This window comes from Phreatobacter sp. (assembly GCF_030691135.1).
GTDB lineage: Bacteria > Pseudomonadota > Alphaproteobacteria > Rhizobiales > Phreatobacteraceae > Phreatobacter.
In genome coordinates this window covers 1-55,052 of the sequence record NZ_JAUYFA010000052.1, presented here as the reverse complement: position 1 = coordinate 55,052, position 55,052 = coordinate 1, and the positions used below count along the sequence as shown (strand labels likewise).

The following is a 55,052-nucleotide window of genomic DNA, read 5'->3' as shown; positions in this document are numbered from 1 at the left end:
AAGACCGCCGTCCATTCCCGCGACGGCAACATCCAGGTGCTGCTCGGGCGGACGCTGATCATTCTCGAGGGGTCCGGGACCGAAGCCGAGAAGCGCGCCCTGCTTGACCTGCTCGACATTGCCGCCATCGAATCCTTCAACGGCTGATCGGTCTCCTGCCATGTCCCTCGGTTTCCAGGTCCTGCCCAAGCCCCATGCCAACGATCCCGCGCTGACGGCGCTGCTCGCCGGCATCCCGACGGCGCTGCTCAGCGACAATATGGGCCGGCTCTTCGCCGCTGGCCCGTCGCTGCGGCCGATGCATGACGGCACGCCGCTGCTCGGCTTCGCGCTGACGGTCAGGACCCGGCCCGGCGACAACCTCCTCGTCCACAAGGCCATCGACATGGCCGGCCCCGGTGACGTCGTGGTGGTGGAGGCCGGCGGCGCGCTGACCAATGCCATCATCGGCGAGATCATGGCGACGATCGCGATGAAAAACGGCGTGGCAGGCATCGTCATCGACGGCGCGATCCGCGATTCCGACGCCATCGCGGCGATGAGCCTGCCCGTCTTCGCCGCCGGCGTGACCCATCGCGGCCCCTACAAGGACGGCCCCGGCGAGATCAACACGGGTGCGGTGATCGGCGGCCAGCATGTCGCGCCCGGCGATCTCATCGTCGGCGATGCCGACGGGGTGCTCGCCGTGCCGCGGGCGGAGGTGGCGGCCGTCGCCGCCCTCGCCCGCAAGCAGCTCGCCGCCGAGGATGCGACGATGAAGGCCATCGCCGCCGGCACGCTCGACCGCAGCTGGGTCGATGCGACGCTCGCCGCCAAGGGCGCCGCGCTCGGCAAGGCCTCGGTCTACTGAACCCGTGAAATCAGCTGCGCCGCGCCGGCGTCCACCAGGACCTCGGCGGGCGCGGGATGGCTGAGAAAGCCGACCGGACTGGCGGTCGGCCCATAGGCGCCCGACTGCAGCACGGCGACGAGATCGCCCTCGGCCATGGCCGGCATCTCGACCTTGCGGGCCAGGGTGTCGAGCGGCGTGCAGAGCGGCCCGACGACGCTGGCCGGACCGACCACCGGCTCACCCATGCGCGAGGCGGCGGCGACCGGGTAGTCGCGCTTGATGACCTGTCCGAGATTGCCGGAGGCGGCGAGATGGTGGTGCATGCCGCCGTCGACCACGAGGAAGCGCTGGCCGCGCGAGACCTTGGCGGCGAGAACGGCTGACAGATAGACGCCGCACGCGCCGACGAGATAGCGGCCGGGCTCGACCAGCACATGGGCGTCACGGATGAGCGGATCGGCGTCGCGCAGGGCGATCAGTTCCGGCAGGCCGGCCCGGACCGCGGCGAGGTCGAGGGTGCCGTCGCCGGCGAAATAGGGGATGCCGAGCCCGCCGCCGAGATCGATGGTGCGCAGCGGGCGGCCGAGACGCGCGGCGGCGCGGCCGGCGACGGCGAGGCCGTGGCGCCACTGGCCGATCAGAACGGCGGCATCGAGGATCTGCGTTCCCGCGAAGAGATGGATGCCGGTGAGGTCGAGATGGGGATGGGCCGCCACGGCATCGACGACCGCGTCGAGATCCTCCTCGTCGAAGCCGAAGGGCGCGGCCTTGCCGCCCATGCGCATGGCGCCACCCTGGGCCTCGGCGATGGGATTGACGCGGATGGCGACGCAGACCCGGCGGCCGAGGGACGCGCCGATGGCCGCGACATGGACCATCTCCTCGTGGCTTTCGAGGTGAATCTCGCCGATGCCGGCTGATATCACCGCCGCGAGTTCGGAGCGGCGCTTGCCCGGGCCGGCGAAGAGGATCTGCGCGGGATCGACGCCCGCTTCCATCGCGGCGTGGAACTCGCCGAGCGAGGCGATCTCGATCCCCGCACCCTCCGCATGGAGCACCCGCACGACGGCCGGGTTGGGGTTGGCCTTGATCGAGTAATGGATGGTGGCGAAGCCTGCGAGGGCTGCCGCGAGGGCGCGGTAGGAGCGGCGGATGAGGCCGGCGTCATAGGCGAAGAGCGGCGTGCCGAAACGCTCGGCGAGGGCGCGGGCCGGGATGCCGCCGATCAGGAGATCGGCGCCGTCGACGCCGAACTGGTCGGCAACGAGCCTGTCGGCGAGGGTCGCGTCAGGCGCCATGGCTACGCTCGCGCACGAGACCGACATAATCGACCTTGCCGTTGGGGGTGACGGGCAGGCGCTCGACCAGCTCGAGCTCGCGCGGCACCATATAGGGCGGCAGTTCGGCGGCGGCGGCCTGCAGAACCGAAGCGCCATCGACCGGGCCGAGGGCCACCGCCACGGCATGGACCTTCTGCCCGGCGAAGGGGTCGGGCAGGCCGATCACCGCGACCTGCTGGAAATGGCCCATGGCCATCAGGCATTCCTCGACCTCGGTCGGGCTGATGCGATGGCCGGAGGATTTGATCATCGCGTCGTTGCGGGCGACGAAATAGAGGAAGCCCTCCGCGTCCTCCGTCACCAGGTCACCAGACCAGCAGACGGTCTCGCCCCCCTCGACGGCCGGCCGGAACGGATGGGGCCGTAGGACCTCGGCCGTCGCATCGGGCCGGTTCCAGTAGCCGAGCGACACGGTCGGACCACGGTGGACGAGGATTCCCGGCTCCCCGGGCGCGGCCCGGCGGCCGTCGGCGGTCACCACCAGCATCTCGCATTCGGGGATGGCCTTGCCGATGGAGGTCGGGCGGCGCTCCACCTCTTCGGGCGGCAGAAAGGTGGAGCGGAAAGCCTCGGTGAGGCCATACATGAGGAAGATCCGCGTGCCGGGCAGCTTCTCGCGCAGCCGCGCCACGGTTTCGGAGGGCACGGCGCCGCCGGAATTGGTGATGTAGCGCAGGGTCGGCAGCGGGGTTTTCGCCAGCATCGGCGTCGCCCGGGTGAGGATGGCCCAGATGGTGGGAACGCCGGCGAGCCCGGTGATGCCGTGCTCGACGATGGCTTTCACGATGTCGGCACCGAACTGGAAGGTCAGCAGCACGATCCGGGCGCGCTGTTCGACTGCGGTCAGCAACTGGTTGAGGCCATAGTCGAAGCTGAAGGGAAGCACCGAGAGGATGCGCTCGTCCTCGGTGATGCCGAGATAGGTGCGCACGATGCGCGTGCCGGCGAGGAGATTGCGGTGGCTCAGCATCACGCCCTTGGGCCGCCCGGTGGAGCCCGACGTGTAGAGGATGGCGGCGAGATCCTCGCCGATGCCGGCAGAGGGAAGCGCCGCAGCGACGCCGCCGTCATCGACCAGGGCATCGACCGCGATGATCCGGATGTCATCGAGGCCGGCGCAGGCCTCGGCGAGGGCGGCGACCTGGTCGCTGCGGGTCAACACGATCCTGGCGCCGCAATCGGCGACGATGTGACGGACCTGGGCGGGCTTCAGGAGGGCGTTGACGGGGACGAAGACGCCGCCGGCCATGGCGATGCCGAAGATCGCCCAGCATTCCTCGAGGCTCTTCGGCAGAAAGATCGCGACGCGGTCGCCGTGCGCCAGGCCGTGGCCGCGGCAGAGACGGGCGCAACGGCGGGCGGCGGCGAGGAGGTCGGCATAGGTGGCCTGCCGGTCGCCATCGACCACGGCGATGCGCTCCGCCCCGGACGCGGCAGCCTGTTCGAGGAGATGATGGAGGAGATAGGGCGGAGGCGTCACGCGCGCTGGCGCTCCGCGAAGGCGACAAGCTGGCCTAGCGTCTCGAAATTGGCCGGATCGAAATCGTCGTCCATCAGCTGGATGCCGAAGCGCTCGTCGAGGAAGGTGACGAGTTCGAGGATGCCGAGGGAATCGATGGCCCCGCTGGCGAGGAGCTGCGTCTCGGCCGACAGCGGCTGGTTGGCGAGCGCCGGGAACCGCCCCCTGAGGAAGGCACTGATCTCCTCGGCAACATCGATCGTCTCGGTGGTCACGGTTCTCTCCCCCACAGGTCCGGCGGCATTGTCAGATGCGAAGGAAAACAAATTCCGAATAGGCGTGATCGATCGCCACCGCAGGGCTGGCGCCGCGGACGAATGTCGGACGGGACCGGGTCGAGAACCACGAACCGGGAGGGGTATCAGCCCGATCGGTGGGCATTTCGAGGCAAATCATGCCGCGCGACAGCAGGAAACGCGCGATCGGCCCCATGTTGCGGCGAACTGACGCAACGTCGTCGGCATAGACGAGCCGTGCGGCGGGCAGGCCCTTGCGTCGGCCGGTACTGAAGACGAGTGGGCGGCTGCCATCCGGCTCGACCAGGGCGCAGGCGAGGCAACCGAGGCGCCGGTGATCCTCGACGATGCGGCCGACAGCAGCGTCGAGCGCGACGGTATCGACCGGCACGATCTGTCCCGGACCCATCTGGAGAGCCTGGACGGGAAGGGCAAAGACGGCGCCGCCGTCATGGCAACGGACGAAGCCGAAGCGACCGATCATGTCGGTGACGGGAGGGCTCGGGGTCAGGTCTGTGAAGGTGTCGACCGTCTCGGCGAGCACCTTCTGCAACATGCGCGGCGCCATCAGGCGAAAGCGCTCGTCAACATACCAGCTCGACAGATTGACGACGGCCTGCGGTGGAGATCCATCGGCCGGCTCGCGGCGGCTGCGCATCGTCAGTATCACGCCGACGGCTTCACCTTTGACCCGCATGATCTGGCCGACGGGGCCGAGGCCCTGGGCGTCGTGAAAGGCGGACAGCCGATCGAGCCCGGCCACCCAAAAGGGCGCCGCGCGCACAGGAAAACCGCGCGCCAAGAGCGCCAGCGCCTCCCCCATTGTGTCGCGTCCGATCGCCTCCAGCATTGCTACGACACTAGCAGCGAACGGGCTGGCCGGCCGGACAATATGGACGCGTCCTTAATCGTCATGGTGAACCGCTATAGCCATTCGCACGCCGCCAACATCGCCGATAAACCGAATTTCCGGGCTATTCGCACAGCGGTTTCGTCCCATCCTTAGGGAAAATCCGCTACGGAAGGGTTATCTTCGAGGCCCCCGGCACTGCGGCAGATTGCCCCGAGCCATCGGGGAGGACCAACCACCGCATCATGCCAGCGAGGGCAGAAGTCTCCAGTCTCATGCGCGGCGGACTTGTTGTGCGCTGCACAATAATCACATGATGCGATGCGATATAAATCCATTTAAATTCGCGCCGCAACATGGGCTTTTGCAATTGTCCGGCCCCGGATGGTTCTGACATACTCTTGGCCTGACCCAGGACAACATGGGCGCACTGCAAGAGTGCATGAAAACCCCGGAGGAAACGCAATGAGCATTCGCAAGGACATCGACACGCGCATCGGCGTGGAACGCAGGCAGGTCATCCTCGGTCTCGGCGCCGTCTCCGCCGCCGCCCTCGTGGCCAGCCCGACCGTGCTGCGCGCCCAGGCTCCGATCACGCTGAACGGCGCCGTCCAGTTCAACGACGACCACGCCTTCACCAAGGCGCTGGTGCGGTTCGAGGAGCGGGTCAAGGCGCTCTATGGCAAGCCGGTCAATTTCAACCTGCACAAGAACTCCTCGCTCGGTCTCGAGAAGCAGTATTTCGAATATATGGCCCAGGGCCGCGCGGTGGACTATGCCATCGTCTCGCCCGCCCACATGTCGACCTTCGCACGCGCGGCGCCCTTCATCGATGCGCCCTTCGTCTTCCGCGACGTGGCTCATATGGGCAACGTGATCAAGGCGAAAGTGCTGAAGCCCATCGAGGACGAAGTGGAACGGCGGGCGGGCGTGCGTCTCATCGGCCATGCCGGTGGCGGTACCCGCAACATCTTCGCCAACAAGCCGTTCAAGAACCTCGCCGAGATGCGCGGCCTGAAGATCCGCGTCCAGGGTGCGCCGATCTGGTCCCGTACCTTCGCCGCGGCCGGCATGTCGCCGACCGTCATCGCCTATAACGAGGTCTACAACGCCATCCAGAACGGCGTGATCCAGGCCGGCGAAAACGAGGCGGCCGGCGTCGAAGCGATGAAGTTCTTCGAGGTGGCGCCGAACCTCGTGCTGACCCAGCACGCGGTGTCGATCCGCCCGATCTGCTTCTCCATGAAGATGCTGACCTCGCTGCCGAAGGACCTGCAGGACGCGATCGTCACCGCCGGTGCCGAGGCCGGCGAATTCGGCCGCCAGGTGGAATCCAGCGAGGACAGCGCCAAGCTGGAAACGCTGGAGAAGGCCGGCCGCCTGAAGCGCATCGTGTTCGAGGAACGCGACGCGATGAAGAAGCTGACCGACCCGGTCATGGCCGCCTATGCCAGGGAAATCGGCGCCGAAGCCATCTTCGGCCAAGTCAGCGGCGTTTGATAAAATCGTCGGGCCGGCCCGCTGCCATGGCGCGGCGAGCCGGCCCGTTCGGGCGCCCAAGCGCCGTTCCATCGTCCTTCGAAAGCGAAACATGACCCCGTCCGACAGTCCTGCCGTCGGGGAGGCACCGAGCCTCTGGCGGCGGTTCACGGCGGCCTATGCGAGCCTCCTGTCCCATCTCGTCGTGGCCTCCGTCGCCATCCTGATCATCCCGGTGAGCCTGCAGATCTTCTCGCGCCATACCGCGCTGATCCCGAGCTATATCTGGACCGAGGAGATGGCACGCTTCCTGTTCATCTGGACCATCTCGATCGGCGCCATGATCGGCGTCCGGGAATCGACCCATTTCGAGGTCGACGTCATGCCGGAACTGCCGCCCCGCGGCGAGGCGGTGGCGCGGCTGGTCGGGCGCATCGGCACGCTCGTGCTCGCCTGCGTCTTCGTCTTCGCCGGCACCAAGTTCGTCCAGTTCGCCTGGTTCCGGACCTCGGAACTTGCCGACCTCCCGCTCTGGCTCATCCACCTGCCCTGGCCGCTGATGGGCGTCACATGGATCGTCTTCCTCGGTGAGCAGATGTGGGACGACGTGCTGATCGCACTCGGCCGCAAGGCGCCGCCGGTGAAGCCGGCCATCAGCGACATCGAAGCAGGGACGCTCAACCTATGACCGGCGCAGTGCTCACATCCGGCCAGGCGGCCTTCGTCCTGTTCGGAGCCTTTTTCGCCCTCCTGGCGCTGCGCGTGCCGGTGGCCTTCGCCCTCGGCCTCGCCTGCCTGCCGATCCTGATGATCGAACCGCGGCTCGACACCGTGACGCTCATGTCGGAGAGCTTCAACGCCTTCAATTCCTTCATCCTGCTGGCGGTGCCGTTCTTCCTGCTCACTGCCAACCTGATGAATATCGGCGGCATCACCGACCGCCTGCTGAAGCTGTCGCGCACCATGGTCGGCCACTGGCCGGGCGGGCTCGCCCAGATCAATGTGGTGCTGTCATTGTTCTTCGCCGGGATTTCCGGTTCGTCCACGGCAGACGCCGCCAGCCAATCGAAGATCTTCATCGAAGCCCAGCGCCGCGAGGGCTACGATGACTCCTTCTCGGTCGCCATCACCGCGGTCTCGGCGGTGCTCGCCGTCATCATCCCGCCCTCCATCCTGATGATCGTCTGGGGCGGCATCCTCACGACCTCGATCGGCGCCCTGTTCCTCGCGGGTATCATCCCTGGCATCCTCATCGCCGGCGCACAGATGGCGACCGTCCACGTCTATGCCGTCAAGCGCGGCTATCCGACCTATCCGCGCGAGACCTGGCGGGCCCTGCTCTGCGCCTGCGCCCATTCCTTCCTGGCGCTGCTCACCCCGGGCATCATCATCGGCGGCAAGATCTTCGGCTGGTTCACCGCCACTGAATCGGCCGCCATCGCGGTGCTCTATGCCGGCGTCCTGTCCTTCGTCGTCTACCGCGAGATGGACCTCAAGGGGCTCTATGGCGCGCTTCTCGATACCGGCCGGCTTACCGGCGTGATCCTGTTCTGCGTCGGCACGGCGAGCTGCTTCGGCTGGCTGCTGGCCTATTACAAGATCCCCGAGGCCATCCTGACCGGCGTCTCGGCCTGGCAGATGGGCTTCATCGCCACCGGCTTCTTCATCGCCGCGGTGTTTCTCATCGTCGGCTGTTTCCTCGACGCCATCCCCGCCATCATCATCTGCGGGCCGATCCTGCAGCCGCTGGCGAAGGCGGTGGAGATGGACCCGGTCCATTTCGCCATGATCGGCATCGTCTCGCTGGCCTTCGGCCTCGTCACACCGCCTTACGGGCTCTGTCTGATGATCGCCTGCGCCGTCGCGGGGATGCGCATGCGCGATGCGATCAAGGATACGGCGATCATGCTGATCCCGCTGTTCATGGTGCTGGCGCTGATCATCGTCTGGCCCAAGGTGACGCTGTTCCTGCCGAGCCTCGTCTCGCCAGAATTCCTGAACTGACGCGGCCAGCGCGGCCGTTCATCGCCATTCGAGGGAGTGCATGATGGATTTCACGGGCAAGGTCGCGCTGGTCACCGGCGGCGCATCGGGCATCGGCGCGGCCGCGACGCGCGGCTTCGCCAGAGCCGGCGCCAAGGTCGCCTTCACCTATATTTCCAGCGGCGACGAGGCCAAGGCGCTGGAGAAGGAGATCGCCGAGGCCGGCGGCCAGGCGCTGGCGATCAAGGCCGACCTGACGCAGCAGAATGAAACGGATGCCGCCTTCGCCGCGGTGCTGCGCGCCTTCGGCACGCTCGACATCGTCTTCACCAATGCCGGCGGCATCCTGCAGCGGGTCGGCACGGCCGCGTCCTCGCTCGACCTGTGGCAGCGCACCTTCGACCTCAACGTCATGTCGACCTATCTCACCTGCCAGGCGGCGGTGAAGATCATGACGGAGAAGAAATCCGGCGCCATCGTCACCATGTCGTCGCTGGCGGCGATGGACGGCGGCGGGCCGGGTGCCCTGCACTATGCCTCGTCGAAAGGGGCCATCGTCACCTATACCCGCGCGCTGGCGAAGGAACTCGGGCCGCTCGGCATCCGGGTCAACGGCGTGGCGCCAGGGCTCATCGACACGCGCTTCCACGTGCAGTTCAACACGCCTGAGGGGCGGAAGTCTGCCGTGGAGGGCACGCCGCTCAGGCGCGAGGGAACGGCGGAGGACGTCGCCAATCTCGTGCTGTTCCTTGCCTCCGACATGGCGGCCTTCATCACCGGCGAGACGGTGCAGATCAACGGCGGCCGCGGGCTGTATTGAGGCAGTCGGAAGTGGGCAGTCGGCAATCGGACGACTGCCTCCTGCCGATTGCCTACTCCCGCTCAGATCGTCACGCCACCGTCCACCACCAGGCACTGTCCCGTCATATAGGTCGAGGCCTTCGAGCCGAGATAGACTGCGGCGCCGGCGATCTCGTCGGGGTCGCCGATGCGGCGCAGCGGCGTCTCGCGCTCGCGGGCCTCGCGCGCCTCCTTGTCCTCCCACAGCGCCTTGGCGAAGTCGGTCTTGATCAGGCCAGGGGCGATGCAGTTGACGCGGATATTGTGGCGGCCATGCTCGTGGGCGAGGTTGCGGGCGAGCTGCATGTCGGCGGCCTTGGAGATGCAGTAGGCGCCGATGACCTCCGAGCCGCGCAACCCGCCGATGGAGGAAACGATGATGATGGAGCCTTCGCGCCGGTCGATCATCTCGGGCACGACCATGGAGATCAGCCAGTTGTTGGCGACGATGTTGTTGGTGAGGATCTTGCCGAAGGCGTCGTCGGTGATGCCGGCCATCGGCCCGTAATAGGGGTTGGAGGCGGCGTTGCAGACGAGCACGTCGATGCGGCCGAGCTGGGCGCGCGTCTCGTCGACGAGACGCTGCAGGTCCTCCTTGGAGGAGATGTTGGCGGGCACGACGATGGCGGTGCCGGCGCCGTGCTTCGCGTTAATGGCGCTCGCTACCTCCTCGCAGGGGCCGGCCTTGCGGGATGAGATGACGACCCTGGCGCCGTGTTCGGCCATGCGCTCGGCGATGGCCCGGCCGATGCCGCGCGAGGAGCCGGTGATGACGGCGACCTTGCCGCTCATGTCGAAGAGATTCATGGCGTGTCCTTCCCTTTTTTGTCTGCGGGTGAATGGCCCCACCCTTTCCCTCCCCTGTTCGCTCCGCTCCAGGGAGAGGGGGACTACGGCGTCGCGATGCACCCGCGACCGTCGGGCCAGGCCCGACCCATCGGAGCGGCCGCAGCGTGGAAGTCCCCTCTCCTCGCGCCAGCGAGGGGAGGGTGCGGGTGGGGCATCAAGACGAGCGGCGGCGGTCGGACAGGCCGACTGCCCTCAATGGCTGGCGTATTTGCCCATCTCCATCCGCGCGATGGAGCGGTTATGCACCTCGTCCGGGCCGTCGGCGAGACGCAGCGTGCGGATCTGGGCATAGGCCTTGGCTAGGCCGAAGTCGGTCGTCACGCCGCCGCCGCCATGGGCCTGGATGGCGTTGTCGATGATCTTCAGGGCCATGCGCGGCGCCGCCACCTTGATCATGGCAATCTCGAGCTTGGCGACCTTGTTGCCGACCTTGTCCATCATGTCCGCCGCCTTGAGGCAGAGGAGCCGCGTCATCTCGATGTCGATGCGGGCCTCGGCGATGCGCTGCTCCCACACGGATTGCTCGGAGACGCGCTTGCCGAAGGCGACGCGCGACTGGATGCGCTTGATCAGCTTCTCCAGAGCCATCTCCGCAACGCCGATCGTGCGCATGCAGTGATGGATGCGGCCCGGTCCGAGGCGACCCTGGGCGATCTCGAAGCCGCGGCCCTCGCCGAGCAGGAGATTGCTGGCGGGAACGCGGACATTCTCCAGCAGCACCTCGGAATGGCCGTGCGGCGCATCGTCGAAGCCGAAAACCGGCAGGTGGCGCAGGATCTTCACGCCGGGCGTGTCGAGCGGCACCAGGATCTGCGACTGCTGGACGTGCTTGGCGGCGCTGGTGTCGGTCTTGCCCATGACGATGGCGATCTTGCAGCGCGGGTCGCCGACGCCCGAGGACCACCACTTGCGGCCGTTGACGACGTAATGGTCGCCGTCACGGCGGATCGAGGTCTCGATATTGGTGGCGTCGGAGGAGGCCACCGCCGGCTCGGTCATGAGGAAGGCCGAGCGAATCTGGCCGGCCATGAGCGGGCGCAGCCATTGCTGCTTCTGCTCCCTGGTGCCGTAACGGTGCAGCACCTCCATGTTGCCGGTATCGGGGGCCGAGCAGTTGAAGACCTCGGAGCCGAAGCCGACGCGGCCCATTTGTTCCGAGCACATGGCATATTCGAGATTGGTCAGGCCGGCGCCATGGAACTCGTCGTCGTCATGCGCCTCGGAGGGCGGCAGGAAGAGGTTCCAAAGTCCCTCGGCCTTCGCCTTGGCCTTGAGCTCCTCCAGGACGGGGACGACCTGCCAGCGGTTGGCGCCGAAGCCTTCCATCTGGGCGTCATAGGTCGCCATCGCCGGATAGACGTTGGCGTTCATGAAGGCGATCACGCGGTCGCGCCAATAGCGCTGGCGTTCGGACATCGAGAAATCCATGGACTTCCTCCTTTGTGGATCGTTTGCGGTCAGGTTGGGGGATGGGCGAGACTGCGCGCGACGAGCGTGATGAACTCTTCGCGGATCTGCACGAGATCGACGCCGGCGGGGTCGAGCACCCATTGGGCCATGATGCCGCGCAGGGCGGCGGAGAGGATGAGCGCCTGGGTGCGCGCGTCGATGTCGGGGCGGATCTCTCCCGCCTCGATGGCGCTGGCAATCAGTCGACCGAATTCGGTGGCCGAGTCCCGGTTGAAGGTGGCGACGGCTTCGGCGAGGGCAGGCTTGTGGGCGGCGCCCATGAGCACGGCGATATAGGCCCGCATCTTCACCATGCCGACCGCCGGGCGCTCGAAGGAGGCGTCGAGCGTCGCCATCAGGCGGGCGAGCCCGGATGTGCCGCGCAGACGCTCCCGGCGCTGCTGCCTGAACTCGTCGTGGATCGCCTCGGCCATGGCGGCGAGCAATTCGTCTTTCGAGCGAAAGTAATGGCCGGCAAGGCCGCGGCTGTAGCCGGCGCGCTCGCCGGCCTCGGCGAGGGTGACGCCGTCGATGCCCTTCTCGGCGACCAGCTCGGCGGTCGCGGCGAGGACGCGGGATTCAGCTTCGGCCCGCCTCTCGGCCTGGGTGCGGCGCCGACGGATGGCGACATCGGCGCCAGCCTCCGTCACCGTTCGCTTCTGCACACCCGCCGCGCCCATCGCCTCATCCCGTCGTCATATTATTTGCTTGCTGACAAACAAATAACATCGACGAGCACCGGTCAAGGGCGAAGAGCGTTTCGGGCCGGATGGGGGATGGTCAGCCGAAGCGGCGCGGCCTCAGGCCGGCGTGGAACCAGGTGATCATCGAATAGATGTCGTAGACCGGCCGTCCGACGGCCTCGGCCAGTGCGGCGGCATAGGGCGGCATGTTGGTGCATTCCAGCACGATGGCACCGACCTCCGGATGGCGGGCGACGAGATCGCGACCGGCGGCGACGATGTCAGCCTCGGCCAGGGCGATGTCCATGTCGGTCTTCTCGGCCTTGATCAGCACGCGGAAGAATTCGCGGCCGGTCTCGGTGCCCGCCATCGGCACGTCGCGCGGCACGCCGGCGGCATCGAGATGGGCGGCGGTGAGCGAGGCCCGGCTGACCGTGATCACGCCGACGCGCTGGCCCGGCGGCAGGGTCGCCTGCACCCAGGGCACCTGCATGAGGGAGGAGGTGGCGACGGGCACGTTCACGGCCTCGGCGAGCTCCCGCTGGAACAGCGACAGGAACCCGCAATTGGTGGTGATCGCCTCGGCGCCGAGGTCGACGAGGTCGCGGGCCGCGGCGATGAAATCCGGCAGCAGGCCGCGCGCGCCCTGCAGCACGACACGCTCGGGATCGGCCCCGCGCACCACCCGGAACAGCACCGGGAACGGCCAGGTCGTGCCGTTGCCCATGTCGCCGGGAATGCGCGGAAAGCGTGCCTCCAGCATAAGTATGCCGAGAGGCGCGCCATAGATCGCCTTGCCGCCGGGCGCGATGCGCGGTGCCGTCACAGCGCGTCGAAGCGGATCGGGTGGGCACCCTTCAGGAGGACGAGGCGTCCCAGCGGGTGGACGTTCTCCAGGCCCTCGACGATGGTCAGGAAGTGGTTGCCGGCGAGCTGGCCCGCCTTGGAGGCGAAGCAGACCGGGCCGTAGGAAAGGAGGATTTCCGTCTCCGAGACGCCGCCGGGATAGAGGATGAGCTGGCCGGGCGCCGGATAGCTGGTGGCGTTCTCGTAGTCGACGCCGAAATTCAGGTCGCCGAGGGGCATCCAGACGCCCTCCCCGCTCCAGCGCACGTGAATGATCTCCGAGACGAAGGGCAGGGCCTTCTCGAAGGCGGCGCAGGTCTTCGGCGCGGCCTCGGTCTCGAGCTTGGCGACGAACGTGTAGGGGCCGGCGGTGATCTTGATCTTCTTCATGGGACGCTCCGAACGAGGCGGCGAAAGTGCATGGCAGCCGCCGCGGAGGCAAGGGGCAATGCGGAGGGTTGTGCAGGACTGCCGAAGTGCCACAGAATGAGCGGTAGCCGCACGCAAGATGCGGCACGGGAGAAGCATCGGGGGCAGGGCATGGCACGGATCCGTATCGGGATCATCGGGCTCGGCAATGCGGTTGAGCCGCATGCGAAAAGCCTGATGGATCTGGACAATCGCGTGGAGGTCGTCGTCGCGGCCTCGCGCAGCGAGGACCGGCTGCGGAACTTCGCGCAGCGTTTCAGCTTTCCGATGACCACCGATGTCGAAGGCGTCCTCGCCAGCCGCGACATCGACGCGGTGTGGATCCTGACGCCGCCCAATTCCCATTTCGAGCTGGTCAAGCAGGCGGCGCAGGGGCGCAAGCACGTCCTTCTCGAAAAGCCGCTGGACATCACGCTCGAACGTGCCGCGGCGATCGTCGCGGCCATGCGTGGCTCCGGCCTCACGCTCGGCGTGACGCTGCAGCACCGGTTCCGCCCGGCGACGCTGCGGCTGAAGGCGATCATGGCGGAGGACGGACTCGGCACGATCGGTGCAGCGTCCTGCACCGTGCCCTGGTGGCGGCCGCAGGCCTATTACGACCAGCCCGGTCGCTGCACCCTGGCGCGCGATGGCGGCGGTGTGCTGCTGACGCAGGCCATTCATACGCTCGACCTGTTCCGCTCGCTGGTCGGGGACATGACGGTGACCGCGGCGACCGCCGCGACCACCCCCGTGCACCGCATGGAGACCGAGGATTTCGCCGCCGCCCTCGTCCTGCTCGCCAATGGCGCGCCCGGCGTCATCCAGGCCACCACCGCCGCCTATCCCGGCGGCGAGGAGCGGATCGAGATCATGGGAAGCCTGGGCACGGCCTGGCTCGCCGGCGGCAATCTCAGGGTCGCCTGGCTGGACGGGCGCGAGGAGGTGCTGCGGCAGGAGGGGCCGACCGGCGGCGGCGCCAATGTCATGGACTTTCCCCACGACTGGCACCGGCTGCTGATCACCGACTTCCTCGATGCGATCAAGGAGGGCCGGGACCCCGTGGTCTCCGGCGAGGAGGCGCTGAAGAGCCAGGAGCTCATCGGCGAGATCCTGGAGAAGGCGGGCTGGTAGGGGCAGTTGCAGACGGTTGCGCGCGGCTCGCCTTTCCCTGCCGCGCGCGACGTCGAAATCCCCCTCTCCTGGCGCCAGCGATGGGAGGGTAAGGGTGGGGCCTTCATGGGCGGCTGACACAGGCATTCTGGAAGAGGGAGCCCATCCGGCACAGGGGACAAGGCCCCACCCTTACCCTCCCCGCTACGCGGAGAGGGCGACTACGGCGTCCCGCCTGCTCCTCAGCCTATGGTGCCGGGCACGCCTCTCGGCTCGACTGCGGCCGAACGAGGCGCAACCCGCCCTCACAGGTCGCGAAAGCCCTTGCCCTCGGCCGCCAGCTTCTCCAGCAGCGCCGACGGCTTGAAGTCGGCGCCGTGAAGGCCCTCGAACACCTTCATCACCTTCAGCACCTCGGGCAGCCCCACCGTGTCGCCGTAGAACATCGGACCGCCGCGATAGACCGGCCAGCCGTAGCCGTTGATCCAGACGATATCGATGTCGGAGGCGCGGATCGCCTTGCCCTCCTCAAGGATCTTCGCGCCCTCGTTGATCATCGGAAAGATGCAGCGCTGCAGGATCTCCTCGTCGGAAATCTCGCGGCGGTTGACGCCCTTCTTGGCGGCGAGGTCGAGAATGATCTTCTCGGTCACGGGCGAGGGGCGGGCGACCCGGTTCTCGTCATAGTCGTAGAAGCCGGCGCCGGTCTTCTGGCCGCGGCGGTCCATCTCGCAGAGGATCTCGCGCGGCGTCTCGCCCTTGGAGGTCTCGCGCGACCAGCCGATGTCGAGGCCGGCGAGGTCGCTCATGGCGAAGGGTCCCATGGGCAGGCCGAAATCGTAGAGCACCCGGTCGACGTCCCAGGGCATGGCGCCTTCGAGGATCAGCTTGTTCGCCTCGCGCTGGCGCTGGGCCAGCATCCGGTTGCCGACGAAGCCGTGGCAGACACCGACAAGGACGCCGACCTTGCCGATGGTCTTGGCGAGGCCCATGGCGGTGGCGATCACATCCTTGGCCGTCTTCTCGCCGCGCACCACCTCCAGCAGGCGCATGATGTTGGCCGGCGAGAAGAAGTGCATGCCGATGACGTCCTCGGGGCGCTGCGTCATCGCCGCGATCTGGTCGACGTCGAGATAGGAGGTGTTGGTGGCGAGGATGGCGCCGGGCTTGCCGATGGCGTCGAGTTTGCCGAAGACCTCCTTCTTGATGTCCATGTTCTCGAAGACCGCCTCGATGATGAGGTCGCAATCGGCGAGGGCAGCGAGATCGAGCGTCGGCGAGAAGAGCCCCATGCGGGTCTCGACATCAACCATGGTGAGGCGGCCGCGCTTGGCGGTATTCTCGTAGTTCTTGCGGATGACCGAGAGGCCGCGGTCGAGGGCCTCCTGCCTGGTCTCGACGATGGTGACGGGGATGCCGACATTGACGAAGTTCATGGCGATGCCGCCGCCCATCGTGCCGGCACCGATGATGCCGACCCTGGCGATCTTGCGGGTGGGCGTGGTCTCGGGAACGTCGGGGATCTTGGCGGCCTGGCGCTCGGCAAAGAAGACATAGCGCTGGGCGAGGGACTGGGTGCCGACCATCAGGCGCATGATGGTGTCGCGCTCGAATTTCAGGCCCTGGTCGAAGGGCATGGATACCGCCGCCTCGACGCACTGGATACAGGCCTCCGGCGCCTCGAAACCGCGGAAGCGGCGGGCATTGGCCTTGCGGAAGGCGGCGAAGACCGCGGGATCGGCGACGAGTTTCTCGGCGCGGTCACGCACTTTGGCGAGCGGCGCCGCCTCGGCGACGAGCTTCTCGGCGAAGGCGAGCGCATCCGCCCGCAGGGTCGCTTCGCCGGCGACGGCATCGACAAGGCCGTGGCTCGCCGCCTCCGCCGCCTTCATCGGCTCGCCGAAGGCGATGACCTCGAGCGCGCGCTCGACGCCAATCAGGCGCGGCAGGCGCTGCGTGCCGCCCGCCCCGGGCACGAGCCCGAGCTTCACCTCGGGAAGGCCGAGCTTCGCCGAGGGCACGGCGACGCGGTAATGGCAGGACAGCGCCAGTTCAAGGCCGCCGCCGAGCGACGTCCCGTGGATGGCCGCCACGACCGGCTTCGGACAGCCCTCGATGATCGCATTGACCTCGCTGAGCGGCACGCCCTTCGGCGGCTTGCCGAACTCGGTGATGTCGGCACCGGCGATGAAGGTGCGTCCGGCGCAATGGATGACGACGGCCTTCACGGCGGGGTCGGTGCCGGCCTTCTGCACCGCCTCGGCGATGCCGGTGCGGACATTGGCGGAGAGCGCGTTGACCGGCGGCGAGGCGACGGTGACGACGGCCACGGCCCCTTCGGTTGCGAGATCGACGACGTCGTTGATGGCGGTCACGGGCAAACTCCTTGGGTGCAATGGCTGGATGGTCGGGGCGTCAGCGCGGGCGCTGACCGGCAAAGGGCAGGGTCGAGGACAGGCCGCCATCGACGGGGAAGGCCTGGCCATTGACGTAGCTCGCCTCGTCGCTGGCTAGGAAACAGGCCATGGCGGCGATCTCCTCGGGCTGGCCGGGGCGGTTCAGGGGGTTGAGCTGGCCGAGCTTGCCCTCGCTGCCGCGCTTGCGGGCATGATCGAAGATCGGCACCGTCATGCCGGTCTCGATCAGGCCGGGGCAGACGGCGTTGACGCGGACGCCGGTGCCATAGAAGGCATTGGCGGCGGTCTGCACCAGGCTGATGACGCCGGCCTTGGAGGCCGAGTAAGGTGCCCCGCCGGCATTGGCCTTGAGGCCGGCCACGGAGGCGGTGCAGACGATGGCCCCCGCCCCCTGCGCGATCATCAGCGGGGCAACTTCGCGGATGGCGAGGAAGGGGCCGATCAGGTTGACGCGCAGGATCTCCTGCCAACTGTCCACGGTGAGATCGAAGAAGGGCGTCAGGCCACCGGAAATGCCGGCATTGGCATAGATCGCATCGATGCCGCCGAATGCGGCGACGGCGCGGGCGACATAGGCCTTCACATCCGTCTCCGAGCCCGCATCGGCAGCCATGGCAACGGCCGTGGCGCCGGTGGCGCGAATCTCCGCCGCCACTGCTTCGACCGCCTCCGCTGAGCGGTCGACGAGGAGCACCGAGGCGCCCTCCCTGGCGAAGAGGCGGGCGCTTGCCCGGCCGATGCCGCTCGCCGCACCGGTGACGATGGTGCGCTTGCCCTTGAGCCTGCCCATGCGGTCCTCCCGAGACCTTGCCGCCCGTTTACCGGGCCTTGTCCTCAGCATCCCAGGCCGACAGGACCGTCCGCATCACCGTGACGAGGGCGAGGGGCTGGTCGATCAGCACGTGATGCTGGGCCTCGGGGATTTCGACAAAGAAGGTCCCCGATGGCGCCTGCCGGCGAACGTAGGCCTTCACCTCGTCGGGAAACAGCACCGAATCCGAGCCCCAGGTAACGGCGAGCCGGCAGGTCGCCGCGGCGAGGTCCTCGGCCGGCTCGCGCCTGGTCATCCGCGACCACATGAAGGGGTCAAAGCGCCAGGTCCAGCCGCCGTTGCCGTCCTTCCTGGTCACCTCGCGCAGCGAATGACGGGCGATGTTGTCGACGATGTAGAGGTTCTCCACGGTCTGGGCCGGCATCAGGCGGAAGCGGGCGAGCGCCTGTTCGAAACTGTCGTAGACGAGCGTGTCGCGCGGCTCGCGCGACGAGGGCCGGCCGAAATCGCGCTTCGCCCGCAACTCCTTCGACAGGAAGGGCGAGTCGATGGTGATGAGGCCGCCGATGCGATGGCCGTGCGTCGCGGCGAAGGCCATGGCGGGGAAACTGCCGAAGGAATGGGAGACGACGACCGGCTTGACCGGCCCGGCATCGAGACCGGTCGCATCGATGGTGGCGAGCATCTCGCCCATCAGGTCGTCCATGGAATAGGCCGGGCGCCAGTCGCTTCCGCCCATGCCCGACCAGGACGGGGCGACGACGCGGTGGGTCCGCGCGAAGAAGGGCGCGAGATGGCTCCACCAGTCGGCATGGGCCGAGCCGCCGTGCAGCAGCAGCAGCCCGGGCTTGCCGCGCTCGCCCCAGGCGAGGCACTCGATCGTCACGCCGGCGCCCTGGTGCGTGGAACGCTCGGGCTCCGCGGCGAGGGCCCCGGTGAACCATGGCGGCGCCGGTGGCCTGGCGCCGGCGAAGGCGACCAGGGGTGCGGGGATCGGCTCACTGGCCATGCGGAATTCCCGAAGATGAACCTCTGCGGCCAGCATTCACCCCGCCCCCGACCGTCGCAATAGGCCGAACGGCAGGAGCGGGATGCGGCATGGCCGGGCGAGGCTCCGATCAGCCGGCCTTCTTCAGGTGGCCGAACATGATGGCACGGGCCTCGTCGTCCATCTGCGCCTTGAAGGTGAAGCGGTCCTTCAGGGCGACGGCGCGGGCGGCGGCGGGGCGGGCCGCCACGGCATCGTGCAGCTTCTTGACGTTCGGATAGCGCGACCAGGCGTCGTCGCCGAGGACGAAGGGCAGCATGCGGATCCAGCCCCAGAGTGCCATGTCGACGATGGAATAGGCGCCGCCCACCATCCAGTCGCGGCCGGCGAGATGGGCCTCGACCACCTTCAGGTGGCGGTCGGCCTCGTACTGGTAGCGGTCATGGGCATAGGGCACCGGCTCGGGGGCGAAATGCCGGAAATGCACCGCCTGGCCGAAATAGGGGCCGATACCGGTGGCGACGAACATCAGCCAGGACAGGAGCTCGCCACGCGCCTTGGCGTCGGAGGCCGGGGGAATGAACTGGCCGCTCTTCTCGGCGAGATAGAGCAGGATGGCGTTGGAATCGAAGACCACAGCATCGCCGTCGACGATGGCCGGCACCTTGCCGTTGGGACTGATGGCGAGATAGCCGGGCGCGAACTGGGCGCCGGTGCGGGTGTCGACCGCGACAGGCTCATAGGCGAGACCGGTCTCCTCGAGAAGGAGCGCGACCTTGGTCGGGTTGGGCGAGCCGTTGAAGTAGAAGCGGATCATCGGGGGACCTTTCGTGAACCGGCCGTCAGCCGGCGGACATGGTGAGCGGCGGCCCGATATCGTCGGGGATCGGGCAGATATAGGGCGTGGCTTTGGTGCGGCGGGCAAGGTCCGCCTTGGCGGCAGCCATGAGCGCTGGATCGCTGAGGACCGCCACCCCGGTCGCGGCCATGGCTTTCGCCACCTGGACCATGGCCTTGTGGGCGGCGGGCGTCTTGCCCTGGGCCACCACCTGCCAGGTGTGGAACGGCGTGCCGACGGCGACGGTGGGCGCATGGGCCTGCACGGTCGGCACCACCCAGCTGACGTCGCCGACATCGGTGGAGCCGATGAAGGGATTGCGCCTGGCGTCGAGCGGCACGGTGAAGTCGGCCAGCGGCTTGTCTTCCGGCTCGAGTCCGATGGCGCGATAGACGCTGGCGATATCCTGCGGCGTCAGGGTCGCCTGGATCTGCCGGGCGAAATCCTGGTCGGTCTCGTCGAAATGCGGCGGGCCGAGATCTTCCATCACGCCCTGCAGCGCCTCTTCCAGCGGCGTGTTGCCGAGAATGTTGGAGACAGCGGAGATGATCTTCACCTCCATCTTCGTCTCGGTCATCAGCGCTGCGCCCTCGGCGATCTTCTTCACCCGCCCGACCAGTTCGAGCATTCCGGGAAGATCCCGGGCGCGGATCGAGTAGCGCACGCGCGCGTGCGCCTGCACGACGTTCGGCGCGATCCCGCCGGTGTCGAGGAGCGCGTAATGCACCCGCGCGTCCGAGGGCATATGTTCGCGCATGTAATTGACGCCAACATTCATCAGTTCAACCGCATCGAGCGCCGAGCGGCCGAGATGGGGCGACGCCGCCGCATGGGCCGCCTTGCCGGTGAAGATGAAGTCGGCGCGGGTATTGGCCAGCGACAGCGGCGGCGCGACCTCCCACCAACTGCCGGGGTGCCAGGTGATGGCGACGTCGGCGTCCGCGAAGGCGCCAGCGCGCACCATGAAGGCCTTCGCCGCACCGCCCTCTTCCGCCGGGCAGCCGTAGTAGCGGACCCGTCCGGGAATGCCGTTCTCGGCGAGCCAGTTCTTCATGGCGGTGGCCGCCAGCAGCGCCGCCGAACCGAGGAGATTGTGGCCGCAGCCATGGCCGTGGCCGCCGGTCTCGACCGGACGATGCTCGGCGACGCCCGCCTCCTGGCTGAGGCCCGGCAGGGCGTCATATTCGCCGAGGAAGCAGATGACCGGTCCACCCTCGCCCGCCTCGCCGATGACGGCGGTCGGGATGCCGGCGGCATTCTCGGTGACGCGGAAACCCTCGGCCTTCAGCTGGGCGGTATGCTCGGCACAGGAGCGCGCCTCGGTGTAGCAGACCTCCGGCATCCCCCAGACGCGGTCGGAAAGCGCGATGAGACGGCCCGATGCCGCATCAACCTGACGCCACAGGTCGCTTCTGTTGTCCATGATGCCCTCGGGGTCGATCAGCCAGCGCGCATATCACTGCCGCGCCGGAGCGAAGTCCAGCGCGCCTTTGCATGGTTGCCCCCACCGCCCGCGGACCGCCGGGACGAGCGCCGGCGGTCTCCGCGCCGGCTCACGCCGCCTTGGCGCGGGCGTCGTGCTTGGCCAGCCGGTCGAAAAGGTAGTCGACCTCGGCGCGGGCCTTGGCCGACAGCGGCGCACTGGGCTTGCGCTGGGCGTCGGAAGCGATGACGCCGCGCTTCTTCATGAGGTACTTGCGCACGGCGAGGCCCGCCCCCGGCTGCTGCTCGTAGCGGATCAGCGGCAGATGGGCGTCGAAGAGATCATGGGCGGCGTCGCGCTTGCCGGCCTTCTGCAGCTTCACCACGTCCACCAGCATGTCCGGGAAGGCATAGCCGGTCATGGCACCGTCGGCGCCGCGCTCGCATTCGAAGTCGAGGAAGAGGCCGCCATTGCCGCAGAGGATGGAGACATGGCGCATGGAGCCGTCAGCCTCGTAGCCGCGCAGGGTCGAGATCTTCTCCAGGCCCGGCCAGTCCTCGTGCTTCAGCATCACGCAGGAGGGCAGTTCCTGGATGATGGAGCGGATGACCTTCGGGCTCATCACCACCGAGAAGGTGATGGGGAAATCCTGGATGCAGAAGGGCACGTCGTCGCCGATCGCATCCACCGCCTGCTTGTAATAGCCGATGATCTGGTCGTCGGTGCGCAGCGTGTTGGGCGGGGCGATCATGACGCCGGCAGCGCCGGCATCCATCACCGTGCGGGCGAGCGAGCGCATGGCGGCGAAGCCCGGCGCCGAGACGCCGACGATGACCGGCATGGAAGGGCCGGCGCGCTGGATGATCTGCTTCGAGATGGCGACCGATTCCTCGGCGGCGAGCTTGGGCGCCTCGCCCATCACACCGAGGATGGTGAGGCCGTCGGCGCCGCAGGCACGGTAGAAATCGACCATGGAATCCGTCGACTTCTCGTCGATGCGGCCGTCCTCATGGAAGGGCGTCGCCGCGATCACATAGACGCCGCTGGCGGTCGTCAGTTCCGTTCCGTTCGCCTTCATGGCTTTTATCCTCTCGAGGGGGCGCGTTTCGACGCTGCCGATGCCATGGAACGAGGGTGCCGGTCAAAGCCGGCCGTCGCAAGGCTTCCATGCCGGCTCGCTCACGGCAGCGCCACGAAGGGGTCGGCGAAGCGCACCGCGCTCGCCTGCACCTCCTTAAGGAAGGCGCGCACCACGCGCTTCGGCGGCTGCCCCCGTGCCGTCAGGGCGAAGGCGTGGATCGGCACCCGCGGGCTGAGCGGCCGGAACACGAGGTCGTAGCGACCGCCGACCACGGCGAAGGAATCGACCACGGCGACGCCCACCCCGCTCTCGGCCAGAAGGCAGGCCGTGCCGCTGTAGCGCGTCTCGATCATCACCCGCTCCTGCAGCGCCGGGGTCCAGAAACCCTGGTTGAGGGCAAAGCCGAGCGGCGTGCCAGGCTCGAACCCGATGAGGCGGTGGGCCGCGAGATCGGCTGCCGAAATCTCCGAACGGTCGGCGAGCGGATGGTCGGGCGGGCAGACGCAGACCATCTGTCCCGTGCAGATGGCGGTGGCCTCGATGCCCGGGCGCGGCTGCGGCGAGAGCGAGAAGCCGAGATCGACGAAGCCCGTCTCGACAGCCTCCACCACGCCGGGCGTCCGCCTGACGTCGAAGAAGACGTGCATGTCCGGCCGGTTCGCGAGAAAGGCCTTCAGCGCGCGCGGCACCAGGGCGTTGGCCAGAGCCGGCGTCGAGAGGACCCGCAGGCTCCCCGTCCGCGTGTCGCGCAGGTCCTTCAGCTTCTGGGAGAAGGCGCGGTAGAGCGAGAAGATCGGCTCCGAGCCGCGCATCACCTCCTGCGCCTCGGCGGTCGGAACCAGGCGATTGCCGATCCGGTCGAAGAGCGGCAGTCCGAGCTGGGCCTCGATTTGCCTGATGGCGTTGGAGACGGCCGGCTGCGAAATGGCCAGCGCCTCAGCCGCGCCGACGGTGGTCTGGCAGCGGATGACCTCCCGGAAGATTTCCAGTTGCCGCAGATTGAGCATGGTCGGGCCCTCGTGCCCATGGAGCGGGCAATATAATCAACGATTATATTCCAGGCCTCATTATTCATCGTAAATGATATTGAGGTGGCCTTTTTTGCGTGGTTACGTTGGGATCCACCGCCGTCACAACGGTTTCGCAACAGAGGGTTTCCATCATGCTCCGCCATATTCTCGCCGCCGCAGGCCTCGCGGCGCTCATGACCGGACCGGCCCTGGCCCAGGCGCCCATCAAGACCGCGGTCGACGGCACCTTCGCCCCGCATGCCTTCCCGAACCTCGCCGGCGGCGGCATCCAGGGCTTCAACGTCGACCTCGCCAACGAGATCGGCAAGCGCCTCGGCCGGCCCATCGAGATCACCTCGACTCAGTTCTCCGGCATCATCCCGGCGCTGAATGCCGGAACCTACGACTTCGTCATGGCACCGGTGACGGCGACGCCCGAGCGCGCCACGAGCATGCTGTTCACGGAAGGCTATCTCGATACCGACTTCCGGCTCATCACCCGCCGCGGCGATGCGCCTGTCACCAACCTCGCTTCGCTGCGCGACAAGGTCGTCTCCGTGAATCGCGGCTCAGCCTACGAGAGCTGGGCGAAGTCGATGGAGGCGAGCGTCGGCTGGAAGGTGGAAGCCTTCGGCACTCAGACCGACGCCGTGCAGGCGGTCATCGCCGGCCGCGCAGTCGCCAACATCACCGCCGAGACGGTCGCCGCCTTCGCCGTGCGAAACAATCCGCAGATCAAGATCGACTACCTGCACAAGACCGGTTTGGTCTGGGCGGTGCCGGCGCGCAACGGCGACACCGCCACCCGTGACATGGTCGAGAACGCCATCGAGTGCATCAAGAAGGACGGCACCATGGCGAAGATCTTCGAGAAGTGGTTCGGCATCGCGCCGCGTCCGGATTCGGCCGCTGCCACCATCTTCCCCGGCTCGGGCGTTCCCGGCCTTCCGGGCTATGACGCGACCGCCCGCGAGCCGCGCTGCTGATGTCGGCACTGCTCGACGTCCGGGGCCTGAGAAAGAGCTTCGGCACCACCGAAATCCTGCGCGGCATCGACTTTTCCGTCGCCGCGCGGGAGCTGGTCTTCATCATCGGGCCGTCGGGCTCGGGCAAGTCGACCATGCTGCGCTGCTGCAACAGGCTGGAGGAACCCACTGCCGGCCAGGTGGTCGTGGACGGCGTCGACCTGATGGCGCGAGGCAGCGACATGAACGCGATGCGCCGTCAGTTCGGCATGGTCTTCCAGGCCTTCAACCTCTACCCGCACATGACGGCGCTCGGGAACGTCACGCTGGCCCTGCGCAAGGTGCTCGGCAAGAGTCGGGATGAAGCCGAGGCGATCGGCCTCGCCGCCCTCGATCGGGTGGGCCTCAAGGAAAAGGCACCGAGTTATCCGTCCGAGCTCTCGGGCGGCCAGCAGCAGCGCGTGGCGATCGCCCGGGCGCTGGCGCTGGAACCGAAGATCATGCTCTTCGACGAGCCGACTTCGGCGCTCGATCCGGAACTCGTCGGTGCGGTGCTCGGCGTGATGCGCGACCTCAAGGCCTCGGGCATGACCATGGTCGTCGTCAGCCACGAGATGCGCTTCGCCCGCGACGCCGCCGACCGCATCGTCTTCATGGCGGACGGCCAGATCCTCGAGCAGGGCACGCCGGCGGAGATCTTCGGCAACCCGCAGCATCCCCGGACACGGGACTTCGTCGGGGAGCTGTCGCGGTGAAGGTTTCGGATCGCCTGGCGCGGACTGACGGGAATGGCCCCACCCGCACCCTCCCCTCGCTGTCGCGAGGAGAGGGGGACTTCGGCGTCCCGCCGTATCGCCGACGGCCGAGCCAGGCTCGACCGGAGCATGAAGGGCTAAGCGTCAAAGTCCCCCTCCCCGCCGAGCGGAGCGAGACGGGGAGGGTTCGGGTGGGGCATGTCCACGCGAAGGCCGGACCCGACCGGGGCTGCCGCACATGACCGGTCTGGAGCGCTTCCAGGAAGCCTTCCTGAAGCCGGAACTGATCGCCCGCTACTGGCCCGACATCCTCTCGGGCGTCGCCGTGACGCTGCAGATCGCCGTGGCGGTGGTGATCACCGGCCTTGCCCTCGGCCTCGTCCTCGCGGTGATCCGCAGCTACCGCTCGCGCCTCGCCAATGCGCCGATCATCGTCTTCGTCGACGTGTTCCGCGCCCTGCCGCCGCTGGTCGCCATCCTCATCGTCTATTTCGGCCTGCCCAGTCTCGGCATCAACATTTCCGGCTTCGCTGTGCTCTGGCTGGTGCTGTCGCTGGTGCTGGCGGCCTTCGCCGAGGAGATCTTCTGGTCGGGCATCGTCTCGGTGCGCAAGGGCCAGTGGGAGGCTGCGCGCTCCACCGGGCTCAGCCACTGGCAGACCATGACGTCGGTAATCCTGCCGCAGGCGATCCGCATCTGCGTACCGCCGCTGACCAACCGCACCATCGCGGTGACCAAGAACACCGCGCTGGGCACGGTGATCGGCGTCGGCGAGATCATGAACGAGGGCACGTCGGCCATGTCGCTGTCAGGCAATGCGACGCCGCTGATGATGGCCGCCGTGGCTTATATCCTCATCTTCGTGCCTGTCGTCGTCCTCGGCTCGTGGATCGAACGGCGCTTCGCCTGGAAGAGGGCGTGATGGAGATCTTCCTCTTCCAGTTCCTCAACTTCGACATCATGCGGCAGGCCTGGCCGATCATTTTCGGCGGCGCGCAGATGACGCTGCTGCTGTGCCTCGCCGTCATTCCGCTCGGCCTCGCCGGGGGGCTGATGGTGGCGACGGGGGCGATGTCGCGCTCGCGGGCGCTGCGCCTCGCCACGCGGGCCTATGTCGACTTCTTCCGCGCCGTGCCGCCACTCGTGCTGCTGATCATCATCTATTCCGGCCTGCCCTTCGCCGGCATCCGCATGTCGCCCTTCATGGCGGTCTGCGTCGCCTTCTTCCTCAACGCCTCGTCCTTCTACGGCGAGATCTTCCGTGCCGGCATCGAATCCGTCGGCAAGGGACAATGGGAGGCGGCGCGCTCCACCGGGCTCACCTGGGTGCAGACCTACCGGTCCGTCGTGCTGCCGCAGGCGACGCGCAACGTGCTGCCGGACCTCGTCTCCAACACGGTGGAGGTGATCAAGCTGACGTCCATCGCCTCGGTCGTGTCCTTCACCGAGCTCCTCTATGCCGCCGACATGGCCCGAAGCGTGACCTACAACACCTCGCCCATCGTCCTTGCCGCCTTCCTCTATCTCATCGTCCTCTGGCCCATCGTGCGGCTCGTCAGCCGGCTCGAACACCGGCTCGGACACTAGAGGCCCTTTCCAGGAGACCCTTCATGGCCCGTATCGTCACCGTCGCCGCAGCGCAGCTCGGCCCCATCCAGAAGGCCGAGAGCCGCGCCAGCGTGGTGGCCCGCATGATCGCGCTGATGGAGGAGGCCAAGGCCAAGGGCGCCACCTTCATCGTCTATCCCGAACTGGCGCTGACCACCTTCTTCCCGCGCTGGTACGAGGAGGACCGCGCGAAGATGGACGACTGGTTCGAGGCCTCCATGCCCAATGCGGCGACGCAGCCGCTCTTCGACAAGGCCAGGGCTTTCGGCATGGCGATGAGCTTCGGCTATGCCGAGCTGACGCCCGACGGGCACCATTTCAACACCTCGATCCTGGTCGACAAGGCCGGCACCATCATCGGCAAATACCGCAAGACCCACCTGCCCGGCCATGTGGAGTTCGATCCCGAGCGCACGCACCAGCATCTCGAGAAGCGCTATTTCGAGCCGGGTGACACCGGCTTCCCGGTCTGGCGCTTCGAGGGTGGGCTGATGGGCATGGCGATCTGCAACGACCGGCGCTGGCCCGAGACCTACCGGGTGATGGGCCTGCAGGGCGTCGAGATGGTGGTGCTCGGCTTCAACACGCCGTCGGTCAATTCGCAGCGCGCCGGCGAGGGCATGGAAGACCGGCTGTTCCACCACCGCCTGTCCTGCCAGGCCGGCGCCTACCAGAACGCCACCTGGGTCGTCGCCGTCGCCAAGGCGGGCACGGAGGACGGCAACCACCTGATGGGCGGTACGCTGATCGTCGATCCCAACGGCAAGATCGTCGGCGAACTGCCGCACGAGGACGACGGCGTGCTCGTGGTGCCCTGCGATCTCGACGACACCGTCTTCGGCAAGGAGACGATCTTCGACTTCAAGCGCCATCGCCGCATCGAGCATTACGGCCTGATCACCGAGCGCGTCGGCGTCGGCGAACCGCTGGGGCGCTGATCGCCCGCGGCCGCGCCACGGACGGCGCCTGCCTTGCACGGAGGCAGGCTGCCGCATCCGAATCCAGTGGCCGCTTCGCCTGCCGCCGCAATTGTGGCGTTATTTCAGGGATTTACGCCGGCTGTCCGGCTGGCACATGAATTGTATGCACTGTCCTTCAGGTGACCGAACCTGGAGGCCGTCATGGCGCGCAAGACCCTCACGAGCAGTGCCTTTTCCCGCCGGACCATCCTGAAGGGTGCGGCCCTGGCGGCCGGCGCGGCGACCCTGCCGGGCGCTGCCGGCGCCCAGGCGACCAGCGCACCGCTGCGCATCGGCATCTCGCTCTCCGACGTACCGCGCATGTGGGGCGGGCCGGAGGGCGGCTTCGAGGGCCTGCGCTTCGGCGCCTATATGGTCTTCGACGCGCTGGTCAACTGGGACATGACCAAGGCCGATCAGCCGTCGGGCCTGACGCCCGGTCTCGCGACCAAATGGGAGATCGACCCTGCCAACCGGCAGCGCTGGATCATCACCCTGCGCGAGGGCGTCACCTTCCACGACGGGACGGCCTTCGATGCCGATGCCGTCATCTGGAACTTCGATTCCATCTTCAAGGCGGACGCCCCGCAGTTCCACCAGCCGCGCGTCGGGCTCGTGCGCTCGCGCCTGTCGTCGATTGCCGGCTACACGAAGATCGACGCCAGGACGATCGCCGTGACCACCAACGTCGTCGACGGCATGCTGCCCTATCAGCTCGCCTATCTGTGGTTCGTCAGCCCGGCGCGGCTCGCCGAACTCGGCGGCGACTGGCAGAGGTTCACCCAGCGCCCGGCCGGCACCGGTCCCTACAAGGTCGTCTCCGTCACGCCGCGCGAGCGGGTCGAGCTGGAAGCCAACGCCGCCTATTGGGACAAGTCCCGCGTGCCGAAGACGCAGCGCACCGTGCTGCTGCCGATCCCCGACGCCAATGCCCGTATCGCATCCCTTCGCTCCGGCACGATCGACATCGCGGAAACGCTGCCGCCTGACGCCATTCCCTCCCTGAAGTCGGCGGGCTTCCAGGTGGTCCAGAACTCCTACCCCCACATCTGGGCCTGGCGGCTCAACGTCAATCCCGGCACACCCTTCGCCGACGTTCGGGTGCGACGGGCGGCGAACCTCGCCATCGATCGCGACAGCATGGTGCAACTGCTCTCCGGCACGGCGCTGCCGGCCAAGGGCAAGGTCCTGCCCGGCGATCCCTGGTTCGGCAAGCCGAGCTTCGACATCCGCCATGATGTCGCGGCGGCGAAGCGGCTGATGACGGAAGCCGGCTACGGACCCGCCAAACGGCTGGAGGTCGTCGCGGTCATCGCGTCCGGCGGCGGCGGGCAGATGGTGCCGCTGCCGATGAACGAAATGATCCAGGAGAACCTCAAGGAGATCTGGATCGACGTGAAGTTCGAGGTGGTGGACTTCACCACCATCATCAACATGCTGCGCGGCGGCACGCGCACCGACCAGCAGAAGGGCTTCCACGCGCTCAACATCGCAATCCCCTCCATCGACCCGACGACCGGCTGGGTGATCTACGATTCGACCCTCACCGCGCCACGTGGCGTCAACTGGGGCTGGTACAACAACCCGGCCATCGATGCGCAGATCAAGGTGATGCGCGAGGCCTTCGATCCGGCAGCGCAGAACGAGGCGATGGGCAAGCTGCACGCGCTGCTGGTCGACGACGCCGCGGCGCTGTTCGTCGTGCATGACCTCAACCCGCGTGGCCTCTCCGCCCGGGTGAAGGGCTTCGTCCAGGCGCGCAACTGGTTCCAGGACTACACGCCGGTGACCGTGGGGCCGGCGGCATAGGGGCCAGATCGGCGGTTTTTGAGGGCGTCGCGGACACGACGCCGACCCCAAAGCGTCATGACCGGGCTCGTCCTGGCCATGACGCCGAGGGCCGAGAGGTCTTCCCTCGTCAGGCCATCAGCTCCGCCGTCTCAGACCCTGAGCTTCTTCAACTGCGCCAGAAGCCCCGCGGTGGAGGAATCGAGCCCGGACATATCGGTGCTGCGGCCGGCGACGAGCGGCTCGAGCCGGGTCGCGAGTTCCTTGCCGAGTTCGACGCCCCACTGGTCGAAGGCGTTGATGCCAAGGACGGCGGCCATGACGAAGACCTTGTGCTCGTAGAGCGCGACAATCATGCCGAGCGTCGCCGGATCGAGCTTGCGGTAGAGGAAGGTGGTCGAGGGCCGATCGCCGGGAAAGACCCTGTGGGGGGCAAGGCGTTCGGCCTCGGCCTTGCCCATGCCGCGGTCGATCAACTGGTCGCGTGCCTCCTGGAAACTGCGGCCCCGCATCATCGCCTGGCTCTGGGCGAGGCAATTGGCGATCAGCAGGTCGTGATGCTTGCGGCCGCGCTCGTGCGGCGAGGCGGCGACGAGGAAGTCGCAGGGCACGACTTCGGTGCCCTGGTGCAGGAGCTGGAAGAAGGCGTGCTGGCCGTTGGTGCCCGGTTCGCCCCAGAGGATGGGTCCGGTCGGCCGCGTCACCGCTTTGCCGGCGAGCGTCACGCCCTTGCCGAGGCTCTCCATGTCGACTTGCTGGAGATGGGCCGGCAGGCGGGCGAGCCGCTGGTCGTAGGGAAGCACCGCATGGCTGGAATAGCCCCAGACGTTGCGGTGCCAGAGGCCGAGGAGACCCATGACGACGGGCATGTTGCGCTTCAGGGGGGCGGTGCGGAAATGCTGGTCGACGCGCTCCGCCCCGGCGAGGAAGGCCGTGAACTGGCGCGGCCCGATGGCGATCATCAGCGCGAGTCCGACCGCCGACCACACCGAATAGCGCCCGCCCACCCAGTCCCAGAAGCGGAACATGCTGGCCTCGGCGATGCCGAAGGCGTTGACGGCGGACAGATTGGTCGAGACGGCCGCGAAATGATGGCCGACAGCGCCGTCGCCGAGGGCCTGCGCCACCCAGATTCGCGCCGTCTGCGCATTGGTCATGGTCTCCACCGTCGTGAAGGTCTTGGAGACGACGACGAAAAGCGTGCGCGCGGGATCGAGGCCCTTCAGCGTGTCCGCCATATGGGCGCCGTCGACGTTGGAGACGAAACGGATGGCGAGGCCGCGCCGGACATAGGGAGCCAGCGCATGGGCCGCCATGGCCGGCCCGAGGTCGGAGCCGCCGATGCCGATGTTGACGATGGCGGTGAAGCGCTTGCCGGTGGCACCGCGCAGCGCGCCGGTGCGCACGGCCTCGGCGAAAGCGAAGCACCGCTCACGCTCGGCCGCGACCTCGGGCATGACGTCGCGCCCGTCGGTGAGCATGGGCGCACCGGAGAGGTTGCGGAGCGCAACGTGCAAGGCGGCACGATCCTCGGTGACGTTGATGCGCTCGCCGGCGAACATCGCGTCGCGCTTGCCCTCGACACCGGCAGCCGCAGCGAGGTCGACAAGAAGCCGCATCGTCGTCGCCGAGACGCGCGTCTTCGACCAGTCCATCAGCAGCGGGCCGAGCTTCAGGGAGAAACGCTCAAACCGCCTGGGATCTTCGTCGAACATTTCCGGCAGCGACATCACCATCAAAGCGCGACGGTTGGCTTCGAGCGCCTCGAAGGCGCGGGTGACGGCATCGGTCATCAAGGAAGGTCCATCGGCAGGCGGCAGGCGAAGTATGGCAGGCGAAATACGGCAGGCGGAGCGACCATCGTCGGCCATCGTGACCACATCATGATCAACCGGAAGCGGGCACGATCCGATCGTGGTTTGCAGCGGAAGGCCCGGCGAAACCGGCGAAACCGTCCACCACCGCCGCATAGACCTGCCGCTTGTAGGGCACGACCAGCGCGGGAAGGACCGCCAGCCGCTCCCAGCGCCAGGCATCGAACTCCGCCGCCTCTCCCGTCTGCGGCGAGGTGAGGTCGATCTCGCTGTCGGCGCCGGCGAAGCGGAAGGCGAACCAGACCTGGCTCTGACCGCGCCAGCGGCCGAGCCGGTGCGGCGGGCCGTGATAGGGCGGCCAGTCATAGGCGACGGGCTGGTGGAGCTGGCCAAGCAGCCGGGCCGAGGTCACACCCGTTTCCTCGTAGAGTTCACGCCGTGCTGCCGTTTCCAGGTCCTCACCGGGGTCGGTTCCCCCTTGCGGCATCTGCCACTCGAAGCCGGGATAGATGACCTCGGGACCATCGTCGCCGATGCGGCGGGCGATCAGAACCAGGCCCTGCGCATTGAACAGAGCAATCCCGACATTGGACCTGTAGGCTGCGTCAGCACCGCGCATACGTATAAACACGCATGAATTGCCCCTCCCGGACATGGTCATTGGTATCATGACACACACTCGAGGAGGGAACCTCAACGCGATGTCCAGACCCCTTGCCATCACCCGGCATGATCGCATCCGCATGATGCTTGCGGAAGCCGGCACGGTCACGGTTTCCGGACTCGCCGCCACGCTCGACGTCTCGCGAGAGACGATCCGTCGCGACCTGAAGCTGTTTGCCGATCGCGGCGAGGTCACCATCGTGCATGGCGGCGCCTCGCAGCGCGGTAGCGACAACCGGACCCAGATGCCGCGGATCGCCGAGAATCCCTCCGGCCGTTCGGCCATTGCCCGCGCCGCCGCGGCGCTGGTCGAGAACGGCAGCGTCGTGCTGCTTGATTCCGGCGCCACCGCGCTGGCAGTGGCCTCCGCCCTCGCCGGCAAGTCCCGCCTGACCGTCATCACCAACGGCATCGCCAATGCGGCCCTGCTCTCCCAGGTGCCCGGTATTCGGGTGGTGATGCTCGGCGGTGAAGTCGATGCGGCGAGCGACGGCGCCGTCGGCATCGACACCATGGCCATGCTCCGCAACTACCGCGTCGACATCGCCTTCATCGCGGTGGGAGGCATGGCCGCCGACGGTCAGCCGACGGATTTCAGCCGCGTCTGGGCCGAACAGCGCAAGCTGATGATCGCCGCAGCCAAGCGCGCCTATTTCCTCGTCGATTCCTGCTCCATCGAGCGCGAGACTCCGGTGCGTATCGAGGGCGCGGATGCCGCCACCGGGATCATCGTCGACCAGCGCCCGACAAAGGCGCTGGCAAAAGCGCTGACCGACCGGGGCCTCGAAATGCTGGTGGGCGCCTGAGCCGTCAACGGCCGGCGGCGACGGGCAGGTCGGCTGCCGTGAGCTCGGCCGTCGCGTAGAAGATCAGAAGCGCGAAGAGGATCTGCCGTCCGCAGGAGGTGCGGAAGGCCTCACCCGCCAGAACGTCGCCGCGCTGCATCAGGCGGACATGCTTGAATCGGCAGGCGAGAGCGCCGAGCACCATGGCGCCGACGAGGGCGGTCTTGGCGAGCACCGCCCAGCCATAGCCGGTCCTTACCAGGGCGGCGGGCGAGCCGGCGAGGACGAGCGCCAGGGCAACCCCGGTCGCGACAGCGAGACCCGCGAAGACCATGGCGAAGCGGGACCAGGCGAGAATGGTCTCGGACGCCGTGCGCGGGTCGCGCCGCCGGGCAACGCTGCGCAACGGAAACAGGCTGCCGAACCAGAAGGCCGCTGCGGCGCCGTGAACGAGGCTGAGGGCGATCAGTTCCTGACGACGGCCATGAGCCCCCGCATGACCTGCGAGCGCCGGCGCGAGGCAGACCAGCAGGGCGCCGGCCGTCGCCAGCCCGGCTCCCCATGCGGTCCGCACGCGGGCGAAGAGCAGCAGGGCGAGACCGGCCAGCAGGGTGAAGGCGGCATCGCCGAAGGGCGAGCGGGCGATCTCGGGGTAGAGTTGCCAGCGGCCCATGCCCGCACCGACGCCGGTCAGCGCAGCCGCGCGGAAGGGCCAGAGAGCCGCGCTCGAAACGAGGGCGACAGCGACGAAGAGAACGAGCCAGCGCCGGGCGGCGCGGGCCTCCTCGAAGGTGAGCCTCTCGCTGAGAAAGACGAGGAACAGCGCCGCGCCGGCCGCACCCAGAGCGCTCGCCGTGGCGATGGCCCGCACGAGCACCGCCACACCGCGTACCGGATCGCCCGCCCCCTGCCAGAACTCGAGAATCATCGCCGCTTCCCCGGGGTCAGATTGGGCTGCGGCGGAACCTCCATGCAAGGGCCGCCGTCGCCGAGAAGGAGAGGATGGCGATGACGAAGAGCAGCCAGAAACCCGCCACGGGACCCGATGTATCGAGCACGGCGGCATAGGCGGTCGGCGCCGCCGCGGTGACGATCAGGCCCGGCGTCGCGATGGAGGCGAGGACGCCGGCATAGCCGCTCTTGCCGAAGAGGACGAGGGGGACAGCCCCTTTCACGATGGTGGCGAGACCGACAGAAATGCCGAAGAGCACGTTGAAGGCGAAGAAATAGGGCACGCCGACCCCGCCGATCGCCAGCGGCAGGAAGGCCAGCACCATCACGCCGGTGGAGATGTTGGCGAAGAGGAAGGGATCGAGATTGCGGCCCCAGATGATCTCCGCGAGACGCCCGAGCGTCTGGAAGACACCGCGCAGCGACGAGATCCACACCGCCATGGCCGCCCCCATGCCCATCGCCACCACGGCGGGGATGAGATGGACGGACAGGGCGGTGGTGATGAAGGAATTGGCCGCCATGGCGATGGTGAGCATCAGGATCGCGAAGGAGCGCTGTGCCGCCGGAACCAGCGGCTCCGGATCGGACTCGCCGGCCCCGTTGCCCTCGCTGCCACCGATCGGGGTGCCGAAGCGCGGCAGCAGCAGGTGCAGCGGCGTGCAGATGACGAGCACGGCCAGGGCACAGACCATCCAGGCGCCGCGCCAGCCGATGGCCTCGTTGGCATAGTGGCAGATCGGCCAGAAGATGCTCGAGGCGAGGCCGCCGAACAGGGTCAGGACGGAGATCGGCCGGCGCGCCCGCATGCCGTAGATCTCGACCAGCATGGCGAAGGCGGCGTCATAGAGCGTCAGGCGCGAGGCGAAGCCGAGCACGATCCATGCAGCAATATAGACCACCGGATCATTGACCTGCGAGAGCATCAGCAGGCCGATGCCGCCGACGATGGAGCCCAGCGTCAGGGTATATCGTCCGCCGCGCCGCTCGATCAGCTGCGCCACCGGTTTCGACACGATGCCGCCGACGAGCAGCGACAGCGAGAAGCCGGCAAAGATGAAGGTGAAGCTCCAGCCGAGCTCGGCCACCATGGGCTTGGCCAGCACGGAGATGCCGTAGAAGATCGTGCCCCAGGAGATGATCTGCGTGAGGCCGAGGGCGGAGATGATGAAGGGGAACGATGCGCGCATGATGATGCCGGGATGCTGAAAGCGGAAAGCGGCCCCGGTCAATCCGGGGCCGCCGCGCCTCAGTCCTGCGTTTCCAGCACGCGCGCCGCGGCGGTTCCACCCCCACAGCAGGATTGCGCCTTGCCCGGCTCTGTCGTCGCGCCGCCGATGCGGTCGGTGGAACAGACGCCCGTCTCCGGCAGCACCAGCCGGACGTCGGCGGCCGCCCTGTCGTCACCGGCGAGATGCGCGACGATCGAACGGACCTGTTCATGCCCCGTCGCCATCAGGAAGGTCGGCGCGCGGCCGTAGCTCTTCATGCCGGCGATGAAGTACCCGGCATCCGGATGGGCGAGAGCGGCATGGCCATGCGGGCGCACCGTGCCGCAGGAGTGCTGGTTCGGATCGATCAGCGGGGCGAGCGCCACCGGACATTCCAGCGCCGGATCGAGGGCGAGGCGCAGTTCCGCGGCGAGGCCGTGATCGGGGCGGAAGCCGGTGGCGACGACGAGTTCGTCGACCTCGAGGCGATCGCCGCCATCGGTGACGATGGCCAGCGCCCCCTCCGCCGCCGCGAGGCGCGCGACGCGGATGCCGGTGCGCACCGCGATGCGCCCGGAGGCGACGAGGCCGCCCATGGTGGTGGCGAGGGCGCCGCGCTCGGCCAGTTGGTCATCGGCACCGCTGCGATAGGCGCTCTCGACGCTGTCGGCCCGCAAGAGCCAGACGATCGACGTGCCCGGGGCTTCGGCGGCGATCCGCCCGAGATCGAGGAGGGTTCCGATGGCAGAATGGCCCGACCCCAGGACGGCGACACGGCGGCCGGCATATCGCGCGCGCGCCTGCCCCAGCACGTCCGGCATCGCATAGGCGATGTGGGCGGCGACGGCCGGTTCGGTCTCGCCGAGCGCTCCGAGCCCGCCCGAGAGCGCGCGGTTGGGATGCGACCAGGTGCCGGAGGTGTCGATCACGGCACGGGCGAGCATCTCCGTCTCGCCGGCCGCTGAACGGAGGCGGACGAGAAAAGGACGCGCCTCGCGGCCGGCATCGCGCACCCGGTCGGTACCGGCCCGCGCCACGGCGACGACCTCGGCATCCGTCTGCAGGTGCGGCACGATGGCCGGATGGGCTGCCAGCGGGGCGAGATAGTCGCGGATGAGTTCGCCACCCGTGGGGTGGACATCCTCCGGCGGGCGGCGCCAGCCCGTTTCGGCGAGCAGCCGGGCCGCGGCATCGCTGACGTTGAACCGCCATGGCGAGAACAGTCGCACATGGGCCCAGGCGGACACCGCGCCGGCGGCGGCCGGTGCCTTCTCGATGATCCGGAAGGGGATGTTGCGCTCCGCCAGTTCGGCCGCCGCAGCGAGGCCGACCGGGCCGGCACCGATCACCACGACCGGGAGGCCGTCATGCATCGTCATGTTTCTCATCACCTGCTCCTTTTATCATTCCGGAATTTTCGAAATAAAATGCCGGATGTCCCCGGTCCGCATCCCGCTTCATCCGCATGTGGTTGTCTCGCACGGCGCCGTCATGGCATCCGCGCAGCATTCGGCGGCGAGGAAGGCGACGAGTTGTTCCATCACGTCGTAGTGCGCCCGGCAGCGCAGCACCGTTCCCTCGCGCGTCTGGCCGGCGAGACCGCAGGCGCAGAGCTTGGCGAGATGGTGCGAGAGGGTCGAGGCCGGGATGCCGATGGCGTCCTGCAGCTTGCCGACGGGAGTGCCGGCGTGACCGGCCCGCACCAGCGCCCGATAGATGGCAAGGCGGGTCGGGTTGCCGAGGGCTTCCAGCCGGTTCGCCTGGGTCAGAATGTCCATGGCCGCAGACTGCCGCCGCTTCCGGTCAGCGTCAACATCTATTTTGAAATTTCTCGAAATACGGGAGTGTGGGTCAGCAATTGTGGAAGCCGGCGCCGGGAATCGGTGCAGGCATGAGGACACCGAGGAGGCGCGGAGCCGGCGCCGGCTCCATGACGATGGCGGATCCCTCCGGAAAGGCCTGGCCGCCGGCCGCCTCCCCGAAGAGCATCATCGCCGGCGTGCGGTGACCGACGAGGATGCGGTTCGCGCCGGCCGGCACCGGGTCGGCCATCAGCCGGCGATGTTCGGAGAGCACCCAGCCAAGGCGCGACCCGGCGAAATCGTCGGCCGTCAGTCCGTCGATGACGGCCACCTGCCCGGCGCCGAAGGCCTCTTCCGCCGTGTCCCTGGCGCGGAAGACGGGACCCGCGAGGACCGGAAAGGCAACGGGAATGCCGAGGGCGCGCAGGGCTGCGCCGATGCGGCGGGACTGCTCGCGCCCCCGGGCCGAGATGTTGCGCTGTCCGGCGCGGTCACCGATCCGATAGGAGCTGTCGCAGGGCATTCCGGCGGTATCGGCGTGGCGGAAGTACAGCACGAGACCGCCCTGACGCAGCCGGTCCACCAGCGGCCGCGCGGCCGGCGAGGACGCGTCCAGCGGGACCAGTTCCCGCGCTGCGGCCGGTGCGCCGAGCCAGGTGGCGGCGATGGCACAGGCCGCGAGAAAACGCAGGGAAAGCATCGGCAGTGGCATGACGACCATCCGTTCTTCTAACCCGCGGCGGCCCGGCCGGACGAGTCGCCGCGACGTCGCAGGTGTTCGCCGCCATGACCGGCATCGTGCTGACTTGGAGGATCCTGCGATCCCTTGCCTTCCCCCGTAAAGCCGATAGACATAGCCGCATTCTGAACGGGCGCGACCGACGTCCGGACATGTTCAAAGGGAGATGCCCATGTTCCGCGCCATGCCGTCGATGGCCCGCCTTGCCGCCGCCGCCACCCTGGTCCTTGCGGGCCTCTCGCTGGCTCCTCAGGCCGCCGAGGCGCAGAACTATCCGACCCGTCCGATCCGCGCGATCGTGCCCTTCGCCGCCGGCAGCGCCACGGACATCGTCGCCCGCACCTTCGCCGACCAGATGTCCAAGACGCTCGGCCAGAGCATCGTCATCGAGAACCGCCCCGGCGCCAACGGCCTGATCGGCGCCGATGCCGTCGCCAAGGCGGCGAACGACGGATACACGATCCTCGTCGGCACCAATTCGACCAATGCCGCGGCACCGGCCCTGTTCAACAACGTGCCCTTCGACATGCACAAGGACTTCCAGCCGGTGTCCTTCCTGTGCTCGGTGCCGCTGATCGTGGCGGTGGCCAATTCGGTGCCGGCGACGACGCTGCGCGAACTGATCGACCTCGCCAAGACCCGTACCGACCTGACCTTTGCCTCGGCCTCGGCGTCGCAGCGCGTTTCGACCGAGATGCTGCTGACCATGACCGGCATCAAGATGACCCATGTCTTCTATCGCAGCGGTCCGAACGCGATGCAGGACCTGATCGCCGGCCGCGTGACCCTGTTCACAGCCGATCTCGGCGTGATGCTGCCGCAGGTCCGCGGCGGCACAGTCCGCGCGCTGGCGGTCACCTCGCAGCAGCGCACGCCGCAGATGCCGGACCTGCCGACGGTGGACGAGGCGGCCGGCACCAAGGGCTATGAGCTCATCGCCTGGTTCGGGCTCTTCACCCCGGCGGGCGTCCCCCGCGAAGTCGTCACCAAGCTGAACGAGGCCGTGCGCAACGCCGCCGCCAGCACCGAGGTCAGGGCCAGCCTCACCGACCGGCTCGGCATGGTGATCGCGCCCTCGTCGCCCGAAGAGCTCGCCGCCCGCGTCACCGCCGAGGCGCAGAAGTGGGAAGAGGCGGCGCGCGTCGCCGGCATCGAGAAGCAGTGATCAGGGTCGCAACCCGCGCCGATCTGGCGCGCATTTCCGAGATCCGCATGGCCGTCCGGGAGAACATCCTCTCCCGGCCGGACAAGATCGTCGACGCCGTCCAGTACCTAATCGACTGCGACGCCTTCTGGGTCTTCGAGGACGCGACCGGCATCCACGGATTCTCCTCGGCCGACCCGCGCGACGGCTCGATCTTCGCGCTGTTCATGGATCAGGCCAGCGAGGGCCGCGGCATCGCCCGCGCCCTGCTCGATGCGGCATGCCTCCACCTGGCGACGACCGGTCACGGACGCGCCTGGCTGTCGACGGATCCGGGCACCCGTGCCGAGCGCTTCTACCGGCATCAGGGCTGGCGCGAGACCGGCCGAACGGCCGATGGAGAAATCCGCTTCGAGAAGGCGCTGGGTTAGCGCGCCGGGATCCCGCCCATGGCTTTGCCGACCGACTGGCCGCAACCGCGCCCCGGCGCTAGTCTCGCACCATGACCCGTCACGGCGACGACCTCGACCAGACCATCACGCCGGAGGTGCTGCTCAAGGCCTATGCCTGCGGCATCTTCCCGATGGCGGAAAGCGCCGACGATCCCGGCCTCTACTGGGTGGAACCGGAGCGGCGCGGCATCATTCCGCTGGACGGGCTCACCGTCTCCTCGCGGCTGGCGCGCACGGTCAAGTCGGGCCGGTTCGAGATCCGCCTCGACCATGATTTCGAGGCGGTCATCGCGGCCTGCGCCGCGCCTGCCGATGGGCGCGACCAGACCTGGATCAATGCCCGCATCCGCCGCCTCTACGGCGCGCTCTACCAGATGGGCCATTGCCACACGGTGGAAGTCTGGCGCGAGGACCGGCTGGTCGGCGGCCTCTATGGCGTCAGCCTCGGCGGCGCCTTCTTCGGCGAGAGCATGTTTCACCGCGAGACCGACGCATCGAAGGTGGCGCTAGTCCATCTGGTGGCGCGCCTCACCGCCGACGGGTTCCGCCTGCTCGACACCCAGTTCGTGACGCCGCATCTGGCGACGCTCGGCGCCGTCGAGGTGCCGCGCAACCGCTATCAGCGCCTGCTGGCGGCCGCCGTGCCGCTGCAGGCGCGGTTCACCGCGACAGCGCTCGATCCCCTCACCGCCCTGGACCTCGTCAGACCCTCGAGCACATGATTCTCCGCCCCGCCACCGATGCCGACGGCCCGGCCCTCGCCGCGCTGATCGCCGCCACCTTCGCCGAGTATCCGGGCTGTCTCTTCATCGACGAGGAGTTCTCAGAACTGAAGGCCCCCGCCAGCCATTATGAGCGACAGGGCGGCCGCCTGGTCGTCGCCGAGAGCGCGGGCCGCATCGTCGGCTCGCTCGCCGCGGTGATGACGGGGCACGCCGGACGGGGCGAGTTGTTCAAGGTCTATGCGAGCGCGGACCGGCGCGGCTCGGGCCTCGCGCAGGCGCTCTATGGGGAAGGCGAGGCGCTTCTCCGGCAGCGCGGCGCCGACACGATCATTCTGTGGAGCGACACACGCTTTCTGCGCGGCCACCGCTTCTACGAGAAGCTGGGCTTCGTGCCGGAACCGGTGGAGCGCTACCTCGCAGATGCCAGCGCCAGCTGGGAATTCTGCTTCCGCAAGCGCCTGAATTGAGCGCCCCGCGTCGTGCGGATGCGGCTGTCAAGAAAGGCCCCACCCTTACCCTCCCCGCTGCGCGGAGAGGGGGACTACTGCCTCGCGCCTCTCAACCGGGCTTTGCGCCAGGCACGACCGGGACGAGACTGCGGGACGTCGTTGTGCCCCTCTCCGCGCAGCGGGGAGGGTAAGGGTGGGGCAAACCTGAACGTCGCGATCTTGCCGAAACCGGGCCCGATGGCGCAGTGGCTCCCGTTCCACCCCTGCGATGCGGGAAGCCCCGCCCTGCGCCGGACGGACTGGACCACCCGGCCGCGGAACAGGACAAAGGCCCGAGAACCCGAAGGCACAATGCACCCGCCCGATCCAGCCTCTCCCGACCGTCCCGTCCCCTGCACCCTGGCCGGCATGGTCGAAGGCGCTCGGCTGAGCATGCCGATGCTGCCGGGCGTGCTGGTCTTCGCCGCGGCGGTCGGCGCCGCCTCCGCCGAGAAGGGACTGACGCTCGGGCAGGCGGTGCTGATGAGCTTCTCGGTCTATGCGGGCGCCTCCCAGCTCCTCGCGCTGCAGCTCTGGCCGGAAATCTTCTCGCTCTCCGCCATCGTCGCGCTCGTGGTGGTGACGACGGCGGTGAATTTGCGGTTCCTGCTGATGGGGGCGGCACTGCAGCCCTGGCTGTCGAGTGGGCCGCCGGCGCCTATCCATCTCGGCCTCGCCGGCCTGACGGACGCCAATTTCGTCATCGGCTCGCGCTACCATGCGGGAGGCGGACAGGATGCCGGCGTCTTCGTCGGCGCCGGTCTCTTCATGTGGATCGTCTGGACGCTGGCGACCATTCCTGGCCACGCCCTCGGCCACCTTCTGACTGACCCGAAGCGCTTCGCCATCGACATGGTCATGCCGCTGACCTTCACGGTGATGTCGGTCGGCCTTTTCCGGATGAGGCGCGACCGGCTGGCCTGGCCGGTGGCGGGCGCCGTCGCGGTGGTCACGGCACAGCTCGTCGAGGGCTTCTGGTTCATCATCGCCGGCGCCATCGCCGGCTCGCTGGCCGCCGGAGTGTTCCGTGACCGCGGCTGACTGGACCGGCCCGGTAGCGGCGATCCTCGCCATGGCGGCGGCCACCTACATGGTGCGTTTCGCCGGATACTGGATCATGAGCCGGGTGCCGCTGACGCCGTTCCTGCGCGCCGCGCTCGAGGCACTGCCCGGCGCTATCATCGTCGCCACCGTCGTGCCGCTGGCGATGCGCGGCGGCCTCTCCGCCTGGATCGGCGTCGCGGTGGCGGCGGCGACCATGCTGGCGGTGCGCAAGGACATCGCGGCGATGGCCGCCGGCATGGGTGCAGTCATGGCCGCGCGGGCCATAGGCCTGCCCTGAGCACCGGCGAGTTGACCCCGATCAAGGCGGGGCGGCGGGTCCGGGCGCATCAAGGATAACTCACAGTCAGAGGTATCGACGCATGACGACACTCCCCCGAGGCTTTCACCGCATCCGCCTCAACATGGCGCGCTCGCCGGGCTATCCCGAGGGCTCGAAGCTGCACGGCTATGAATTCGTCGCGCCGCTGACGGCGGAGGGCTTCATCGACGCGGAAGCGTGGAAGGAGCACCGCGCGCTCTGCAAGGTGCACCGCTTCTGGCAGGGCGAGGCCGACCAGCACGGCCAGCTCATCCACAAGGCGGGCGGCGCCAAGGGCGCGACCTGGACCTTCGACTATGACCCGACGGCCGAGGACGACGACGAGGCCGGCTTCCGCTTCGGTGACCACGCCTTCCAGATCGGGGAATATGTCTCCATCCGCGACGAGGACGGCGACCTCAAGACCTTCGTCGTCACCTCGACGAATGCGGTCTGAGCCTCAGGCCAGCGCGGCGACCAGCGTCTCGTAGAGCGGGTTGTCGCGCGAGAAGACATAGTCGAGCTCGGTGACGGAGACGGTCTCCGCGCCCTTCTCCCGCAGGAAGCGGGCGAGCGCGAAGAGCGCGGCCGGCGGGCAATGCAGCGTCAGCATGCCGGAAGATGTCGGGCCGCCGAAGGGCGCCTCGGCGCCGAAGCGCGCCCGCGCCTCGTCCACCAGTGCCATGTCGGCCGCCGCGAAACGGGTGCGGACTTCCCGGACCTTGCGGGCGCGCGCCTGCGAGGCGATGCGGTCGAGCATGTCGCGCGCGGAGGCGAGCGCGCCTGCGCTCCAGGGCGCCGTCCGCGACGCCACGAGATGGGCCTCCGACTTCATGATGATGCCGTCGTCCAGCACCTTCAGCGCATTGGCGGCGAGCGTCGCGCCGGTCGTGGTGATGTCGACGACGAGTTCGGCGGCGCCGGCCGCCGGGGCGCCCTCGGTCGCCCCAGCCGATTCCACGATGCGGTAGTCGGCGATGCCGTGGCGGTCGAAGAAGGCGCGCGTCAGATTCAGGTACTTGGTGGCGACGCGCATGCGCGAGCGGTGGCGGGCGCGGTACTGGCTGGCGACATCGTCGAGATCGGCCATGGTCGCGACGTCGATCCAGGCCTGCGGCACGGCGACGACCACGTCCGCGCGCGAGAAGCCAAGGGGCGTGAGCGAGACGAGGCGGTCTTCCGGCTCGGGCGTCGCCTCGTGCATGAGGTCGAGGCCGGTGAGACCGAGATGCACGGTGCCGCCGGCCAGTTCGCGGGCGATGTCGGAGGCCGAGAGGAAAGCGACCTCGACCTGTTCGAGGCCCGGGATCGTGCCGCGATAGTCGCGGGCGCCGCGGCCCTGCACCGGCTTCAGCCCGGCACGTTCCAGGAACCCCTGCGCCGATTCGAGGATGCGGCCCTTGGAGGGAATGGCGAAGACGAGCGGCGTGTCGGTCATGCGCGGCCTCCCGCCACGGCGAGGCGCTCGACCCAGAAGGCGCAGCCGACCGCCGGCACCTTGATGTCGAGACCCATCTTGGCGGTCATCATGTCGGTGAGCCGGTCGTAGCGGCCGCCACCGACGAGCGGGCGGGCCTCGCGTCCGGAGCCGTCGTGAACCTCGAAGACCAGGCCGGTGTAGTAGTCGACGTCGCGGCCGAAGCGGGTGGAGAAGCGCGCGGTCGACAGGTCGACCCCGGCGGCAGCGAGCAGCGCGTTGCGGCGGGCCAGCCGGTCGATGGCCGGGCCCATGGCGAGGCCGGAGGCCGTCGCGAGATCGCGGATCGCGGCCTCGGCGGTGAGGGCATCGGTATCGATGGCGAGCAGCTTCTCGACGACCGCGACCTTGTCCGGGCTGAGGCCGCCCGTGCCCAGCGCCGCCTGTTCGAGAAAGCGCTCGGCGACGTCGGCGGCGGAGCGGCCGCCGACTGTGGTGATACCGGCGATGGACAGGAGGTCGGCGACGAGGGCGCGGGCCGCCTTCGGATCGGAGCCTTCGAGCGCGGCCAGGAGGCCGGTATGGGTGGAACCGTTGCGGGCCGGCTCGGCAAGGCGCTTCAGGTCGCCCTCCAGCATGCCGGAACGCCGGAAGTCCTTGGCGAGGCGCCGGCGCCAGGCGGGCGGCAGGCCGAGGGCGGCGACCAGCGCCATGAAGATGCCGACATCGCCGATGGCGAGGGTGAGCGGACCGTCCGTGTAGAGGCGGGCGCCCTTCAGGGCGAGGGCCACGACCTCGGCCTCCGCCGCCTCATGGTCGGAACGGCCGAGAAGCTCGATGCCGGCCTGGTTGAATTCGCCCGTCATGCCGGGGCGATGCCGGAAGACCGGCCCGAGATAGGAATAGGCGGCGGCTTCGCCGGCCCGCGGTCCCTCGAGATGGGCCTGGACGACGGGGATCGTGTAATCGGGCCGGAGGCAGAGCTCCTGGCCTTCCGCGTCGCTGGTGAGGAAGAGCCGGCGGGCGAGCGCCTCGCCGACGAGGTCGCGCACCAGATCGGCAGCGATCAGCAGCGGCGGTTCGGCACGCGCGAAGCCGGCCGCGGTCAGCAGGCCCGCGAGGCGGAGATCGAGATCGGACAGGGCGCGCGTCATGCGATGTTCCGGGTGAATGGCCGTCGGTCAGATCAAACGCTGCAGACCGGACAGCGCGCCCGCCTGGGCCTTACCGCCAAGCCTCTAGCCTTCCCGAGGCGCGAGGTCGAGCCCCTGGTCCCAATAGGGCACCGGGCCGTAGAGCGCCGCCAGCCAGTCGACGAAGACCCTGACCTTCTGCGGCAGGAACCGGCGCGTCGGGTAGACAGCATGGACCGCGACCCGGCGCGAGGCGCGCCACGGCGGCAGCACGACCTCCAGCCGACCATCCTTCAGCTCCGGTCCGACATCCCAGGTGGAGCGCAGGGCGATGCCGATGCCGGCCAGCACCGCCTCGCGGACGACCTCGGAGGAATTGGTGCGCAGCGGCCCGTGCAGCCGCACCACCTGCAGCCCGTCCGGACCCTCCAGCCGCCATGTATCGGTATTGTGGGCCAGCAGCGCGTGATCGGCGAGTTCGGCGAGGCTCGTCGGCCGGCCGCGCGCCGCGAGATAACCGGGTGTCGCCACCAACAGGCGGTGATTGGGGGCGAGGCGCCTGGCGACAAAGGACGAATCGTCGAGTTCGCCGATGCGGATGGCGACGTCGTAGCCCTCGGCGACGATGTCGACGAAACTGTCGGAGAGCTCGAGATGGACGACGAGATCTGGATTGGCTCCGAGGAAGGCACGAAGATGTGGTGCGATGTGCAGCCGGCCGAAGGAGGTGGGCGCCGAGACGCGGAGCGTGCCGCGGGCGAGATTCGAACGGCGGGTGACGAAGGTCTCGGCCTCGTCGATCGAGGCGAGGATGGCGACGACGCGCTCGTAATAGCCCTGCCCGGCTTCGGTGAGGGACAATTGCCGCGTGGTGCGCTGGAGCAGACGCGTGCCGAGCCGCTCCTCCAGCCGCTTGATGCGCTTGGAAATGACGGCCGGCGACAGGCCCATCTCGCGGCCGGCGGCAGACATGCTGCCGGCGGTGACGACGCGGGCGAAGACCTCCAGATCGGCGAGTGGCGTCAAAAGAGCCCCCCTATTCTCTCCTGCAGGGAAACAATCTTGACCTGTTCCGCACCATTCCGCCAGAGGGGATCCAGCGTATAGTCATGTGAAATCGATCCAGCCGGGAGGGTCTCAAGGCCCGAAACCGGAAGAGGGAGGACACCATGGCCATCGCCTTTCCCGCGCCGCGTGCCGACGTGCTGGCCAAGCGCGACCGCGTCGTCGCCGCGCTCAGGGCCATCGCGCCCGGCGAGGGCGTGATCACCGAGGAGAAGGAGCGTCGCGCCTTCGAGACCGATGCGCTGACCTCCTACCGCAAGCTCCCCATGGTCGTCGTCCTGCCGGAGACGACGGAACAGGTCGCGGCGATCATGGCCTTCTGCCACGCCGAGGGCGTGCCGGTGGTGGCGCGCGGTGCCGGCACGTCGCTGTGCGGCGGCTCGATCCCGCAGGAGGATGCGGTGGTCCTCGGCGTCGCCAAGATGAACCGGGTGCTCGACGTCAATTTCGCCGACAGGACCATGCGGGTGGAGGCGGGCATAACCAACCTCGCCATTTCCGGCGAGGTCGCCCATGCCGGCTTCTTCTATGCACCCGACCCGTCGAGCCAGCTCGCCTGCACCATCGCCGGCAATGTGGCGATGAATTCCGGCGGCGCGCACTGCCTGAAATACGGCGTCACCGCCAACAACATCCTCGGCCTGAAGCTGGTCACGGTGGAGGGCGAGATCGTCGAGATCGGCGGCGGGGCCCTCGACTCGCCCGGCTATGACCTGATCGGGCTGCTGGTCGGCTCCGAGGGCCAGCTCGGCGTCGTCACCGAGGTGACGGTGCGGATCCTCAAGCAGGCGGAGGGCGCGCGTCCCGTGCTGTTCGGCTTCCGCGAGATCGCCCAGGCCGGGCAGACCGTGTCGGACATCATCGGCGCCGGCATCATCCCCGTCGCCATCGAATACATGGACCGCGAGGCGATCCATATCTGCGAAGCCTTCGCCAAGGCCGGCTATCCCCTCGACGTCGAGGCCATGCTGATCATCGAGGTCGAGGGCTCGGAGGCCGAGATGGAGGCCATGCTGGCGCGCATCGTCGACATCGCCAGGCGACACGACGTGGCAACGGTGAAGGAATCGAAATCGGCGATGGAGACGGCGGCCATCTGGAAGGGCCGCAAGTCCGCCTTTGGCGCCACCGGCCGCGTCGCCGACTATATCTGCATGGACGGAACGATCCCGACCGGCCGCCTGCCGGACGTGCTGGAGGGCATCGACCGCATCGTCAAGGGCTATGGTCTCAGGGTCGCCAACGTCTTCCATGCCGGCGACGGTAACCTGCATCCGCTGGTGATGTTCAACGTCAACGATCCGGCCGAGCAGGTGAAGGCCGAACATGCCGGCGAGGACATTCTCAGGCTCTGCGTGCAACTCGGCGGCTGCCTGACCGGCGAGCACGGCGTTGGCATCGAGAAGCGCGACCTGATGCGGGAGCAGTTCACCGAGGTCGACCTCCTGCAGCAGACGCGGATCAAGACCGCCCTCGACCCGAAATGGATCCTCAACCCGGCCAAGGTGTTTCCGCTGGACGCGCCGCGGGACGAAGCCCCACGCGAGGCGGCATGATGGACCATTTGGAGCCCGTCGATGCATCCGGCGAAATGCCCCACCCGCACCCTCCTCGCTGCGCGGAGAGGGGGACTATGGCGTCGCGCCTCCAGCCGGGGACGGCTGCGCCGGGCACAATCCTTATGATGACGCGGGACGTCGAAGTCCCCCTCTCCTCGCGCCAGCGAGGGGAGGGTACGGGTGGGGCCTTCTGGTACGGATCAACAACGGCATGACCCTCCACACCCCCTCCTCTCCCGCGGACCTCGCGGCTGTCGTCGCCGAGGCGAGGCGCGCCGGAACGCCGCTCGCAGTCGCGGGCGGGGGAACCCGCTCGGGCCTCGGCCGGCCGGTCCAGGCGGCTGCAACGGTCTCCACGGCGAAGCTCTCCGGCATCACGCTCTACGAGCCGGCCGAACTCGTCATCGCCGCAAAGGCCGGCACGCCGCTGCGGGAAGTGACGGAGGCGCTGGCGGCCAGGGGGCAGCGCCTGCCCTTCGAGCCGATGGACCACCGCGCGCTATACGGGACGACCGGCGAGCCGACGGTCGGCGGCGTCGCTGCGGCCAATGTCTCCGGGCCTGCACGGATCAATCTCGGCGCCGCCCGCGATTCGATGATCGGACTGAAATTCGTCAACGGCCTGGCCGAGGACGTGAAGTCCGGTGGTCGGGTAATGAAGAACGTCACCGGCCTTGATCTCGTCAAGGCGCTGGCCGGCTCCTTCGGCACGCTCGCCGTCTTCCACGAGGTCTGTTTCAAGGTGCTGCCTGTCGCCGAGGGTGAGCGGACGCTGGTCGTCGCCGGTCTGTCCATTCCACGGGCCGTGGAAGCCTTGTCGGCGGCGCTCGGCTCCCCCTTCGAGCCGACCGGGGCGGCGCACCTGCCCGCTACCGCTGGAGAGGCAGCGCGAACCCTCATCCGGATCGAGGGTTTCGCCGCCTCCCTCACCTATCGCACCGAAGCCCTGTCGCGGCTGCTGGCGCCCTTCGGGACGGTCGAGACCATGGCGGCCGGCGTCTCGGCCGCCGTATGGGCCGAGATCCGCGACGCGGCTCTGTTCGCAGCGACGGACGAGGCCGTCTGGCGCCTCTCGGTGCCGCCCTCGGCCGCACCGGCCCTGGCCGAGAGGCTGGCACCCCTGTCTCCCCGCCTCGTCTTCGACTGGGGCGGTGGCCTTATCTGGGCAGGCGTCCCGGCCGCGGGCGATGCGGGCGCGAAGGCCGTCCATGCCGCCACCAAGGCCGCAGGCGGCCATGCCACGCTGGTACGGGCGCCGGACGCTGTTCGCGGCGCGGTGGACGTTTTTTCGCCGCCCGCCGGCCCTCTCATGGCGATCCAGCGCAAGCTGAAGGCGAGTTTCGATCCGGCAGGGGTGCTCAATCCCGGCCGCATGTATCCGGGGGTTTGAGGTCCATGCAGACGAACTTCACGCCCCAGCAGCTCGCCGATCCGGCCATGGCGGCCTCGGAGAAGATCCTCCGGACCTGCGTCCATTGCGGCTTCTGCACGGCGACATGCCCGACCTATCAGTTGCTCGGCGACGAACTCGATTCCCCACGCGGGCGTATCTACCTGATGAAGGAGATGTTCGAGACCGGCCAGCCGGCGACGGCGGAGGTGGTCAAACATGTCGACCGCTGCCTGTCCTGCCTCTCGTGCATGACGACCTGTCCCTCGGGCGTCCACTACATGCACCTGGTCGACCACGCCCGGGTCCATATCGAGGCGACCTACCAGCGCCCGTGGCAGGACCGGCTGATGCGGACCGTCCTCGCCAACATCCTGCCCTATCCGAACCGCTTCCGCCTGGCGCTGGCCGGCGGCTTCCTCGCCAAGAAGGCGCTGTCGGTCGTCTCCGTGCTGCGCTGGAAGGGCCGGGCCGCGGTCGCCGTGTCGCGCAAGGCGGTCGGACCGATCTCCGAGCGCGTCGGCATCCTGAAGCGGACGCGGGCGATGATCGGCCTCGCCCCGGACCGGCTCCCCGCCCGCTCGCATCTCGACCGCGGCGGCGTGCACGCGCCAGAGGGTTCGAAGCGCGGCCGCGTCGTGCTGCTGCAGGGCTGCGCCCAGCCGGTGCTGCAGCCCTCGATCAACGAGGCGACGGTGCGTCTGCTGACCCGCCTCGGTGTCGAGGTGGTCTTCGCCAGGGGCGAGGGCTGCTGCGGCGCGCTGGTCCATCACATGGGCCGGGAGGACCAGAGCCACGACCAGGCCAAACGCACCATCGACGCCTGGATTGCCGAGATGGATGGCGAGGGCCTCGACGCCATCGTCATCACCGCGTCGGGCTGCGGCACGACGATCAAGGATTACGGCTTCATGTTCCGCGACGACCCCGCCTATGCGGAGAAGGCGGCGCGTGTGTCGGCGATGGCGAAGGACGTCACCGAATATCTGACGGCCCTCGGCCTGCCCGCCGCGGCGCCGAACGGTCTCGTCGTGACCTACCATTCCGCCTGCTCGATGCAGCACGGCCAGCAGATCAAGGATGCGCCGAAAAACCTGCTCAAGGCCGCCGGCTTCACCGTGAAGGAGCCGCCGGAGGGACACCTGTGCTGCGGATCGGCCGGCGTCTACAACATCATGCAGCCGGAGATCGCCGAGCGGCTGCGCGACCGCAAGATCGCCAATCTCGACAAGACACGGCCGGACATGATCGCCGCCGGCAATATCGGCTGCATCACCCAGATCGGCAACGGCTATGCCGAGCGGGGCGGCGGCGTTCCGATCGTCCATACGGTCGAGCTTCTCGACTGGGCGACGGGCGGGCCGGTCCCTGATGTGCTTGAGGCGGCCGGTTACGCGCCGCGCCCGACCCGGGCCCTCGACGCCGCGGAATAGAAGGCGGTTGCGGCAGCGGTCACGCTGTGGCGGAGGCCTGGTCGGAGCGGTGGAGCGGGCCGAGGCCGTAGCGTGCCAAAACCTCGGCGAGATCGGCCTCGGTCACGGCGCCATCGGCCAGCGCGAGGGCGCGGTCGCCGATCAGTGCCCATTTGTCGAAGGGCACCAGTCGCATCAGCGAGGCGCGCAAGCGCGGCATGGTTGCGGCGAGCTCGGCGATGGTGATGACCTCGCGGCGGCGGTGGAAGTCGCGCTGCTTCTTCGCGAAGCGGCGGTTGGCGCCGCCGGATATCTCGTAATTGGCGAAGCCGAGGCCCGCTTTGAGAAATTTCAGGTGCCAGTAGGCGAAGCCGACGAAGACACGGCGAAAGTGGTACTTGCGGAAGTCCTCATAGCGGCGGTCATGGACGAAATAGGCGTCCGGGGTCACGGGGAAGAAGCCGTGGTCGCCATTGCCCGCCAGCGGCGTCGCGGCGAAGACGCCGACCCGCCCCTGGTCGTCCCGCGCCAGGTTGATCCCGGAAAAGCAGGCCATGCGTCCCGGCGCCAGCCCGTCCCGATGGACGTCCGCCGCCATGCGCGCGAAGGCAGCGTCCATGGCGACGTGATCGTCGTCGATCTTGAAGGCGACCTGGCGGGTGGTGCAGGCGAGGGCGAAATTCGAGTAATTGACGACGCTGTGCGGCGAATCCGCGGGCTCGGCGATATGCTCGTCGGAGCCGGGCGGAAAGACCCGCGGCAGGTAATGGACGATCTTCAGCTTCTCCGGCCCGAGCTCGTCCTGCAGTCCCGCGAGGATCGCCTCGGTTCCGTCGGTGCACTGGTTGTAGACGACGACGATCTCGTCGACATAGGCGGCATGGCTGCGAATGGCTGCGGCCACGAAATCGGCCCCGTTCCGCGTCCGGACGAAGCCGGAGATGCCCGGCCGCCGCTCACCGACCCGCAGAGCGGCGGGCGTGAAGGAATAGGTCTCTGCGCGCGTGATCTCGGCCATATCATCCGCGGTACGGAATTGCTGCCCGTCGCCATAGCGCCTGCGGTCGACAAAATCCAGACGATGCCCCGGCGGCGGGATTTTATCCGAAAATGGAATAAGTCTTCATCACCCTCGTCCATTTCGGAACAGACGGCGTTGCGCTAGAGTGATCTCACAGAATGCGGCTCCTGGAGGAAACAGGCCATGACCACGACCGGCGTCACCATCAAGGGGGCCATGGGCCCGCGCTATGACGAGATCCTCAGCCCGGAGGCCGTGGCCTTCGTGGTCGACCTCCAGCGCACGTTCAACGAGACGCGCAAGCGCCTGCTGAAACTGCGCGCCGAACGGCAGAAGCAGTTCGACGCCGGCGCCCTTCCCGACTTCCTGCCGGAGACCAAGCATATCCGTGACGGCGCCTGGAGCGTCGCGCCGATCCCCGCCGATCTGCAGGACCGCCGTGTCGAGATCACCGGCCCGGTCGACCGCAAGATGGTCATCAACGCGCTGAACTGCGGCGCCAAGTGCTTCATGGCCGATTTCGAGGACGCCAATTCGCCGACCTGGTCCAACCAGATCGAGGGCCAGATCAACCTCAGGGATCGCTGGGCCGGCACGCTCGCCTTCACCGACCCGAACAGCGGCAAGTCCTATGCGATGAAGGACAAGGTCGCCGTCATCATTCCGCGGCCGCGCGGCTGGCACCTGCCGGAAGTTCACATGCATGTCGACGGCGAGGAGATGTCGGGTTCGCTGTTCGACTTCGGTCTCTACCTCTTCCACAACGCCAAGGCGGCGCTGGCCCAGGGCTCGGGCCCCTATTTCTATCTGCCGAAGATGGAGAGCCATCTCGAGGCGCGGCTGTGGAACGATGTCTTCGTCCATGCCCAGGACAAGCTCGGCATCCCCAAGGGCACGATCAAGGCGACCGTGCTGATCGAGACGCTGCCGGCGGCCTTCGAGATGGACGAGATCCTGTTCGAACTGAAGGACCACATGGCCGGCCTCAATGCCGGGCGCTGGGACTACATCTTCTCCTTCATCAAGAAGCTCGCGCGGAACCAGAGCTACGTGCTGCCCGACCGTGGCCAGGTGGTGATGAGCAAGGCCTTCCTGAAGGCCTATGCCGAACTCCTGGTGAAGACCTGCCACAAGCGCGGCGCCTTCGCGATGGGTGGCATGGCGGCGCAGATCCCGATCAAGAACAATCCGGACGCCAATGCCGCCGCCTTCGCCAAGGTGAAGGCCGACAAGGAGCGCGAGGCGACCATCGGCCATGACGGCACCTGGGTCGCCCACCCGGACCTCGTGCCGGTGGCGATGGAAGCCTTCGACCGGCTGATGCCGACGCCGAATCAGGTGGCGCGCCAGCGCGACGACGTCGTGGTCGGCCAGAAGGACCTGCTGGCGGTTCACGAGGGCACGCGGAACGAGGCCGGGTACCGCGAGAACATCCGCGTCGGCGTCCAGTACATCGAGGCCTGGCTGCGCGGCCGCGGCGCCGTGCCGATCTACAACCTGATGGAGGATGCGGCGACCGCCGAGATCTCGCGGGCGCAGATCTGGCAGTGGACGACCTATGGCGTGGCGCTGGAAGGCGGCATCGCCTGCACGCCGGCCTTCTTCGACAAGGCGCTGAAGGAGGAGATGGAGGTGGTGAAGGCCGAGGTCGGAGCGGAGGCTTTCGAGAAGGGCCGATTCGCCGAGGCCATCGCTCTCTTCGCCAAGCTGTCGCTGGCGCCGGACTTCGAGGAGTTCCTCACTCTTCCGGCCTATCGCATGCTCGCCTGAGCGACGAATCGGCGGCGATGGTCAAATTGGTTAACAAACCCCCTGTGGCCGCCGTGCCACAGGGGGTTTTCATTGGAATCGTTTGCATTCTCTTTGGGCATTTTGCCGGCGTCTGCCCGGTTTTTTGCCTTGTCGCACCCGGCCCGCATGTGGCGTCATTGTGTCGTTCATGTGGTGATTTGGGTTGGCGGCCTGCGCCGACCGCAGTCAGGAGACGCAGATGTTCCGCAAAACGATGCTGACGGGCCTTCTTGCCGCGACCCTGGGAAGCCAGGCTTTTGCCGCCGACGTCGCCACACCGGCGCCGATCGCCGCGCCGGCCCCCTGGGCCTTCGACTTCGCCTTCGGCGGCAAGGTTCTCTCGGATTACAATTTCCGCGGCATCTCGCAGTCGGCCCGTGGCCCCGCGATCAACGTCTACGGCGAGGCCCGCTACGGCTGGCTCTATGCCGGCGCCGCCTTCTGGACGACGAAGCTGCCGAACCGGCCGGTCGGCGAAGTCGACCTCTATGCCGGCATCCGGCCGGTCGTCGGCGATGCGACCTTCGACCTCGGCGTGATGTACTATCTCTATCCGAACGAGCGGCAGTTCGTGACCGCCGGCCTGGCGGCACCGGCCCTCAACGGCGTCTGGGCGCCGGCGCGGACCAACTTCGTCGAGGTCTACGGCAAGGTCGGCTACGACATCACCCCGACGGTCAATGTCGGCGCGGCCCTCTACTTCGCCCCCAACTGGCTCGGCACCGGGGCGGCCGGCACCTACGGCGAACTCAACGCCAAGGTGAAGCTGCCGAACGACTTCGCGATCTCGGGTGCGGTCGGCCACTACTGGCTCGGCACGACGACGGTGTTCGGCCCCGGCGCCGACTTCAACATCCAGGATTACGTCTACTGGAACGCCGGCGTGTCGTGGACCTACAAGGACTTCCTGACCCTGGACCTGCGCTACCACGGCACCAACCTGACCTCGCAGCAGTGCTTCGCCACCACCGGCGACTATCGCGGCGTGTTCACCGGTTCGGGCCGGTCCAACTGGTGCGGCCACAGCGTCGTCGCCAGCCTTTCGGTTGATCTCCAGTGGTCGAAGCTGCCCTACAAATAAGCCCGTCACGCCGGGCGAGGGGACGAGGCCGGGGTTCGCCCCGGCCTTTTTCGTTGGATCGGCCGCCCCCCCTGCGACTTGCCGCCACGCCCCCTCCCAGCCTCTGGCGCACGGTGCGGCCATATACCATCTTCCCGGTACCTGAAGGCTCAGGCTCTGAATCGCGACATCAGATCGCAATGAGATGATGCCAGACAGGAACCACGCGGGGGCGACCCGCCACGAACGTTCTTCCGGAGGATCTTTCCCCATGAACCAACAGGAACGCGATATCATCGCCGGACTGTTCGACCGCCTGAGATCGGCCGAGAGCCAGCAGCGCGACCCTGCGGTCGATGCCTTCATCAAGGAGCGCCTCGTCCAGCAGCCGGGCGCGATCTACGCCCTGCTGCAGACGATGTATGTCTCCGACCAGGCGCTGAACGACCTGTCCAAGCAGAACGAGACGCTGCAGGGCCAGGTGCAGTCGCTGCAGAATCAGGTCGACCAGGTGCATCAGCACCTGCAGCACGTGCAGCGGCAGGCCGAGCAGCAGCAGAGCGGCGGCTTCCTGTCGAGCATCTTCGGCTCCAAGCCGGCGGCCCCGCCGCCGATGCCGGGACGCCCGCTGAACACCGGCATGGCACCCCCGCCGCCCGGTTTCGGCCAGCCCCAGGGCGGCCCGCCCCAGGGATACGGCGCCCCGCCGCAGGGGAATTTCGGCGCTCCGCCGCAGGGTAACTTCGGCGCGCCCCAGCAGGGCGGTCCGTGGAGCCAGCCGATGGGCGGCCCGCAGGGACGTCCGATGGGCGGCCCGATGGGCGGTCCTGCCGGCGGCCCCTGGGGGCAGCAGGCCGCTCCCGCCCAGCAGGGCGGCGGTGGCGGCTTCCTCGCGACAGCCGCCACGGCGGCGGTGGGCGTGGTCGGCGGCATTCTGGCGGCCAACGCCATCTCCAGCATGATGGGCGGCGGCGCCAGCACCGCCTCCGCTTCGCCGGCCTCGACGCCTGCCGCGTCGGATGCCCAGCAGTCGGCCGAGAAGCCGGCGGCGCAGGACAGCTTCACCGGCGATGACGGCTCCGGCGGTCACGGCGGCTATGACGACTCGGCCGGCTACGACGATGGCGGCGGCGACGACTACTGACGCGCGCGACCGTCTGAACCCGGATACCCAGCGGCCGCCCCTCGGGGCGGCCGTTCTGCTTCGCCCACGGTGACTGCTGGACATTCGGGAAGGCGGGTGGCATGAACCGGTCTGATCGACAGGCGCGCGGGCAGGCGATGAAGACCTTCTTCCTCAAGTTCTTCACCTGGTGGAACAGCCAGACCTTCGGAACCCAGCTCACCATCTGGCGGGTGGGGGTTTTCGTCGGCGAGGACGAGTTCGGCAACAGGTATTACCGGTCCAGCTTCGCCAAGGATCCGGCCCTCGGGCACGAGCGGCGCTGGGTGGTCTATCAGGGCCAGGCCGAGGCCTCCGCCATTCCACCGGGCTGGTGGGGCTGGATGCACCATCGGACCGCCGAGCCGCCGACCGCCACCGCATATCAGCCGCGTCCCTGGCAGCAGCCCCATCAGCCGAACGCCACCGGGACGGCAGACGCCTATCGCCCGCCGGGCTCCACCCTCAGTGCCGGCCGCCGACCGAAGGCGACGGGCGACTACCAGGCCTGGACCCCCGGCCCGTAAGATCGCAAGCCGACCGCCGGGGCAGCATGGTTCCGCCATTTTCGCGGCCATAGTGATCGCCGGACGCCGGACCGCCCGGCATCCAGACCCGGCCCGAGCGAAAGCGGCCCGGCAACAGGGACACCAGATCAGGCCTTGGCGAACAAGATTGCGATCCTCTCCGCGCTGGCCGGTCTGGCCGTCGTCGCTCCGGCCCTGATCCCGCCTTCCGGCGGGCCGGCGCTCGCCCAGCTGCAGCTCGGCCCGCCGCCGACGACCCAGCAGCGCCCGCCGCCGCCGGGACAGACGGCACCCCCACCCCGGCCGCAGCGGCCGCCGCGGCAGGCGGCCCCCTCCGACGCGCCGCC

At 68.2% G+C, this 55,052-nt stretch carries 56 protein-coding genes (1 of these 56 running past the window's edge); 29 read left to right on the top strand and 27 right to left on the bottom strand.

Annotated features, from left to right (window positions below; translation table 11 throughout):
- Together Q8O26_RS08730 and Q8O26_RS08725 are read left to right on the top strand one after the other, a co-directional pair.
- Positions 1-147 carry the final stretch of a hypothetical protein gene (locus Q8O26_RS08730; protein WP_305575115.1) on the top strand. The gene continues 429 nt to the left of window position 1, outside the view, so 147 of the gene's 576 nt are visible here — the last part of the coding sequence; its start codon lies beyond the left edge, outside the window; it ends in the stop codon at positions 145-147.
- Between the two features lie 13 nt (positions 148-160).
- Positions 161-850, top strand: coding sequence for an RraA family protein (locus Q8O26_RS08725; RefSeq protein WP_305575114.1), 690 nt, complete (start codon positions 161-163; stop codon positions 848-850).
- On the opposite strand, the gene Q8O26_RS08720 is transcribed toward Q8O26_RS08725, so the two are convergent.
- The 4 genes from Q8O26_RS08720 to Q8O26_RS08705 are packed head-to-tail and all read right to left on the bottom strand — an operon-like array spanning position 844 to position 4,777.
- On the bottom strand, positions 844-2,130 hold the full coding sequence (locus tag Q8O26_RS08720; RefSeq protein ID WP_305575113.1) for a type III PLP-dependent enzyme: 1,287 nt from the start codon (positions 2,128-2,130) through the stop codon (positions 844-846). The two genes, Q8O26_RS08725 and Q8O26_RS08720, sit on opposite strands and share 7 nt — an antisense overlap.
- A complete protein-coding gene (locus Q8O26_RS08715) occupies positions 2,120-3,652 on the bottom strand; it encodes an AMP-binding protein (RefSeq protein WP_305575112.1) in 1,533 nt (510 codons plus the stop codon). Before Q8O26_RS08715 ends, Q8O26_RS08720 begins: the two co-directional genes overlap by 11 nt.
- Positions 3,649-3,906: an acyl carrier protein gene (locus Q8O26_RS08710; RefSeq protein WP_305575111.1), complete on the bottom strand. Its 258-nt coding sequence runs from the start codon at positions 3,904-3,906 to the stop codon at positions 3,649-3,651. The genes Q8O26_RS08715 and Q8O26_RS08710 overlap by 4 nt, the downstream gene beginning before the upstream one ends.
- Before the next feature lie 31 nt (positions 3,907-3,937).
- Positions 3,938-4,777 (bottom strand): hypothetical protein, encoded by an 840-nt coding sequence (locus tag Q8O26_RS08705; protein WP_305575110.1) that lies wholly within the window; start codon positions 4,775-4,777, stop codon positions 3,938-3,940.
- Between the two features lie 465 nt (positions 4,778-5,242).
- Here Q8O26_RS08705 and Q8O26_RS08700 point away from each other — a divergent pair, with 465 nt between their 5' ends.
- The 4 genes from Q8O26_RS08700 (at position 5,243) to Q8O26_RS08685 (ending at position 9,059) form a co-directional block, all read left to right on the top strand.
- The gene (locus tag Q8O26_RS08700; protein WP_305575109.1) at positions 5,243-6,277 is read left to right on the top strand and encodes a TRAP transporter substrate-binding protein; all 1,035 of its coding nucleotides are present in this window, start codon (positions 5,243-5,245) and stop codon (positions 6,275-6,277) included.
- A gap of 91 nt (positions 6,278-6,368) precedes the next feature.
- A complete protein-coding gene (locus Q8O26_RS08695) occupies positions 6,369-6,944 on the top strand; it encodes a TRAP transporter small permease (RefSeq protein WP_305575108.1) in 576 nt (191 codons plus the stop codon).
- On the top strand, positions 6,941-8,260 hold the full coding sequence (locus tag Q8O26_RS08690; protein ID WP_305575107.1) for a TRAP transporter large permease: 1,320 nt from the start codon (positions 6,941-6,943) through the stop codon (positions 8,258-8,260). The genes Q8O26_RS08695 and Q8O26_RS08690 overlap by 4 nt, the downstream gene beginning before the upstream one ends.
- A gap of 40 nt (positions 8,261-8,300) precedes the next feature.
- Positions 8,301-9,059, top strand: a complete 759-nt coding sequence (locus Q8O26_RS08685) for an SDR family NAD(P)-dependent oxidoreductase (RefSeq protein WP_305575106.1) — start codon at positions 8,301-8,303, stop codon at positions 9,057-9,059.
- Positions 9,060-9,121: 62 nt separating this feature from the next.
- Here Q8O26_RS08685 and Q8O26_RS08680 read toward each other — a convergent pair whose 3' ends face one another.
- The 5 genes from Q8O26_RS08680 to Q8O26_RS08660 all read right to left on the bottom strand — a co-directional run bounded on the left by Q8O26_RS08680 (position 9,122) and on the right by Q8O26_RS08660 (position 13,296).
- Entirely contained in the window at positions 9,122-9,886 is a 765-nt protein-coding gene (locus Q8O26_RS08680; RefSeq protein ID WP_305575105.1) for an SDR family NAD(P)-dependent oxidoreductase, read from the bottom strand.
- Positions 9,887-10,120: 234 nt separating this feature from the next.
- Positions 10,121-11,356, bottom strand: a complete 1,236-nt coding sequence (locus Q8O26_RS08675) for an acyl-CoA dehydrogenase family protein (protein ID WP_305575104.1) — start codon at positions 11,354-11,356, stop codon at positions 10,121-10,123.
- 29 nt (positions 11,357-11,385) lie between these two features.
- Positions 11,386-12,057 carry a TetR/AcrR family transcriptional regulator gene (locus Q8O26_RS08670; protein ID WP_305575103.1) on the bottom strand — a complete coding sequence of 224 codons (672 nt, stop codon included), beginning with the start codon at positions 12,055-12,057 and terminating at the stop codon, positions 11,386-11,388.
- 100 nt (positions 12,058-12,157) lie between these two features.
- Complete coding sequence (locus Q8O26_RS08665) at positions 12,158-12,886, bottom strand: aspartate/glutamate racemase family protein (protein ID WP_305575102.1); 729 nt, start codon at positions 12,884-12,886, stop codon at positions 12,158-12,160.
- On the bottom strand, positions 12,883-13,296 hold the full coding sequence (locus tag Q8O26_RS08660; RefSeq protein ID WP_305575101.1) for a DUF3830 family protein: 414 nt from the start codon (positions 13,294-13,296) through the stop codon (positions 12,883-12,885). The genes Q8O26_RS08665 and Q8O26_RS08660 overlap by 4 nt, the downstream gene beginning before the upstream one ends.
- A gap of 150 nt (positions 13,297-13,446) precedes the next feature.
- On the opposite strand from Q8O26_RS08660, the gene Q8O26_RS08655 reads away from it, so the two are divergent.
- Positions 13,447-14,448: a Gfo/Idh/MocA family protein gene (locus Q8O26_RS08655; RefSeq protein WP_305575100.1), complete on the top strand. Its 1,002-nt coding sequence runs from the start codon at positions 13,447-13,449 to the stop codon at positions 14,446-14,448.
- 284 nt (positions 14,449-14,732) lie between these two features.
- Here the strand turns inward: Q8O26_RS08655 and Q8O26_RS08650 are convergent, their stop codons facing one another.
- The 7 genes from Q8O26_RS08650 to Q8O26_RS08620 form a co-directional block, all read right to left on the bottom strand.
- Positions 14,733-16,793: a 3-hydroxyacyl-CoA dehydrogenase NAD-binding domain-containing protein gene (locus Q8O26_RS08650; protein WP_305575186.1), complete on the bottom strand. Its 2,061-nt coding sequence runs from the start codon at positions 16,791-16,793 to the stop codon at positions 14,733-14,735.
- Positions 16,794-16,842: 49 nt separating this feature from the next.
- The gene (locus tag Q8O26_RS08645) at positions 16,843-17,634 is read right to left on the bottom strand and encodes an SDR family NAD(P)-dependent oxidoreductase (protein ID WP_305575099.1); all 792 of its coding nucleotides are present in this window, start codon (positions 17,632-17,634) and stop codon (positions 16,843-16,845) included.
- 28 nt (positions 17,635-17,662) lie between these two features.
- A complete protein-coding gene (locus tag Q8O26_RS08640) occupies positions 17,663-18,625 on the bottom strand; it encodes an alpha/beta fold hydrolase (protein WP_305575098.1) in 963 nt (320 codons plus the stop codon).
- A 109-nt stretch (positions 18,626-18,734) separates the two neighbouring features.
- Complete coding sequence (locus Q8O26_RS08635) at positions 18,735-19,421, bottom strand: glutathione S-transferase family protein (protein ID WP_305575097.1); 687 nt, start codon at positions 19,419-19,421, stop codon at positions 18,735-18,737.
- A gap of 25 nt (positions 19,422-19,446) precedes the next feature.
- Positions 19,447-20,865 (bottom strand): M20 family metallopeptidase, encoded by a 1,419-nt coding sequence (locus Q8O26_RS08630; protein WP_305575096.1) that lies wholly within the window; start codon positions 20,863-20,865, stop codon positions 19,447-19,449.
- A 130-nt stretch (positions 20,866-20,995) separates the two neighbouring features.
- Entirely contained in the window at positions 20,996-21,943 is a 948-nt protein-coding gene (locus tag Q8O26_RS08625) for a dihydrodipicolinate synthase family protein (protein ID WP_305575095.1), read from the bottom strand.
- A gap of 101 nt (positions 21,944-22,044) precedes the next feature.
- Positions 22,045-22,953 (bottom strand): LysR family transcriptional regulator, encoded by a 909-nt coding sequence (locus Q8O26_RS08620; RefSeq protein ID WP_305575094.1) that lies wholly within the window; start codon positions 22,951-22,953, stop codon positions 22,045-22,047.
- Between the two features lie 155 nt (positions 22,954-23,108).
- On the opposite strand from Q8O26_RS08620, the gene Q8O26_RS08615 reads away from it, so the two are divergent.
- The 6 genes from Q8O26_RS08615 to Q8O26_RS08590 all read left to right on the top strand — a co-directional run bounded on the left by Q8O26_RS08615 (position 23,109) and on the right by Q8O26_RS08590 (position 29,052).
- Positions 23,109-23,942, top strand: coding sequence for a transporter substrate-binding domain-containing protein (locus Q8O26_RS08615; RefSeq protein ID WP_305575093.1), 834 nt, complete (start codon positions 23,109-23,111; stop codon positions 23,940-23,942).
- The gene (locus tag Q8O26_RS08610; RefSeq protein ID WP_305575092.1) at positions 23,942-24,676 is read left to right on the top strand and encodes an amino acid ABC transporter ATP-binding protein; all 735 of its coding nucleotides are present in this window, start codon (positions 23,942-23,944) and stop codon (positions 24,674-24,676) included. Before Q8O26_RS08615 ends, Q8O26_RS08610 begins: the two co-directional genes overlap by 1 nt.
- A 238-nt stretch (positions 24,677-24,914) precedes the next feature.
- Positions 24,915-25,598 (top strand): amino acid ABC transporter permease, encoded by a 684-nt coding sequence (locus tag Q8O26_RS08605; RefSeq protein ID WP_305575091.1) that lies wholly within the window; start codon positions 24,915-24,917, stop codon positions 25,596-25,598.
- On the top strand, positions 25,598-26,263 hold the full coding sequence (locus Q8O26_RS08600; protein WP_305575090.1) for an amino acid ABC transporter permease: 666 nt from the start codon (positions 25,598-25,600) through the stop codon (positions 26,261-26,263). Before Q8O26_RS08605 ends, Q8O26_RS08600 begins: the two co-directional genes overlap by 1 nt.
- 23 nt (positions 26,264-26,286) lie before the next feature.
- On the top strand, positions 26,287-27,222 hold the full coding sequence (locus tag Q8O26_RS08595; protein ID WP_305575089.1) for an N-carbamoyl-D-amino-acid hydrolase: 936 nt from the start codon (positions 26,287-26,289) through the stop codon (positions 27,220-27,222).
- Between the two features lie 183 nt (positions 27,223-27,405).
- On the top strand, positions 27,406-29,052 hold the full coding sequence (locus tag Q8O26_RS08590) for an ABC transporter substrate-binding protein (protein ID WP_305575088.1): 1,647 nt from the start codon (positions 27,406-27,408) through the stop codon (positions 29,050-29,052).
- Positions 29,053-29,183: 131 nt separating this feature from the next.
- Here Q8O26_RS08590 and pgi read toward each other — a convergent pair whose 3' ends face one another.
- Complete coding sequence (gene pgi / locus Q8O26_RS08585) at positions 29,184-30,824, bottom strand: glucose-6-phosphate isomerase (protein ID WP_305575087.1); 1,641 nt, start codon at positions 30,822-30,824, stop codon at positions 29,184-29,186.
- A 94-nt stretch (positions 30,825-30,918) separates the two neighbouring features.
- Positions 30,919-31,464, bottom strand: a complete 546-nt coding sequence (locus Q8O26_RS08580) for an RNA pyrophosphohydrolase (RefSeq protein WP_305575086.1) — start codon at positions 31,462-31,464, stop codon at positions 30,919-30,921.
- A gap of 82 nt (positions 31,465-31,546) precedes the next feature.
- Here Q8O26_RS08580 and Q8O26_RS08575 point away from each other — a divergent pair, with 82 nt between their 5' ends.
- Entirely contained in the window at positions 31,547-32,314 is a 768-nt protein-coding gene (locus tag Q8O26_RS08575) for a DeoR/GlpR family DNA-binding transcription regulator (RefSeq protein WP_305575085.1), read from the top strand.
- Positions 32,315-32,318: 4 nt separating this feature from the next.
- On the opposite strand, the gene Q8O26_RS08570 is transcribed toward Q8O26_RS08575, so the two are convergent.
- The 5 genes from Q8O26_RS08570 to Q8O26_RS08550 form a co-directional block, all read right to left on the bottom strand.
- A complete protein-coding gene (locus Q8O26_RS08570; protein WP_305575084.1) occupies positions 32,319-33,221 on the bottom strand; it encodes a copper resistance D family protein in 903 nt (300 codons plus the stop codon).
- Positions 33,222-33,237: 16 nt separating this feature from the next.
- A complete protein-coding gene (locus Q8O26_RS08565; RefSeq protein ID WP_305575083.1) occupies positions 33,238-34,434 on the bottom strand; it encodes an MFS transporter in 1,197 nt (398 codons plus the stop codon).
- A 59-nt stretch (positions 34,435-34,493) separates the two neighbouring features.
- On the bottom strand, positions 34,494-35,843 hold the full coding sequence (locus tag Q8O26_RS08560; RefSeq protein ID WP_305575082.1) for an NAD(P)-binding domain-containing protein: 1,350 nt from the start codon (positions 35,841-35,843) through the stop codon (positions 34,494-34,496).
- 69 nt (positions 35,844-35,912) lie between these two features.
- Positions 35,913-36,233 carry a helix-turn-helix transcriptional regulator gene (locus Q8O26_RS08555; protein WP_305575081.1) on the bottom strand — a complete coding sequence of 107 codons (321 nt, stop codon included), beginning with the start codon at positions 36,231-36,233 and terminating at the stop codon, positions 35,913-35,915.
- Between the two features lie 73 nt (positions 36,234-36,306).
- On the bottom strand, positions 36,307-36,969 hold the full coding sequence (locus Q8O26_RS08550) for a hypothetical protein (RefSeq protein ID WP_305575080.1): 663 nt from the start codon (positions 36,967-36,969) through the stop codon (positions 36,307-36,309).
- 199 nt (positions 36,970-37,168) lie between these two features.
- On the opposite strand from Q8O26_RS08550, the gene Q8O26_RS08545 reads away from it, so the two are divergent.
- From Q8O26_RS08545 to Q8O26_RS08515, 7 genes are all read left to right on the top strand, one after another.
- Entirely contained in the window at positions 37,169-38,161 is a 993-nt protein-coding gene (locus Q8O26_RS08545) for a tripartite tricarboxylate transporter substrate binding protein (protein WP_305575079.1), read from the top strand.
- On the top strand, positions 38,158-38,571 hold the full coding sequence (locus Q8O26_RS08540; RefSeq protein ID WP_305575078.1) for an N-acetyltransferase: 414 nt from the start codon (positions 38,158-38,160) through the stop codon (positions 38,569-38,571). Before Q8O26_RS08545 ends, Q8O26_RS08540 begins: the two co-directional genes overlap by 4 nt.
- 71 nt (positions 38,572-38,642) lie before the next feature.
- Positions 38,643-39,314, top strand: coding sequence for a leucyl/phenylalanyl-tRNA--protein transferase (gene aat / locus Q8O26_RS08535; RefSeq protein WP_305575077.1), 672 nt, complete (start codon positions 38,643-38,645; stop codon positions 39,312-39,314).
- Positions 39,311-39,784, top strand: a complete 474-nt coding sequence (locus tag Q8O26_RS08530) for a GNAT family N-acetyltransferase (protein WP_305575076.1) — start codon at positions 39,311-39,313, stop codon at positions 39,782-39,784. Before aat ends, Q8O26_RS08530 begins: the two co-directional genes overlap by 4 nt.
- Positions 39,785-40,198: 414 nt before the next feature.
- Complete coding sequence (locus tag Q8O26_RS08525) at positions 40,199-40,846, top strand: AzlC family ABC transporter permease (protein WP_305575075.1); 648 nt, start codon at positions 40,199-40,201, stop codon at positions 40,844-40,846.
- Positions 40,833-41,147 (top strand): AzlD family protein, encoded by a 315-nt coding sequence (locus Q8O26_RS08520; RefSeq protein WP_305575074.1) that lies wholly within the window; start codon positions 40,833-40,835, stop codon positions 41,145-41,147. Before Q8O26_RS08525 ends, Q8O26_RS08520 begins: the two co-directional genes overlap by 14 nt.
- Before the next feature lie 82 nt (positions 41,148-41,229).
- A complete protein-coding gene (locus tag Q8O26_RS08515; protein WP_305575073.1) occupies positions 41,230-41,625 on the top strand; it encodes a hypothetical protein in 396 nt (131 codons plus the stop codon).
- 3 nt (positions 41,626-41,628) lie between these two features.
- On the opposite strand, the gene hisG is transcribed toward Q8O26_RS08515, so the two are convergent.
- The 3 genes from hisG to Q8O26_RS08500 all read right to left on the bottom strand — a co-directional run bounded on the left by hisG (position 41,629) and on the right by Q8O26_RS08500 (position 44,690).
- The gene (gene hisG / locus Q8O26_RS08510) at positions 41,629-42,606 is read right to left on the bottom strand and encodes an ATP phosphoribosyltransferase (RefSeq protein WP_305575072.1); all 978 of its coding nucleotides are present in this window, start codon (positions 42,604-42,606) and stop codon (positions 41,629-41,631) included.
- Positions 42,603-43,739 (bottom strand): ATP phosphoribosyltransferase regulatory subunit, encoded by a 1,137-nt coding sequence (locus tag Q8O26_RS08505; RefSeq protein WP_305575071.1) that lies wholly within the window; start codon positions 43,737-43,739, stop codon positions 42,603-42,605. The genes hisG and Q8O26_RS08505 overlap by 4 nt, the downstream gene beginning before the upstream one ends.
- A gap of 84 nt (positions 43,740-43,823) precedes the next feature.
- Entirely contained in the window at positions 43,824-44,690 is an 867-nt protein-coding gene (locus tag Q8O26_RS08500) for a LysR family transcriptional regulator (protein WP_371134505.1), read from the bottom strand.
- 197 nt (positions 44,691-44,887) lie between these two features.
- Here Q8O26_RS08500 and Q8O26_RS08495 point away from each other — a divergent pair, with 197 nt between their 5' ends.
- From Q8O26_RS08495 to Q8O26_RS08485, 3 genes are all read left to right on the top strand, one after another.
- Positions 44,888-46,339 (top strand): FAD-linked oxidase C-terminal domain-containing protein, encoded by a 1,452-nt coding sequence (locus Q8O26_RS08495; protein ID WP_305575069.1) that lies wholly within the window; start codon positions 44,888-44,890, stop codon positions 46,337-46,339.
- Positions 46,340-46,553: 214 nt separating this feature from the next.
- Entirely contained in the window at positions 46,554-47,732 is a 1,179-nt protein-coding gene (locus Q8O26_RS08490; protein WP_305575068.1) for an FAD-binding protein, read from the top strand.
- 5 nt (positions 47,733-47,737) lie between these two features.
- Positions 47,738-49,165: a heterodisulfide reductase-related iron-sulfur binding cluster gene (locus tag Q8O26_RS08485; RefSeq protein ID WP_305575067.1), complete on the top strand. Its 1,428-nt coding sequence runs from the start codon at positions 47,738-47,740 to the stop codon at positions 49,163-49,165.
- Between the two features lie 19 nt (positions 49,166-49,184).
- Here the strand turns inward: Q8O26_RS08485 and Q8O26_RS08480 are convergent, their stop codons facing one another.
- Entirely contained in the window at positions 49,185-50,162 is a 978-nt protein-coding gene (locus Q8O26_RS08480) for a hypothetical protein (protein WP_305575066.1), read from the bottom strand.
- Between the two features lie 186 nt (positions 50,163-50,348).
- On the opposite strand from Q8O26_RS08480, the gene aceB reads away from it, so the two are divergent.
- The 5 genes from aceB to Q8O26_RS08455 form a co-directional block, all read left to right on the top strand.
- Entirely contained in the window at positions 50,349-51,935 is a 1,587-nt protein-coding gene (gene aceB / locus Q8O26_RS08475) for a malate synthase A (protein WP_305575065.1), read from the top strand.
- Between the two features lie 220 nt (positions 51,936-52,155).
- Positions 52,156-53,037, top strand: a complete 882-nt coding sequence (locus Q8O26_RS08470) for a TorF family putative porin (RefSeq protein WP_305575064.1) — start codon at positions 52,156-52,158, stop codon at positions 53,035-53,037.
- 250 nt (positions 53,038-53,287) lie between these two features.
- Positions 53,288-54,160, top strand: a complete 873-nt coding sequence (locus Q8O26_RS08465; RefSeq protein ID WP_305575063.1) for a DUF2076 domain-containing protein — start codon at positions 53,288-53,290, stop codon at positions 54,158-54,160.
- A 137-nt stretch (positions 54,161-54,297) separates the two neighbouring features.
- Positions 54,298-54,705: an NADH:ubiquinone oxidoreductase subunit NDUFA12 gene (locus Q8O26_RS08460; protein ID WP_305575185.1), complete on the top strand. Its 408-nt coding sequence runs from the start codon at positions 54,298-54,300 to the stop codon at positions 54,703-54,705.
- Between the two features lie 135 nt (positions 54,706-54,840).
- Positions 54,841-55,052 (top strand): hypothetical protein (locus tag Q8O26_RS08455; RefSeq protein WP_371134499.1); only part of this gene is annotated, 212 nt, incomplete at its 3' end.

Coding starts and splice junctions, on each gene's coding strand:
- Q8O26_RS08590 (WP_305575088.1), top strand. CDS start 27,406: ATGGCGCGCAAGACCCTCACGAGCAGTGCCTTTTCCCGCCGGACCATC.
- Q8O26_RS08600 (WP_305575090.1), top strand. CDS start 25,598: ATGGAGATCTTCCTCTTCCAGTTCCTCAACTTCGACATCATGCGGCAG.
- Q8O26_RS08655 (WP_305575100.1), top strand. CDS start 13,447: ATGGCACGGATCCGTATCGGGATCATCGGGCTCGGCAATGCGGTTGAG.
- Q8O26_RS08610 (WP_305575092.1), top strand. CDS start 23,942: ATGTCGGCACTGCTCGACGTCCGGGGCCTGAGAAAGAGCTTCGGCACC.
- Q8O26_RS08645 (WP_305575099.1), bottom strand. CDS start 17,634: ATGGGCAGGCTCAAGGGCAAGCGCACCATCGTCACCGGTGCGGCGAGC.
- Q8O26_RS08530 (WP_305575076.1), top strand. CDS start 39,311: ATGATTCTCCGCCCCGCCACCGATGCCGACGGCCCGGCCCTCGCCGCG.
- Q8O26_RS08705 (WP_305575110.1), bottom strand. CDS start 4,777: ATGCTGGAGGCGATCGGACGCGACACAATGGGGGAGGCGCTGGCGCTC.
- Q8O26_RS08545 (WP_305575079.1), top strand. CDS start 37,169: ATGTTCCGCGCCATGCCGTCGATGGCCCGCCTTGCCGCCGCCGCCACC.
- Q8O26_RS08555 (WP_305575081.1), bottom strand. CDS start 36,233: ATGGACATTCTGACCCAGGCGAACCGGCTGGAAGCCCTCGGCAACCCG.
- Q8O26_RS08640 (WP_305575098.1), bottom strand. CDS start 18,625: ATGGCCAGTGAGCCGATCCCCGCACCCCTGGTCGCCTTCGCCGGCGCC.
- Q8O26_RS08505 (WP_305575071.1), bottom strand. CDS start 43,739: ATGACGCGCGCCCTGTCCGATCTCGATCTCCGCCTCGCGGGCCTGCTG.
- Q8O26_RS08660 (WP_305575101.1), bottom strand. CDS start 13,296: ATGAAGAAGATCAAGATCACCGCCGGCCCCTACACGTTCGTCGCCAAG.
- Q8O26_RS08680 (WP_305575105.1), bottom strand. CDS start 9,886: ATGAATCTCTTCGACATGAGCGGCAAGGTCGCCGTCATCACCGGCTCC.
- Q8O26_RS08595 (WP_305575089.1), top strand. CDS start 26,287: ATGGCCCGTATCGTCACCGTCGCCGCAGCGCAGCTCGGCCCCATCCAG.
- Q8O26_RS08465 (WP_305575063.1), top strand. CDS start 53,288: ATGAACCAACAGGAACGCGATATCATCGCCGGACTGTTCGACCGCCTG.
- Q8O26_RS08495 (WP_305575069.1), top strand. CDS start 44,888: ATGGCCATCGCCTTTCCCGCGCCGCGTGCCGACGTGCTGGCCAAGCGC.
- Q8O26_RS08480 (WP_305575066.1), bottom strand. CDS start 50,162: ATGGCCGAGATCACGCGCGCAGAGACCTATTCCTTCACGCCCGCCGCT.
- Q8O26_RS08485 (WP_305575067.1), top strand. CDS start 47,738: ATGCAGACGAACTTCACGCCCCAGCAGCTCGCCGATCCGGCCATGGCG.
- Q8O26_RS08460 (WP_305575185.1), top strand. CDS start 54,298: ATGAAGACCTTCTTCCTCAAGTTCTTCACCTGGTGGAACAGCCAGACC.
- Q8O26_RS08560 (WP_305575082.1), bottom strand. CDS start 35,843: ATGAGAAACATGACGATGCATGACGGCCTCCCGGTCGTGGTGATCGGT.
- Q8O26_RS08515 (WP_305575073.1), top strand. CDS start 41,230: ATGACGACACTCCCCCGAGGCTTTCACCGCATCCGCCTCAACATGGCG.
- Q8O26_RS08725 (WP_305575114.1), top strand. CDS start 161: ATGTCCCTCGGTTTCCAGGTCCTGCCCAAGCCCCATGCCAACGATCCC.
- Q8O26_RS08565 (WP_305575083.1), bottom strand. CDS start 34,434: ATGCGCGCATCGTTCCCCTTCATCATCTCCGCCCTCGGCCTCACGCAG.
- Q8O26_RS08675 (WP_305575104.1), bottom strand. CDS start 11,356: ATGGATTTCTCGATGTCCGAACGCCAGCGCTATTGGCGCGACCGCGTG.
- Q8O26_RS08620 (WP_305575094.1), bottom strand. CDS start 22,953: ATGCTCAATCTGCGGCAACTGGAAATCTTCCGGGAGGTCATCCGCTGC.
- Q8O26_RS08580 (WP_305575086.1), bottom strand. CDS start 31,464: ATGCGCGGTGCTGACGCAGCCTACAGGTCCAATGTCGGGATTGCTCTG.
- Q8O26_RS08575 (WP_305575085.1), top strand. CDS start 31,547: ATGTCCAGACCCCTTGCCATCACCCGGCATGATCGCATCCGCATGATG.
- pgi (WP_305575087.1), bottom strand. CDS start 30,824: ATGACCGATGCCGTCACCCGCGCCTTCGAGGCGCTCGAAGCCAACCGT.
- Q8O26_RS08605 (WP_305575091.1), top strand. CDS start 24,915: ATGACCGGTCTGGAGCGCTTCCAGGAAGCCTTCCTGAAGCCGGAACTG.
- aceB (WP_305575065.1), top strand. CDS start 50,349: ATGACCACGACCGGCGTCACCATCAAGGGGGCCATGGGCCCGCGCTAT.
- Q8O26_RS08525 (WP_305575075.1), top strand. CDS start 40,199: ATGCCGATGCTGCCGGGCGTGCTGGTCTTCGCCGCGGCGGTCGGCGCC.
- Q8O26_RS08690 (WP_305575107.1), top strand. CDS start 6,941: ATGACCGGCGCAGTGCTCACATCCGGCCAGGCGGCCTTCGTCCTGTTC.
- Q8O26_RS08635 (WP_305575097.1), bottom strand. CDS start 19,421: ATGATCCGCTTCTACTTCAACGGCTCGCCCAACCCGACCAAGGTCGCG.
- Q8O26_RS08670 (WP_305575103.1), bottom strand. CDS start 12,057: ATGGGCGCGGCGGGTGTGCAGAAGCGAACGGTGACGGAGGCTGGCGCC.
- Q8O26_RS08570 (WP_305575084.1), bottom strand. CDS start 33,221: ATGATTCTCGAGTTCTGGCAGGGGGCGGGCGATCCGGTACGCGGTGTG.
- hisG (WP_305575072.1), bottom strand. CDS start 42,606: ATGACCGACACGCCGCTCGTCTTCGCCATTCCCTCCAAGGGCCGCATC.
- Q8O26_RS08695 (WP_305575108.1), top strand. CDS start 6,369: ATGACCCCGTCCGACAGTCCTGCCGTCGGGGAGGCACCGAGCCTCTGG.
- Q8O26_RS08490 (WP_305575068.1), top strand. CDS start 46,554: ATGACCCTCCACACCCCCTCCTCTCCCGCGGACCTCGCGGCTGTCGTC.
- Q8O26_RS08625 (WP_305575095.1), bottom strand. CDS start 21,943: ATGAAGGCGAACGGAACGGAACTGACGACCGCCAGCGGCGTCTATGTG.
- Q8O26_RS08685 (WP_305575106.1), top strand. CDS start 8,301: ATGATGGATTTCACGGGCAAGGTCGCGCTGGTCACCGGCGGCGCATCG.
- aat (WP_305575077.1), top strand. CDS start 38,643: ATGACCCGTCACGGCGACGACCTCGACCAGACCATCACGCCGGAGGTG.
- Q8O26_RS08470 (WP_305575064.1), top strand. CDS start 52,156: ATGTTCCGCAAAACGATGCTGACGGGCCTTCTTGCCGCGACCCTGGGA.
- Q8O26_RS08720 (WP_305575113.1), bottom strand. CDS start 2,130: ATGGCGCCTGACGCGACCCTCGCCGACAGGCTCGTTGCCGACCAGTTC.
- Q8O26_RS08615 (WP_305575093.1), top strand. CDS start 23,109: ATGCTCCGCCATATTCTCGCCGCCGCAGGCCTCGCGGCGCTCATGACC.
- Q8O26_RS08630 (WP_305575096.1), bottom strand. CDS start 20,865: ATGGACAACAGAAGCGACCTGTGGCGTCAGGTTGATGCGGCATCGGGC.
- Q8O26_RS08700 (WP_305575109.1), top strand. CDS start 5,243: ATGAGCATTCGCAAGGACATCGACACGCGCATCGGCGTGGAACGCAGG.
- Q8O26_RS08550 (WP_305575080.1), bottom strand. CDS start 36,969: ATGCCACTGCCGATGCTTTCCCTGCGTTTTCTCGCGGCCTGTGCCATC.
- Q8O26_RS08500 (WP_371134505.1), bottom strand. CDS start 44,690: ATGTCTGCCGCCGGCCGCGAGATGGGCCTGTCGCCGGCCGTCATTTCC.